Source organism: Dokdonella ginsengisoli (genome assembly GCF_042652785.1).
GTDB lineage: Bacteria > Pseudomonadota > Gammaproteobacteria > Xanthomonadales > Rhodanobacteraceae > Dokdonella_A > Dokdonella_A ginsengisoli.
Genome location: NZ_JBHSHD010000007.1, coordinates 339,839 through 397,509 on the forward strand (window position 1 = coordinate 339,839; position 57,671 = coordinate 397,509).

At 68.5% G+C, this 57,671-nt stretch carries 47 protein-coding genes and 1 tRNA gene (2 of these 48 running past the window's edge); 14 read left to right on the forward strand and 34 right to left on the reverse strand.

Annotated features, from left to right (window positions below; all coding sequences use genetic code 11):
• Both ACFO6Q_RS09115 and ACFO6Q_RS09120 read right to left on the reverse strand, forming a co-directional pair.
• A protein-coding gene (locus ACFO6Q_RS09115; RefSeq protein WP_380020339.1) for a DEAD/DEAH box helicase crosses the window boundary here: on the reverse strand, positions 1-2,627 show its 5' portion. 2,026 nt of this gene lie to the left of the window's left edge; the window shows 2,627 of its 4,653 coding nt (coding positions 1-2,627); it begins with the start codon at positions 2,625-2,627; the stop codon falls past the left edge of the window.
• Positions 2,628-2,803: 176 nt separating this feature from the next.
• Complete coding sequence (locus tag ACFO6Q_RS09120; protein WP_380020340.1) at positions 2,804-3,199, reverse strand: hypothetical protein; 396 nt, start codon at positions 3,197-3,199, stop codon at positions 2,804-2,806.
• On the opposite strand from ACFO6Q_RS09120, the gene ACFO6Q_RS09125 reads away from it, so the two are divergent.
• Both ACFO6Q_RS09125 and ACFO6Q_RS09130 read left to right on the forward strand, forming a co-directional pair.
• Positions 3,198-3,455 carry a hypothetical protein gene (locus ACFO6Q_RS09125; RefSeq protein WP_380020341.1) on the forward strand — a complete coding sequence of 86 codons (258 nt, stop codon included), beginning with the start codon at positions 3,198-3,200 and terminating at the stop codon, positions 3,453-3,455. The genes ACFO6Q_RS09120 and ACFO6Q_RS09125 overlap by 2 nt on opposite strands.
• A 277-nt stretch (positions 3,456-3,732) precedes the next feature.
• Positions 3,733-4,071, forward strand: a complete 339-nt coding sequence (locus ACFO6Q_RS09130; protein WP_380020343.1) for a hypothetical protein — start codon at positions 3,733-3,735, stop codon at positions 4,069-4,071.
• A gap of 116 nt (positions 4,072-4,187) precedes the next feature.
• Here the strand turns inward: ACFO6Q_RS09130 and lpxK are convergent, their stop codons facing one another.
• From lpxK to ACFO6Q_RS09170, 8 genes are all read right to left on the reverse strand, one after another.
• Positions 4,188-5,165, reverse strand: a complete 978-nt coding sequence (lpxK, locus tag ACFO6Q_RS09135) for a tetraacyldisaccharide 4'-kinase (RefSeq protein ID WP_380020344.1) — start codon at positions 5,163-5,165, stop codon at positions 4,188-4,190.
• Positions 5,166-5,229: 64 nt separating this feature from the next.
• Positions 5,230-6,993: a lipid A export permease/ATP-binding protein MsbA gene (gene msbA / locus ACFO6Q_RS09140; protein WP_380020345.1), complete on the reverse strand. Its 1,764-nt coding sequence runs from the start codon at positions 6,991-6,993 to the stop codon at positions 5,230-5,232.
• Positions 6,990-7,421 carry an ExbD/TolR family protein gene (locus tag ACFO6Q_RS09145; RefSeq protein WP_380020346.1) on the reverse strand — a complete coding sequence of 144 codons (432 nt, stop codon included), beginning with the start codon at positions 7,419-7,421 and terminating at the stop codon, positions 6,990-6,992. Before ACFO6Q_RS09145 ends, msbA begins: the two co-directional genes overlap by 4 nt.
• Before the next feature lie 10 nt (positions 7,422-7,431).
• Positions 7,432-8,085 carry a MotA/TolQ/ExbB proton channel family protein gene (locus ACFO6Q_RS09150; protein ID WP_380020347.1) on the reverse strand — a complete coding sequence of 218 codons (654 nt, stop codon included), beginning with the start codon at positions 8,083-8,085 and terminating at the stop codon, positions 7,432-7,434.
• 85 nt (positions 8,086-8,170) lie between these two features.
• Complete coding sequence (locus ACFO6Q_RS09155) at positions 8,171-10,513, reverse strand: DNA internalization-related competence protein ComEC/Rec2 (protein ID WP_380020348.1); 2,343 nt, start codon at positions 10,511-10,513, stop codon at positions 8,171-8,173.
• Positions 10,514-10,581: 68 nt separating this feature from the next.
• Entirely contained in the window at positions 10,582-10,950 is a 369-nt protein-coding gene (locus tag ACFO6Q_RS09160; RefSeq protein ID WP_380020349.1) for a glyoxalase superfamily protein, read from the reverse strand.
• A gap of 22 nt (positions 10,951-10,972) precedes the next feature.
• Positions 10,973-11,716: a lipoprotein-releasing ABC transporter ATP-binding protein LolD gene (lolD, locus tag ACFO6Q_RS09165; RefSeq protein ID WP_380020350.1), complete on the reverse strand. Its 744-nt coding sequence runs from the start codon at positions 11,714-11,716 to the stop codon at positions 10,973-10,975.
• Between the two features lie 72 nt (positions 11,717-11,788).
• Entirely contained in the window at positions 11,789-13,045 is a 1,257-nt protein-coding gene (locus tag ACFO6Q_RS09170) for a lipoprotein-releasing ABC transporter permease subunit (RefSeq protein ID WP_380020351.1), read from the reverse strand.
• Positions 13,046-13,625: 580 nt separating this feature from the next.
• Here ACFO6Q_RS09170 and ACFO6Q_RS09175 point away from each other — a divergent pair.
• From ACFO6Q_RS09175 to ACFO6Q_RS09205, 7 genes are all read left to right on the forward strand, one after another.
• Entirely contained in the window at positions 13,626-17,510 is a 3,885-nt protein-coding gene (locus ACFO6Q_RS09175; protein ID WP_380020352.1) for an IPT/TIG domain-containing protein, read from the forward strand.
• Between the two features lies 1 nt (position 17,511).
• Complete coding sequence (locus ACFO6Q_RS09180) at positions 17,512-18,456, forward strand: carboxypeptidase-like regulatory domain-containing protein (RefSeq protein ID WP_380020353.1); 945 nt, start codon at positions 17,512-17,514, stop codon at positions 18,454-18,456.
• A 209-nt stretch (positions 18,457-18,665) separates the two neighbouring features.
• A complete protein-coding gene (locus ACFO6Q_RS09185) occupies positions 18,666-19,655 on the forward strand; it encodes a hypothetical protein (RefSeq protein WP_380020354.1) in 990 nt (329 codons plus the stop codon).
• Positions 19,652-20,596: a hypothetical protein gene (locus tag ACFO6Q_RS09190; RefSeq protein ID WP_380020355.1), complete on the forward strand. Its 945-nt coding sequence runs from the start codon at positions 19,652-19,654 to the stop codon at positions 20,594-20,596. The genes ACFO6Q_RS09185 and ACFO6Q_RS09190 overlap by 4 nt, the downstream gene beginning before the upstream one ends.
• Positions 20,597-20,805: 209 nt before the next feature.
• Positions 20,806-21,732 carry a hypothetical protein gene (locus ACFO6Q_RS09195; RefSeq protein WP_380020356.1) on the forward strand — a complete coding sequence of 309 codons (927 nt, stop codon included), beginning with the start codon at positions 20,806-20,808 and terminating at the stop codon, positions 21,730-21,732.
• Positions 21,733-22,077: 345 nt separating this feature from the next.
• Positions 22,078-24,633, forward strand: coding sequence for a hypothetical protein (locus ACFO6Q_RS09200; RefSeq protein ID WP_380020357.1), 2,556 nt, complete (start codon positions 22,078-22,080; stop codon positions 24,631-24,633).
• A gap of 103 nt (positions 24,634-24,736) precedes the next feature.
• Complete coding sequence (locus tag ACFO6Q_RS09205; protein ID WP_380020358.1) at positions 24,737-26,563, forward strand: monovalent cation:proton antiporter-2 (CPA2) family protein; 1,827 nt, start codon at positions 24,737-24,739, stop codon at positions 26,561-26,563.
• 179 nt (positions 26,564-26,742) lie between these two features.
• On the opposite strand, the gene ACFO6Q_RS09210 is transcribed toward ACFO6Q_RS09205, so the two are convergent.
• From ACFO6Q_RS09210 to ACFO6Q_RS09240, 7 genes are all read right to left on the reverse strand, one after another.
• Positions 26,743-27,183 carry a protein YgfX gene (locus ACFO6Q_RS09210; protein ID WP_380020359.1) on the reverse strand — a complete coding sequence of 147 codons (441 nt, stop codon included), beginning with the start codon at positions 27,181-27,183 and terminating at the stop codon, positions 26,743-26,745.
• The gene (locus tag ACFO6Q_RS09215; RefSeq protein WP_380020360.1) at positions 27,180-27,413 is read right to left on the reverse strand and encodes an FAD assembly factor SdhE; all 234 of its coding nucleotides are present in this window, start codon (positions 27,411-27,413) and stop codon (positions 27,180-27,182) included. Before ACFO6Q_RS09215 ends, ACFO6Q_RS09210 begins: the two co-directional genes overlap by 4 nt.
• A 4-nt stretch (positions 27,414-27,417) precedes the next feature.
• Complete coding sequence (locus tag ACFO6Q_RS09220; protein WP_380020361.1) at positions 27,418-28,203, reverse strand: succinate dehydrogenase iron-sulfur subunit; 786 nt, start codon at positions 28,201-28,203, stop codon at positions 27,418-27,420.
• Between the two features lie 126 nt (positions 28,204-28,329).
• The gene (gene sdhA, locus ACFO6Q_RS09225; RefSeq protein WP_380020362.1) at positions 28,330-30,120 is read right to left on the reverse strand and encodes a succinate dehydrogenase flavoprotein subunit; all 1,791 of its coding nucleotides are present in this window, start codon (positions 30,118-30,120) and stop codon (positions 28,330-28,332) included.
• Positions 30,121-30,123: 3 nt separating this feature from the next.
• Complete coding sequence (gene sdhD / locus ACFO6Q_RS09230; RefSeq protein ID WP_380020363.1) at positions 30,124-30,507, reverse strand: succinate dehydrogenase, hydrophobic membrane anchor protein; 384 nt, start codon at positions 30,505-30,507, stop codon at positions 30,124-30,126.
• Complete coding sequence (sdhC, locus tag ACFO6Q_RS09235) at positions 30,504-30,899, reverse strand: succinate dehydrogenase, cytochrome b556 subunit (RefSeq protein ID WP_380020364.1); 396 nt, start codon at positions 30,897-30,899, stop codon at positions 30,504-30,506. The genes sdhD and sdhC overlap by 4 nt, the downstream gene beginning before the upstream one ends.
• Positions 30,900-30,959: 60 nt before the next feature.
• Positions 30,960-31,292 carry a DUF1674 domain-containing protein gene (locus tag ACFO6Q_RS09240; protein ID WP_380020365.1) on the reverse strand — a complete coding sequence of 111 codons (333 nt, stop codon included), beginning with the start codon at positions 31,290-31,292 and terminating at the stop codon, positions 30,960-30,962.
• 119 nt (positions 31,293-31,411) lie between these two features.
• Between ACFO6Q_RS09240 and ygfZ the strand changes: the two genes are divergently transcribed.
• Complete coding sequence (ygfZ, locus tag ACFO6Q_RS09245) at positions 31,412-32,245, forward strand: CAF17-like 4Fe-4S cluster assembly/insertion protein YgfZ (RefSeq protein ID WP_380020366.1); 834 nt, start codon at positions 31,412-31,414, stop codon at positions 32,243-32,245.
• A 417-nt stretch (positions 32,246-32,662) separates the two neighbouring features.
• Complete coding sequence (locus ACFO6Q_RS09250) at positions 32,663-33,100, forward strand: cell wall hydrolase (RefSeq protein WP_380020368.1); 438 nt, start codon at positions 32,663-32,665, stop codon at positions 33,098-33,100.
• 83 nt (positions 33,101-33,183) lie between these two features.
• On the opposite strand, the gene ACFO6Q_RS09255 is transcribed toward ACFO6Q_RS09250, so the two are convergent.
• The gene (locus ACFO6Q_RS09255; protein ID WP_380020369.1) at positions 33,184-33,660 is read right to left on the reverse strand and encodes an outer membrane lipoprotein; all 477 of its coding nucleotides are present in this window, start codon (positions 33,658-33,660) and stop codon (positions 33,184-33,186) included.
• 166 nt (positions 33,661-33,826) lie between these two features.
• Between ACFO6Q_RS09255 and ACFO6Q_RS09260 the strand changes: the two genes are divergently transcribed.
• The gene (locus ACFO6Q_RS09260; protein WP_380020370.1) at positions 33,827-36,328 is read left to right on the forward strand and encodes a winged helix-turn-helix domain-containing protein; all 2,502 of its coding nucleotides are present in this window, start codon (positions 33,827-33,829) and stop codon (positions 36,326-36,328) included.
• Positions 36,329-36,467: 139 nt separating this feature from the next.
• The gene (locus ACFO6Q_RS09265) at positions 36,468-38,066 is read left to right on the forward strand and encodes a hypothetical protein (RefSeq protein WP_380020371.1); all 1,599 of its coding nucleotides are present in this window, start codon (positions 36,468-36,470) and stop codon (positions 38,064-38,066) included.
• Between the two features lie 96 nt (positions 38,067-38,162).
• On the opposite strand, the gene ACFO6Q_RS09270 is transcribed toward ACFO6Q_RS09265, so the two are convergent.
• From ACFO6Q_RS09270 to ACFO6Q_RS09280, 3 genes are all read right to left on the reverse strand, one after another.
• The gene (locus tag ACFO6Q_RS09270; RefSeq protein WP_380020372.1) at positions 38,163-38,684 is read right to left on the reverse strand and encodes a hypothetical protein; all 522 of its coding nucleotides are present in this window, start codon (positions 38,682-38,684) and stop codon (positions 38,163-38,165) included.
• A 99-nt stretch (positions 38,685-38,783) separates the two neighbouring features.
• A complete protein-coding gene (locus tag ACFO6Q_RS09275) occupies positions 38,784-41,027 on the reverse strand; it encodes an O-linked N-acetylglucosamine transferase, SPINDLY family protein (protein WP_380020373.1) in 2,244 nt (747 codons plus the stop codon).
• Positions 41,028-41,061: 34 nt separating this feature from the next.
• Entirely contained in the window at positions 41,062-42,843 is a 1,782-nt protein-coding gene (locus tag ACFO6Q_RS09280; RefSeq protein ID WP_380020374.1) for a glucan ABC transporter ATP-binding protein/ permease, read from the reverse strand.
• 160 nt (positions 42,844-43,003) lie between these two features.
• Here ACFO6Q_RS09280 and ACFO6Q_RS09285 point away from each other — a divergent pair, with 160 nt between their 5' ends.
• Positions 43,004-43,711, forward strand: a complete 708-nt coding sequence (locus tag ACFO6Q_RS09285) for a PDZ domain-containing protein (RefSeq protein ID WP_380020375.1) — start codon at positions 43,004-43,006, stop codon at positions 43,709-43,711.
• Positions 43,712-43,857: 146 nt separating this feature from the next.
• On the opposite strand, the gene pnp is transcribed toward ACFO6Q_RS09285, so the two are convergent.
• The 13 genes from pnp to ACFO6Q_RS09350 form a co-directional block, all read right to left on the reverse strand.
• Complete coding sequence (gene pnp, locus ACFO6Q_RS09290) at positions 43,858-45,957, reverse strand: polyribonucleotide nucleotidyltransferase (RefSeq protein ID WP_380020377.1); 2,100 nt, start codon at positions 45,955-45,957, stop codon at positions 43,858-43,860.
• A 21-nt stretch (positions 45,958-45,978) separates the two neighbouring features.
• On the reverse strand, positions 45,979-46,248 hold the full coding sequence (gene rpsO / locus ACFO6Q_RS09295) for a 30S ribosomal protein S15 (protein ID WP_380020379.1): 270 nt from the start codon (positions 46,246-46,248) through the stop codon (positions 45,979-45,981).
• 198 nt (positions 46,249-46,446) lie between these two features.
• A complete protein-coding gene (truB, locus tag ACFO6Q_RS09300) occupies positions 46,447-47,337 on the reverse strand; it encodes a tRNA pseudouridine(55) synthase TruB (protein WP_380020380.1) in 891 nt (296 codons plus the stop codon).
• Positions 47,338-47,432: 95 nt separating this feature from the next.
• A complete protein-coding gene (locus tag ACFO6Q_RS09305; protein WP_380020381.1) occupies positions 47,433-47,696 on the reverse strand; it encodes a hypothetical protein in 264 nt (87 codons plus the stop codon).
• Between the two features lie 73 nt (positions 47,697-47,769).
• Positions 47,770-48,459, reverse strand: a complete 690-nt coding sequence (locus ACFO6Q_RS09310) for an OmpA family protein (RefSeq protein WP_380020382.1) — start codon at positions 48,457-48,459, stop codon at positions 47,770-47,772.
• A 5-nt stretch (positions 48,460-48,464) separates the two neighbouring features.
• Positions 48,465-48,965 carry a hypothetical protein gene (locus ACFO6Q_RS09315; protein WP_380020383.1) on the reverse strand — a complete coding sequence of 167 codons (501 nt, stop codon included), beginning with the start codon at positions 48,963-48,965 and terminating at the stop codon, positions 48,465-48,467.
• Positions 48,966-49,101: 136 nt separating this feature from the next.
• Positions 49,102-49,452, reverse strand: coding sequence for a 30S ribosome-binding factor RbfA (gene rbfA, locus ACFO6Q_RS09320; RefSeq protein ID WP_380020384.1), 351 nt, complete (start codon positions 49,450-49,452; stop codon positions 49,102-49,104).
• A gap of 117 nt (positions 49,453-49,569) precedes the next feature.
• Positions 49,570-52,227 carry a translation initiation factor IF-2 gene (gene infB, locus ACFO6Q_RS09325; protein WP_380020385.1) on the reverse strand — a complete coding sequence of 886 codons (2,658 nt, stop codon included), beginning with the start codon at positions 52,225-52,227 and terminating at the stop codon, positions 49,570-49,572.
• Positions 52,228-52,368: 141 nt separating this feature from the next.
• Complete coding sequence (gene nusA, locus ACFO6Q_RS09330) at positions 52,369-53,859, reverse strand: transcription termination factor NusA (RefSeq protein WP_380020386.1); 1,491 nt, start codon at positions 53,857-53,859, stop codon at positions 52,369-52,371.
• Positions 53,860-53,959: 100 nt separating this feature from the next.
• Positions 53,960-54,487, reverse strand: coding sequence for a ribosome maturation factor RimP (gene rimP / locus ACFO6Q_RS09335; protein WP_380020387.1), 528 nt, complete (start codon positions 54,485-54,487; stop codon positions 53,960-53,962).
• Between the two features lie 229 nt (positions 54,488-54,716).
• Positions 54,717-54,793 (reverse strand) — tRNA-Met (locus ACFO6Q_RS09340).
• A 182-nt stretch (positions 54,794-54,975) separates the two neighbouring features.
• The gene (gene nuoN, locus ACFO6Q_RS09345; RefSeq protein WP_380020388.1) at positions 54,976-56,448 is read right to left on the reverse strand and encodes an NADH-quinone oxidoreductase subunit NuoN; all 1,473 of its coding nucleotides are present in this window, start codon (positions 56,446-56,448) and stop codon (positions 54,976-54,978) included.
• Positions 56,449-56,458: 10 nt separating this feature from the next.
• Positions 56,459-57,671 carry the 3' portion of an NADH-quinone oxidoreductase subunit M gene (locus ACFO6Q_RS09350; protein WP_380020389.1) on the reverse strand. Its footprint extends 293 nt past the window's final position, so only the last 1,213 of its 1,506 coding nucleotides appear in the window; its start codon lies off the right edge, out of view — the gene reads right to left on this strand; it ends in the stop codon at positions 56,459-56,461.

The following is a 57,671-nucleotide window of genomic DNA, read 5'->3' on the forward strand; positions in this document are numbered from 1 at the left end:
AGCGCGACCAGGCCGTCGATGTCCATCGCGCCGTGCAGGCAGTCGTACAGCGTCTGCGCGACCAGCGGATGGTCGGGAATCTGCCGCTCGCCGACGATGTTCTCCAGGCACGCGACCTGGTCGGGGAACACCGTCGCGAGCAGGTCCTCGGCTTTCATGCGCTGCAGCTGCGGCGGCACCTTGCTGCCGCCCTGGAAACGCGGCAGCGCCAGCGCGGCGGTGGCATTCCAGCGCCAGCGCACGCCGAACATCGGCGCGTCGAGCAGGGCCTGCACGAGCACGTCGCGCACCGAGCCGGAGTGCAGGTAGCGCGCGACCTCCTCCAGCGGAAAGCTGTGGCTGGTCGACAGCGACAGGATGATCGCGTCCTCGGTCGCCGCGGCCTGCAGCTCGAAGTTGAACTTGCGGCAGAAGCGCTTGCGCAGGGCCAGACCCCAGGCGCGGTTGACACGGCTGCCGTAGGGCGAATGGATGATCAGCTGCGAGCCGCCGGATTCGTCGAAGAAGCGCTCCATCGCCAGCTCGCCGCGCGTGGGCAGCACGCCGAGCGCGACCTTCGCCGAACCGAGATAGTCCACGATCTGGCGCGCCGCGGGCTCGCCCAGGCCGACCTCGTCGATCAGCCATTGCATCGCGGGCTGAGGGCTCAGGGCTGAGGGCTGGAAAACCGGCGACGCCGGCGGCGCCAGTGCTGTTTCAGCCCTCAGCCCTCGGCCCCGAGCCCTGCTCCCATCCAGCCGGTCGGAGATTTCCGCGCGCAGGCGCGACACGGAATCCGACAGCTCGTCGCTGCGTCCCGGCGCCTCGCCGAGCCAGAACGGAATCGACGGCGGCGCGCCCTGCGCGTCCTCCACGCGCACGCGGCCGCGCTCGACGCGCAGGATGCGGTAGGAATGATTGCCGAGCTGGAAGATGTCGCCGGCCATGCTCTCGACGGCGAAGTCCTCGTTGACGGTGCCGACCATCGCCGCCTGCGGCTCCAGCACGACCTCGTAGTCGGCCGTGTCTGGGATCGCGCCGCCGGAGGTGATCGCGGTCAGGCGCGCGCCGCGGCTGGCGCGCAGCACGCCGTTGACGGCGTCGCGGTGCAGGTACGAGGCGCGCGGGCCGCGCCGCGTGGTGAAGCCGTCGGCGAGCATGCGTACGACCGCGGTGAAATCCTCGCGCGCGAGCTGTGCGTACGGATAGGCGTGACGCAGGCGTTCGAACAGCTCGTCCTCGCGCCATTCGCGGCAGGCGACCTCGGCGACGATCTGCTGCGCCAGCACGTCGAGCGCGGCGCGTTCGACGTGCTGCGCGTCCAGCTCGCCGCGGCGCACCGCGTCGAGCAGGGCCGCGCATTCGACCAGTTCGTCGCGCGACTGCGGAAACAGCCGCCCCTTCGGCACGCCGCCGACCTGGTGGCCGGCGCGGCCGACGCGCTGCAGGAAGGTGGCGATCGAACGCGGCGAGCCGATCTGGCAGACCAGGTCGACGTCGCCGATGTCGATGCCGAGCTCGAGCGAGGCGGTCGCCACCAGCGCGCTCAGCTCGCCGCGCTTCAAGCGCTGCTCGGCGTCGAAGCGGTGCTCCTTGGCCATGCTGCCGTGGTGCGCGGTGACCTTTTCCTTGCCCAGCCGCTCGGACAGGTGCCGCGCCGCGCGCTCGGCCATGCGCCGCGTGTTGACGAAGATCAGCGTGGTGCGGTGTTCGCCGATCAGCTGCTCCAGCCGCGCGTAGACCTGCGCCCACTGGTCGCCGGACAGCACGGCTTCGAGCGGCGCTTCGGGCAATTCGAGCGCGAGGTCGCGCGCGCGCACGTGGCCGGAGTCGACGACGACGCAGTCCGGTTCGCCGGGCGTCGCGGAGATTTCCTCCTTCCGCCTGCCGGCGCCTTCGCCCGCCTCGCGGGGGAAGGATTCCACACAGGAAGACTCTGCTTTCCCCTCCCCCGCCTGCGGGGAAAGGTGCCCGGAGGGCGGAAGGGGGACGCTTTCGCCGACCAGGAACCGCGCCACTTCCGCGATCGGCTTCTGCGTCGCCGACAAACCGATGCGCACCAGGCGGCGCTCGCACAGCGCGTCGAGCCGCTCCAGCGACAGCGCCAGATGCGCTCCGCGCTTGTTCGGTGCGAGGGCGTGGATTTCGTCGACGATGACCGAACGCGTGGTCGACAGCATGCGCCGGCCGGATTCGGAGCCGAGCAGCACGTACAGCGATTCGGGCGTGGTCACGACGATGTGCGGCGGGCGCTTCCTCATGCGGTCGCGCTCGGCCTGCGGCGTGTCGCCGGTGCGCACCATCGTGCGGATCTCCACGTCCGGCAGCCACAGGCGCAGCAGCTCGTCGCGGATGCCGGCCAGCGGCGCCTCGAGATTGACGCGCACGTCGTTGGACAGCGCCTTCAGCGGCGAGACGTAGACGACGGCGGTCTCGTCCGGCAGCTCGCCCTCGACGCCGCGCCGCACCAGATCGTCGATCGCGGCGAGGAACGCGGCCAGGGTCTTGCCCGAGCCGGTCGGCGCGGCGATCAGCGTGTGCCGGCCGGAGGCGATCGCCGGCCAGGCCTCGATCTGTGCCGGGGTCGGCGCCGCGAACGCGCCGCGGAACCAGTTCGCGACGGCGGGATGAAAAGTGTCCAGTGCCATAAATCTATTTTGCGCGCTCGTGTCTCAGATCCTGAAACACCCCAAATGGTGGCGGCCGACGCCTTTTTCATCGGCGTTACCGCACCGTTATCGCGCCGTTACCGCCTCGTGGCAACAACCGCGCGGAAATGATCTAGCTTCTGGTCGGTCACTTATCCGAAATAAATCGTACGAAGTTACTTCAAGAAAAAGCTGGCCGGCGCCCCGGAGCGAGGGCCGGCCGGCCACAACCAGACCGCCGAAAGCAGCGCCTCCGTGACCGTCGCCGGTCCCGGCGCGACTACTCCGGCGATCACCGCCAGCGCGGTCAGCCGGGTCGATCCGGATCTGCCTGCCGCGCTGGCGAACGACGACGAGCGAATCCGCCGATGCGTCCATGGAATCAGCGCATCGGCCATGGCGGGCGGGCGTCCGATTTCCGCGAAGACGGACATCGCAGGCGCCGTACGCCGTGCGGCCCGCCCGTGCCCGACGGGTAGCGCGGACCGGTCCGGTTCCGCGGTTTTCCGCAGCGTCGCCGGGATGGCGCCGCTCCGCTCCATCCCAATGCCCTCCTCCAGGAGATCCGACATGAACGCTGCACTCGTGAAAAGCTTCGCCCTGGTTGCGCTGATCGCCGCAGCCGGTTCCCAGAATGCCCTGGCCGACATCCCCTCGACCGTGCCGACCGCGCCCTGCTCGCAGGAGAACGACAGCGACCTCTACACGGTGACGCAACGCACGCGCGAAGGCACGGTGGCCTGGACCTACCAGTGCGTGGCGTACGAATCGGGCAGCGACTGGCAGCTGATCCTGCGCTGCGACGACTACGGCTGCGTCGCCTACTGAGACACGCGCGAAGGAGCGGAGCTTCCGCCGGCACACGCAGGTATCACCTGTTCGCCGCGAGCGGCGTGACTCGAGCACGGCGACGGGACCAAGCCAGTACGCACAAGCAGCGGCGGGGACATCCTCGGCCGCCGAGAAGGCGACGGCTGCCATCGCAAGCCTTCCTGATGCACTTGAACGCCTCCCGGATTCACCGTCGTCGGATTCCCGACGGCGTTCGCACCGTGCCGGCCGAAGAATGCCGCGCACGCCACACACTCGATCCAAGGAGACAACCATGCGTATTCTCATCACCTCCGCCCTGCTGGCTGCTGCGGCTTTCGGGCTTTCCATCGCCTCGTCCGGGCAGGCCTCCGCCCAGACGCCGACGATGACGCTCAGCTGTCTGGTCAACGAATGCACGGTCACCGATGCGCCGGCCGGAACGGCGGCGGTGTGGTGGAACCTCAACGGTCCGGGCGGCCCGGTCCGCGGTTGCAGCGATACCGAAACGACCTGCGAATTCGGTTGTACCCGCGTCGCGGGAATGCACGTCTCGGTGACGGCGACCGACGCCAACGGCCAGCCGCTGGCGACCGCCTCCAGGACCGCCGGATGCGCGCCCACGGACTGGTAACGGGCGTTCGCTGATCGTGTGCAGACCGGGGGCGAGGCTCGCGTCTCGCCCCCGGGTTTCTTGATCGCTTCACCGCGTCTGCGCGGCGGACGCGACGCCGAAGGCGTTGCCGCGCCTCAGCGACGACGCAGCGCGACGGCCACCGCGTCGAAGAACGACGCCGGCAGCTCGGCGCGCACCGGCAGGCACCAGAACCGCGGCGCCGCGAAGGCGAGGCACTTGACCGCGTCCTTCTCGGTCATCAGCACCGGCAGCTCGTCGCCGAAATCCAGATCGGACGCCGTGAACGCGTGGTGGTCGGCGAACGCATGCGGCAGCACCTCGATGCCGTGCGCGCGCAGCCGATCGAAGAAGCGCTCCGGATTGCCGATCGCCGCCACCGCATGCGCGCGCGTGCCGGCGAAGGACTCCAGCGGCCGCGTGCCGCCGCCGGCCAGTGCGACGGCCATGTCGCCGGACAGCCGCATGGGGATCTCGCCGGCCTGCGCCGCGGCGCCGTTGCAGACGCGGAACGGCAGCGTGGCGAGACGCTCGACCGGCTCGCGCAACGGCCCGGCCGGCAGCAGCCGCCCGTTGCCGAAGCGGCGCTGGCCGTCGATGACGCAGATCTCCACGTCGCGGGCCAGCGCGGGATTCTGCAGGCCGTCGTCGGCGATGACGACGTCGACGCCGCGTTCGACCAGCAGCTGTGCCGCACGCACGCGGTCGCGTCCGACCGCGACGGCGACGCCGGTGCGACGGCGGATCAGGCAGGGTTCGTCGCCGACGCTGGCGGGGCTGGAGACGTCGTCGACCAGGGCCGGACCGCGTTCGCTGCCGCCGTAGCCGCGGCTGACCACGCCCGGCCGGAAGCCGCGCGCGCGCAGCGCGTCGACCAGGGCGATCACCAGCGGCGTCTTGCCGCTGCCGCCGGCGGTGAGGTTGCCCACGACGATCACCGGCACCGGCAGTTGCCGCGGCCGCCGCCAGCCACGGCGATACGGCGCGAGGTGCAGGCCGCGCAGGCCGCGATACAGCGGCACCAGCGCGCGCAGCCACCACGGCGCAGGCGCGCCGCCGTACCAGATGCTTTCGATGCGGGTGCGCAGGGACATGCCCGGCGAGTCTGGTCGGAATCCGCGGCCGCGCGCAAGTCCGATCCGGCACCCGCTGCGGCGGTCAGCCCGCCTCGTCGCGGAACTGCATGCGGTGCAGCGCGGCGTAGTGGCCGCCGCGCGCGAGCAGCGCGGCATGCGTGCCCTGCTCGACGATTGCGCCGTGATCGAGCACCACGATCTGGTCCGCGTGCTCGACCGTGGACAGGCGGTGCGCGATGACGATGACGGTGCGGTTGTGGATCAGGCGCTTGAGCGCGTCCTGGATCAGCCGCTCCGATTCGCTGTCGAGCGCGCTGGTCGCCTCGTCGAGAATCAGGATCGGCGCGTTCTTCAGCAGCGCGCGCGCAATCGCGATGCGCTGGCGCTGGCCGCCGGAGAGCAGGCCGCCGCCCTCGCCGACGCGGCTGTGGATGCCGTCGGGCAGCTGGCGGATGAATTCCATCGCATTGGCCGCTTCGGCGGCGGCGACGACGTCGGCCTCGTCCGCGCCGGCGAGCGCGCCGTAGGCGATGTTGCGCGCGATGCTGTCGTCGAACAGCGTCACGCTCTGCCCGACCCAGGCGATCTGCCGGCGCAGGCTGGACAGCGTGTAGTCGTCGAGCGCGCGGCCGTCGATGCGCACGCTGCCGCTGCTCGGCTCGTAGAAACGCGGGATCAGGCTCGCCAGGCTCGACTTGCCGCTGCCCGAACGCCCGACCAGGGCGGTCACGCTGCCGCGCGGGCACTGCAGGTTCACCCCGCGCAGCGCCGGACGCGCGGCGCCGGCGTAGGTCAGGTCCACGTCGCGGAACTCCAGCTCGCGCTCGAATGCGGTCAGCTCGGTACGGCCCTCGTCGCGCTCGCCCGGCGTGTCGATCAGGGTGAAGATCTCGTCGGCCGCGGCGATTCCGCGCTGCAGGCTGGCCTGCACGGTGGTCAGGCGCTTGAGCGCCGGCAGGATGCCGCCCATGGCCAGGATCACCGCCGTGAACGTGCCCGGCGTGAGCGTGTCGAGCATGCCCGGACGCGTGGCGAGGACGATGATCAGCGCCAGCGAAATCGCCGCGATCAGCTGCACGAAGGAACTGGCCAGGCCGTTGGTGGCGGCGACCTTGAGCGAGAGCCGGCGCGTCTGTTCGGAGATCTTGTTGAAGCGCTCGGACTCGTAGCCCTGGCCGCCGAACACCTTCACCTCGCGGTTCGCGCCGACCGCCTCCTCGATGACGCCGGTGGCAGTGCCCATCGAGCCCTGGATGCGCGCGCTGATGCGCCGGTAGCGGCGGCCGACGTACATCACCAGCACGCCGACCAGCGGCACCATGACGAGCAGGCCGAGCGTCAGCTGCACGCTGTTGTGCAGCATCACGGCGACGTAGAAGACCACGCTGAGCCCGTCGACGACGGCGACCTTGACCGCGTCGGTCGAGGCCTGCGCGACCTGCTCGGCGGTGTAGGTGATGCGCGCGATCTGGTGGCCGGAGGATTCGCGGTCGAAGTACGAGGACGGCAGGCGCAGGTAGTGGTCGAACACCTGCTGGCGCAGCTGCTGCACGACGCCGCGGCCGATGTAGGCGGTGCCGTAGTCGGTGGCGTACATGCCCAGGCTGCGCACCAGGAAGATCGCCACGATCAGGATCGGCATCCAGAAGATCCAGAACGGATCGCGCGACAGGAACAGGTTGTCGAGCATCGGCTTGATCGTGCCGGCGAACAGGCCCAGGCCGGCCGCGTCGATGACCATGCCGAGCACGGCGACGATGGCGATCGGCCAGTAGCGCCGCGCGTAGCCGAGCAGGCGCAGGTAGATGGCCCAGCCGGAGCGGGCCGACTTGAGCTCGCCGCTCACTGCGCGCCTGCGGCCTGCGAGGGCGTGGTGGCGATGGACAGGCGCGTGAAGCCGAGTTCGCCCAGCGCATCCATCGCGGTGACCACCGCCTGGTGCGGGGTCAGCGCGTCGGCGCGCAGCATCACCGGCCGCGCGCGGTTGTCGCCGCCGATGCGCGCGATGACTTCCTTGAGGGAATCCAGGCCCGGCCGCAGCACTTCCTCGTTGTCGACGAAGTAGCGGCCGTCGCGGTCGATCAGCACCACCAGCGCGTCGGGCTGTTCGCTGCGCTCGGCCGATTCGGCCTGCGGCAGGGTCACCTGCATGCGCGCGTTCTGCACGAAGGTGGTGGTCAGCACGAAGAACATCAGCAGGGTCAGCAGCACGTCGATCAGCGAGATCACGTTGATCTCGAAATCGTCCTCGCGCCGCGTCGACGAGATGCGCACGGGCGGCCGCTCAGCCGGCGGCCAGCGCGACGCGCGCGGCCGCGACGGGCGGCGCGGCTTCGGAGTTCGAGGTCAGCTCGTCGGTCAGCAGGAACACCTCGCGCTCCATCTCGACGACCAGGTCCGACACGCGGCTGCGGAAATAGCGGTGGAACACGTAGGCCGGGATCGCCACGCACAGGCCCGCGGCGGTGCACACCAGCGCCTCGCCGATGCCGCCGGCCATCTTCAGCGGATCGCCGACGCCGCTGACCATCACCGCGAGGAACATGCGGATCAGGCCGAACACGGTGCCGAGCAAGCCGAGCAGCGGGGAGATCAGCGCGATCGTGCCGAGCGTGCCGAGGAAACGCTCGAGCCGGTGCACGACGTGGCGGCCGGTGTCCTCGATGCGCTCCTTGATGACCTCGCGCGAGCGGTTGCGCACGCCCAGCGCGGCGGCCAGCAGCTCGCCGAGCGGCGAGTTCTGGCTCAGCGCGGCCAGGTGCTGCGGATCGAGCTTGCGCGAGCGCGCCCATTCACGCACTTCGGCGCCCAGGCCCGGCGGCAGCACCGCCTTGTGCCGCAGCGTCCAGAAGCGTTCGAGGATGATCGCCAGCGCGATCGCCGAGCAGAGCAGGATCGGCAGCATCGCCCAGCCGCCGGCCTTCAGGAGTTCCAGCACGATCCCACCTTTTCCTCGCAGTTGCGACCGGCGGGCATGATAGCAGCGCTATCGGGCGAGACTGTGCGATGGACTGCAATCGCGGCTATTCGCGCCAGTGGCGGGCGCGGCGCTCGCGCTCGCGCGCAATCAGCCGCGGCGCGGCGTCGCGGCCGAACTCGATCTCCAGCGCGCCGCTGCGCGCGGTGCTTTCCAGCGCAACACCGGCGTCGGCGTAGCGCTGCACCACGGCCGGATGCGGATGGCCGAAGCGGTTGCGCCAGCCGGCCGAGACCACGGCGAGCCGTGGTGCCAGCGCGGCGACGAAGGCCTCGCTCGACGAGCTGCGGCTGCCGTGATGCGGCACCAGCAGGACCAGCGGCGGGCCGTCGCCGGCCGCGGCCGCGATCGCCGGTTCGACACGCCGGCTGACGTCGCCGGTCAGCAGCAGGCGGCCGGAAGCCGTCTCGACCAGCAGCACGCAGGAGCGGTCGTTGTCGGCCGATCCGCTATGCGCAGCGAGCGCCTCGGGGCGCGGGCCGAGCATGCGGAAATCGACGCCGTCCCAGCGCCAGGCCTGGCCGCTGCGGCACTGCGCGGCACCCAGGTCCAGGCGCGCCGGCTCGCCAGCGTAGCGGCGCGCCTGCGGATAGGCGCGCGCCACCGCGGGCGCGCCGCCGGCGTGGTCGTTGTCGCCGTGGCTGACGACGAACGCATCGAGCGTGTCGATGCCGAGCGCATGCAGGGTCGGCAGCACGGCCGCCTCGCCGAGGTCGAATTCCGAACGGTAGCGCGCGCCCGCGTCGTACAACAGCGCATGTCCGTGCGTACGCACCAGCACCGACAGCCCCTGCCCGACGTCGATCACCGTCGCGACGAAGGCGCCCTGCGGCGGCGGCGGCCGGTCGGGCAGCAGCAGCGGCAGGAACAGCAAGGCACCGAGCCCGCGTGCCGGCACGCCGCGCGGCAGGAACATCCAGGCCGCGCCGAGCATGGCCAGCGCGAGTGCCCACGGCGCAACCTCCGGCAGATAGCCGTGCGCGCCGGGCCAGCCCGCCATGGACTCCAGCAACCGCCACTGCGCATGCGCAATCGTGGCCGCCAAGGTCAGCGGGAGCACCGCGACCACCGGCAGCGTCAGCAGCGCGAGCAGGCCGAGCAGGCACAGCGGCACGATCACCACACTCACCACCGGCACCGCGAACAGGTTCGACAGCACGCCGACCAGCGAGACCTCGCCGAAGAACCAGACGGTCAGCGGCAGCAGCGCGACCGACATCAGCAGCTGGCCGGCGCCGAGTTCGCGCAGCCATCCGGTCCAGCCGCGTCCGCGCGCCAGGCAGCCGAGCAGGAAGGCGACGCCGACGAAGGACAGCCAGAACCCGGCTGACAGCGTCGCCAGCGGATCGATGACCAGGATCGCGAGCAGCGCCAGGGCCAGCGCATGCGCGCCGCCGGAGCCGCGCCGCGCGCCGTGCGCGAGCGCGACGATCGCGATCATCATCAGCGTGCGCAGGGTCGGCAGGCTGTTGCCGGCGAGCGCGCCGTACGCGAGCGCGGTCACCAGCGCCACCGGCGCCTGCGCCACCGGAACCGCGACGCGCAACCCCAGGCGCGGCCACAGCCGCCACAGCAGCCGCACGAGCAGCGCGCCGAAGCCGGCGGCGATGCCGACGTGGAATCCCGAGATCGCGATCAGGTGCGAAACGCCGGTCGCGCGCGCCACCTCCCAGTCGTCCGGGCCGAGCCCGCGCGTGTCGCCGATCGCGAACGCCCGCACCAGGGCCGCGTCATGTGGATCGCCGACGCGTTCGGCGATGTCGTGCGCGAGCCGTTCGCGCAGCCGGTCCACACACCCGCCGCGCTCGCCGAGGCGGCGGTTGGAGTCCGCTTCGCGCACGTAGCCGACCGCGACGATGCCGTGCTCCAGCGCGTGCCGTTCCGAATCGAAACCGCCGCGATTGACCAGGCCGCGCGGGCGCCTGAGGCGCAGCTGCAGCTGCCAGCGGCTGCAGGCGTCCAGTTCCTGCGGTGCGCCGTCGTACCACGACAGCCGCAGGCGGCCCTGCAATGCAAGCTCGCGCCCGTCGAGCCGAGCGCGTTCGACGCGCAGCTCGAAGCGGGTCGCGTCCGGCTGCCGTTTGGGCAGATCCTCGACCGTGCCGACGACGGTGAAATCGCGACCTTCCAGCTCGCGCGGCAGGCGCGCCTCGAGCGCGACATCGGCACGCAGCGCGCACCAGGCGAAACCGAGCAGCACGCAGCCGGGCAGACGCAGGCGCGGACGCAGAAGCAATGCCGCCGCCAGTACGGCCAAGGCCGCATCGAGCCAGCGCGGCGGCAAGGCCGGCAATGCGTGTACGGCCAGTGCCCCGAGCAGCGCGGCGAGCGCCGTCGCGACCCCGAACGGCGGCGACGCAAGTCCGATTCCTGCCGGCTTCCTGCCCATTCGCCCTCCTGGCGATGCATCGCCGCCCCGCGGCGCTTGCCGTCCTGCGGCCTACCCGGCCGCGGAAATCAGGTGCTGATCGCGTTCGTGAAGGTCAACCGGTTGCCGAACGGATCGATGACGCAGACGTCCTTGCTGCCCCAGGGCGTGTCCTCGATTCCCGGCCGCATGTGCCGGTACGGCTTGGCGGCGAGTTCGGCGTGGAACGCCTCGATCGCGTCCGTCTCGATGCGCATCGACGAACCCGGACAGGCATCGCCGTGGTGTTCGGACAGGTGCAGCACGCAACCACCCCGCGATACCTGCATGTACAGCGGCGTGCCTTCCTCGAAGCAATGCGTCCAGTCGATCGAGAAGCCGAGATAGCCGACGTAGAACTCCTTCGCCTTCGCTTCGTCGAAGATGCGCAGGATCGGTGTGGTCTTGCCGAAGTTCATGGGCTTGCTCCGGATTCTTTTCCTATCGCTGAAAGCCCGCCGCCGCGCCGAGCGCGCCGCCGGAAAGCTCCAGGATGCGATCGGCGCGCGCGGCCAGCCGGGGATCGTGCGTGACCAGCACCAGCGCGGTGCCGACCTCGCGATTGAGTTCGAGCATCAGGTCGTAGACCTGCGCTGCGTTCTTCTCGTCGAGATTGCCGGTCGGCTCGTCGCCGAGCACGCAGGCCGGCCGCGTGACGAGTGCGCGCGCGACCGCGCAGCGCTGGCGCTCGCCGCCGGACAGCTCGCCGGGCTTGTGTTCCAGCCGCGCGCTCAAGCCCACGCGTCCGAGCAGCGCGACAGCGCGCTCGCGCGCCTCGCCGATCGGCGCGCCGCGGATCAGCAGCGGCATGCACACGTTCTCGACCGCGGTGAACTCCGGCAGCAGGTGATGGAACTGGTAGACGAAGCCGAGCGAGCGGTTGCGCAGCTCGCCGCGCGCGCGGTCGGACAGGCGCGACATCGTCCGCCCCTCGACCTCGACCTCGCCCGAAGTCGGCTGGTCCAGCCCGCCGAGGATGTGCAGCAAGGTGCTCTTGCCGGTGCCCGACGCACCGATGATCGCCACCGTCTCGCCGCGCCGCACGGCCAGATCCACTTCGCGCAACACCTCGGCGCGCAGACCGCCTTCCTGGTAGGTCTTGGCGATCTTCGTGGCGCGCAGCACGATGTCGGTGGGGCCGGGATTGGGGATTGGGGATTGGGGATTGGGAAGAGCGGAGTTCATGGGCCTTGAATGCCTGCGAATCTGATGTGCATTGCTTCGAACGAATCTCGAATCACCAATCCCCAATCCCGGCTACTCATACCTCAACGCCGCCGCCGGCTCGGTCTTCGCCGCGCGGCGCGCCGGGTACAGGGTGGCCAGGGTGCAGAACACGAACGCGGTCACGGTGATCCAGATCACGTCCTCCCAGTGCAGTTCGCTCGGCAGTTCGCTGATGTAGTAGACGTCGGGCGACAGGAAGGCGACGTGGAAGGTCTGTTCCACCCAGCGGATGATCGCCGGCAGGTTCGAGGCGAGCAGCACGCCGAACAGCACGCCGAGCGCGATGCCGAGCGAGCCGACCAGCACGCCCTGCACCATGAAGGTGCCCATTACCGAGGCCGGGCTCTGCCCGAGCGTGCGCAGGATCGCGATGTCGGCCTGCTTGTCCTGCACCAGCATCACCAGCGTGGAGACGAGGTTGAACGCGGCCACCGCAACGATCAGCGAGAGGATCAGGAACATCACCTTCTTCTCCATCGCGACCGCCTTGAAGAAGTTGCTGTGCCCCTGCATCCAGTCGGTGACGCGGTAGTAGCCGGCGCCCAGGCGCCCGGCCAGGTCCTGCGCCAGTTCGCGGCCGACCGCGAACGCGCGGAACATGTCGTCGAGCTTGACGCGGATGCCGGTCGGCCCGTCCAGCCGGTACAAGGTCTGCGCGTCCTGCATCTGCATGACGGCCAGGCCGGAGTCGTATTCCTGCATGCCGGCCTCGAACAGGCCGACCACGGTGAAGCGCTTGGTGCGCGGGATCGCGCCGATCGGGGTGGCGCTGAACTCCGGCGCGAACACGGTGACCTTGTCGCCGACGCCGACACCGAGCGTCATCGCCAGCTCCTTGCCGAGCACGATGCCGAACTGGCCGGCGACGAGGTCGGTCAGCTTGCCCTGCACCATGCGCTGGTCGATGTCGGAAACCTTCGGCTCGAGATCCGGCACCACGCCGCGCACGATCGCGCCGCTGACGCGCACGCCCTGCAGCATCGCCTGCCGCTCGACGTAGGGCGCGGCGCCCTGCACGTGCGGGTTGGCGTAGGCGAGCTTCACCGCCTCCGGCCAGTCGCGCACGGTCTCGTCGACGCCCTCGATCGTGGCGTGCGAGACCATGCCGAGGATGCGCTGCTTCAGCTCGCGGTCGAAGCCGTTCATGACCGAGATGACCGTGATCAGCGCCGTCACGCCGACCGCGATGCCGAGGATCGACACCAGCGAGATGAACGAAATGAAATGGTTGCGCCGCTTCGCTCGCGTGTAGCGCAGACCGATGAAGACTTCCAGGGGGCGGAACATGCGGCGGGCGAGGCCTTCCGTGCAGTGTCACGGGAATGCGCCCGTCGAGGCGCGGAACGCCAGAATGCCGCAAGCGGCCTGAGCGGAGCAAGCCGGAGGATCGCGCGGGAGGCACGAACGTTTCGCGCGCAGGAAGTTCATCGCAATCCGCCGCAGGCACCCGGCGTCCGGACTGCGACCTGCCCCTTCCCCGGGCCATCCGCCGCGACGATTCGTTCCTGACCATCCAGGCAACGCCTTCGCACGACGACGCATGCCGCCGCGGCACGGCTCCGAACGTGCATCGACCCGCGCTCCCTGCTGCCGCCGACGCCGTGCCCCGGTTGCGCAACACCCCTGCCCCATCCGTCGAACGCTCCGGCGTATGCGATGCCGACCCTGCGCTAATAAAAATAAGAAAAACAAAACGCGAGAATAATCACAAATAGCCGTGCATTTTTGAAATGCTGGCTAACGATTTTGAATGATTATTGACTCGATCACGACAAACCGCTAATTCAAGCGCGCATTCAAAACCGTACGAATAATCCGAAAAACCGAGCAAGACCCATCATCGAACGGCCGCAGCAAAGGAGATGCGATGAAGGCACGTCCGTTTTCCGGCGTTTGGGCAAGGTTTTCGTTCACTCACTTCCCGGCTGCCGATCGCGGCGCCTCGCCGATCCGTCCGGCGCGCGCACGACTGCTCGGCGTGTTCCTGGCCTGGCTGATCGTCTGCCCGACGGCGGCATCCGCCGTGGCGATCACCTCGTTCGCGCCCACGCGCGGCGAGCCGGAAACTTCCGTCCGCATCAACGGCAGCGGTTTCAGCACCACCGCCGAGGACAACGCCGTCACGTTCAACGGAGTCCCCGCCGAGATCGACTCAGCGACCGCCACTCGGCTGACGGTGCGCGTACCGTACGACGCGATCAGCGGCCCGATCGCCGTGACGGTCGGCGGCCAGACCGCCGTCAGCAGCGGTACCACGTTCCGCGTCCCTCCGGAAATCCATGCGTTCACGCCCGGAGGGCGCGCCGGAGACAGCGTGACGATTCGCGGCATCAACTTCGGCGAAACGCCGGCGGCGAACCAGGTCGATTTCAACGGCACGCCAGCGAGCCTCGTCTCCGCCTCCGCCACGCAGCTCGTCGCGACCGTTCCCGCCGGCGCCACCGCCGGGCCGATCACCGTATCGGCCTACGGCTTCTCGAAAACGGCGCAATCCAGCTTCGCCTCTCTCGTCGCGCCGAGCGTCGCGGGCAGCGAGATCCTCTACGCCAGTTCGGTCTACAGCGGAGGTGTCGTCGCGATCGATGCGACCACCGGCGAGCCGTTCGCCGCGCTGATCACCGGTCGCGGGGCTGGCCCGATGATCGCCGACACCGCGGGCACGCGCCTGTACGTTCTCAATACGCACGAGAACACCCTGTCGGTCGTGGACACCGCCACCCACACGGTCCTGGCCACCCTCGCGACCGATGCGAATCCGGATGAGCTGGCGATCGAGGCGAGCGGAAACCACGTGTACGCCGTCGGCTCGTATCGCGTCACCGTCATCGACGCGCGCACGAACCAGGCCGTGGCTTCCATCGACCCGGGCATCGGGCTCGACCTCGGCTCCATCGTCAGCAGCGGCGCCGACCCGATCGGCAACATGCTGTACGTCTTCTACTCCGCCTATCGCAACAACAAGAACACCATCCACCTGGCGCGGATCGACATGGGCTCCGGCACGCTCGTCGACTCCCGGCAGATTCCCAATCTCTCCAATCCGTACCATCTGCGCGCGGACTTCGCCGGCGGAAGGCTGATCTTCGCCGACAACGGGCATCTGTACACGCTGGACCTCGCGAGCGGCATCGCCCGCGCCGCGTACGAGATCGGAGGCCCCAGGTCGGGACCGGAGATCGGCGCCACCATCGACCCCGTCTACGCCCTGACGCTGGACAAATTCTTCGCGATCGCCCTTTCGAGCGGAGCGGAACACTGGACGCTGCCGACGCCCGGCAATGCCAGGCAGATCGAGATCGGACCCGGCGAATCGGAGGCGTATTTCTCTGCGTTCGCCGGAAATGGCAACGCCCTTTCCGTCGTCGATCTGCACGCGCGCACCTTGGCGGCGACCATCCCGGCGGACGTCGGCGTCGTCTCGGCGCTGCGGACCAACATCGCCGGCGACCGGGCCCATCTGCTGGGTTATCAAGGCGAGCTGAAAACGATCGACACGGTGAACCGGCAGGTTCTCGGCAGCTCGCTGCTGGGCACCGCGGGATCGCTGCTCGTGGTCAACACCGTGACGGCGGATCGCCTCGCCGTAGTGCGGCGGCAGAACCGCCCGAGCTTCGACGACGTGTACGTCGACGTGCCGTTCGAGATCGTCGTGCAGGCCCAGCACGCAGGCGGTCCGACGACGGTCGTCGCCACCACGACCGTGAATCTCTCTCTTGCCCCCGGCGCCACGGGGAGCCTGAGCGGCCCGTCGAGCTGCACGATTCCGCCCGGCGGAAGCTATTGCCTGGTGCGCGACCTCGTCATCGACACCCGGCAGACCGACACCGCGCTGGTCGCGACCGCGACTTCCGGCGACGTGCTCGCCGCGGGCACCAGCCTGCCGTTCGCCGTCATCGGCACCGTCACGCCCACCATCACCAGCCTCGAACCCGGCCGCGGACCCGTCGGCGCCACGGTGCGGATCCTCGGCGCGGACCTGAAACAGGATGCCGCCATCGAGCCGGAGGTGTCCTTCAACGGCGTTGCGGCCGTGGTCGTCAGCAGCACGGACGAGGAGATCGTCGTGACCGTGCCTGCCGGCGCGACGACGGGACCGGTCTCGGTACGCGTTTCCGGCCACGCCGCGAACAGCCCGGCGGATTTCACCGTGCTTCCGGTGCCGTCGATCGCCATTACCGGGGCCGAGCCGAGATATGCACTCGCCACCGAGCCCTACGTGGTCACGGCCGTCGTGAGCAAGCCGTCGCCGGCCGATCCGGAACCGACGGGATCGGTCACCGTCACCGACACGAACAATCAGACGAGCTGCACGTTCGTCCTGCCGCAGACGACGTGCAGCATGACGGCGCCGATGAGCTCGCCGAACCTCGTCCTGCTCCAGGCGACCTACTCCGGCGACGACGTCTACGGGACGGTGAAATCGAACCTGGTCTCGCACCACATCGTCTTCCACATCGTGGCGCTCGAGATCAGCAACCTCATCCCGGAAACCATCCGCGCCGGGCAGAGTTCGCTGGTCTTCGTCAAGGTCAGACCGATCGCCCCGCCCGGGCCCAATTTCTATCCGATCGGCCCGATCCGGATCTCCGACGGAACCAACTGGTGCCTGTACGGCTACCTGACCGCGCCCGTCTCCGATGGCAGCTGCGAGCTGCCGGCCAGCGCCGCCGGACCGCGGACCCTGGTGGCGTATTCCCCCGGCGACTCCACCTTCGCGGCGGCGCAGTCCCCGCCGGTCGTCCAGTCGGTGAGTTCGCCCGGCGGAACGGCACCGCTGCCGCCCGGCACCGAGCTGTGCGGCTTCGAACCCAGCCCCGACGATCCGCCGCAAACCGGCTTCGTGCCGACCCAGCAGATTCCCGGCGCAATGACCTCGCTGGGAATCGAGCGGTCGATCACCGGTCTCGCGCCGCCGAGCGTGGCGATCACCTCGCCGTCGAACACCGGGATCGTCCATGGGCTTGCCGTCGACGTGGCCGGCACGTTCGAAGGTCCGGTCAACACCGGCATCACGGTCAACGGCGTCGTGGCGGCCACGGTCGGCGGACGCTTCCTCGCCGTGGCGGTGCCGGTGGAAGCGGGGCAGAACGATCTGCAGGCCGTCGCGACCACGATGACCGGAGCCACGGCCACCGCGACCGTTTCCGTGCAGGTCGACCCGGCCCCTCCGCCGATCGCCTTCGAGGCCAGCGACCAGGTCGGCCAGGTCGGATACGGCCCGTTCCGCGCCGCTTTCCGGCTGGTCCTCGACCATCTGCCGAGCGGCACGACGGCCGGCCATCTGAGCATCGACTTCGACGGCAACCGCTTCTGGGATTACGAAGGCCCGACGCCGGACGCCCCGAGCGCGTATCTGTACGCACATCCCGGCCTGTACCGCGCCCAGGTGAAACTCAACGGAAACACCTTCGCCGCCGAGCGCTACATCCTCGTTCGCGACCGGATCGTCCAGCGCAGCATGCTGTGTGACGTCTACGGATACCTGCGCGATCGCCTCGCGGCGCAGGACCTGACCGGCGCCGGTCATGCGTTCCACGAGGATCGCCGCGCCGAGTACCTCGACCTGCTGACGGCGCTCGGCGTCCAGATGCCGGTCTTCGCGCAACGGCTCGGAACCATCGCCGACGGCCAGTTCTCCGGCAGCATGGCCGACCTGCTGCTCGTCCGCGACCAGTCCGACCAGACGCGCAGCGGCTATCCGATGCGGCTGATGCAAGGCACCGACGGCGTCTGGCGCATCCTGGAAATGTGACGTGGCGCAGTCGACCCTCGGCCAATGGTCCCAACGCCTGCTGACGCTGGCCGGCCTGTTCTGCCTGTTCTACCTGTTCCTGGTGCTGATCCAGCCGTACCGCTTTCCCATAGTTCTTTCCGAGAAGCACGGTCGCGTGATCGACGCGCAGACGGGCAAGGGGCTGCCGGGCGTGGCTGTAATCGTGACCTACAACCTGTGGTCCTCCACGCCGATGCAGGCCGGCGACGGCGGCTGCATGCACCAGAAGATCGTCTGGACCGATGCCGACGGCTCCTACGTGATCCCCAACGCTTCGAAGGACATCGACGTCGCCGAAGACATGCTGCTGCGGATGGTGCCGGGGTACAGCAGGAACTACGGGTGGCTGCTGGAGTATTACAAGGAAGGTTACGTAGTGAAGGAAGATCTGGAGCGAATGATCGACACCATCGAAGGACGCCCCGTACCCCGCGTCACTCCAGTTGAACCGTATACGAAAAACGGGCCGGTCTACATCGTTCCACCAGTGGCTATGCAGAAGGCCGATATGGCGTCTTCACCCGCTATGGCGGATGCGTATATCGCAAGCATCGGCTCGATGGCAGCCGGCCTCAGATGTTTCATGGACGACAAAAGAAATCCCACGGCCTCCGTGAAGCTGCGAGGCGAAATGAAGACATCCGTCCGAAAGTTCATCTGCGATCTTCCACCCGAAAAAATCCTGGCAGAACTGGCTTTGCGCTTTTCTTTCAACGACTGCGCCGCCTCTCTCGGCATGAAGAAGATTCTGGAAAGGCAGGGCGAGGGAGCCGTACTGACAACTGGCGTCATGTGCGAGGCGTACGACTACGTCCCAGGCGAGTACGAGTGCCAGAGCCTGGAAAACCGAAAAATCCCTCCATTGCAGCTCGCGCCGCTCAAGCAACGACCACCGCCGCCCTACCCCGGAATAGGAAGAACGTGATGCGCAAGCACTTTGCTCGGCCGATGGTAGGACTCGCGGTACTGACCTTCTCCGGAACGATTGGTGCTGTCAGCCCCCACTCCCCAGCCTGCCGGCCATCACAGCCGGAATCGGGTGTCCTTGCCAGGATGTCGACGAGCGCACACCGAACTCCGCACCTTCATATTCCGCCAGTGCTCGCGAAGCGCTGAACTCGCCCCGGAGATGAAATGACGCAAACGACCCTCGGCCAATGGTCTCAACGCCTGCTGACGCTGGCCGGCTTGTTCTGCCTGTTCTACCTGTTCCTCGTGTTGATCCAGCCGTACCGCTTTCCCATAGTTCTTTCCGAGAAGCACGGTCGCGTGATCGACGCGCAGACGGGCAAGGGGCTGCCGGGCGTCGCGGTGATCGTGAACTACCACCTGTGGTCCTCCACGCCGATGCAGGCTGGCGATGGCGGCTGCATGCATCAGAAGATCGTCTGGACCGATGCCGACGGTTCCTACGTGATCCCCAACGCCTCGAAGGACATCGACGTCGCCGAAGACATGCTGCTGCGGATGGTGCCGGGGTACAGCAGGAACTACGGGTGGCTGCTGCTCTATTACAAGGACGGCTACGTGGTGAAGGAGGACGTGGAGCGAATGATCGACACTATCGAAGGACGCCCTGTGCCCCGCGTCACCCCAGTCGAACCGTATACGAAAAACGGGCCAATCTACATCGTTCCGCCGGTGCCGATGCTGCGTGCCGAAATAGCATCCTCGCCCGCGATGGCGGATGCGTATATTGCCAGCGTCCGCTCTTTGGCAATAGCCAGCCAATGCTCCTTGTATGAAGAAGAAAATTCCGAGGCATCCTGGCTGGTGCGAAGCGATATGGATAGATCTGTCAGAAAGCTGATCTGTGAGCTACCGCCCAACAGGATCTTGGCCAAGGAAGCCAGGGCCGGCGGCACTTCCTACGACTGCCCTTTGGTCATGGGCATAAAAAGGATTCGGGAAAGGAAAGGCGAAGGCACTCCGCTGACGACGGGTGACTTGTGCGAAGCCTACAAATACGTTCCTCAGGACGATGAGTGTTCCGAACGCCCCAAACCTGATCGCTTGATCATTCCACCGCCTCGGACGCCGACGAGTAGACCCGTCCTGAACTCTGCACCTTCATATTCCGACAGCGCTTACAAGAGCGCTGAACGCACCCGGGAGATGAAATGACGCAGACGACCCTCGGCCAATGGTCCCAACGCCTGCTGATGCTGGCCGGCCTGTTCTGCCTGTTCTACCTGTTCCTCGTGCTGATCCAGCCGTACCGCTTTGCCAAGGTCCTCGCCGAGAAGCATGGCCGCGTCGTCGACGCGACGACGGGCAAGGGGCTGCCGGGTGTCGCCGTGATCATGAACTACGGCCTGTGGTCTTCAACGCCAATGAAGGCCGGCTACAGCGGCTGCATGCACCAGAAGATCGTCTGGACCGACGCCGACGGTTCCTACGTGATCCCCAACGCCTCGAAGGACATCGACGTCGCTGAGGACATGCTGCTGCGGATGGTGCCGGGGTACAGCAGGAGCTATGGGTGGACGCTGCTCTACTACAAGGAGGGCTACGTAGTGAAGGAGGAACTGAAGCGAATGGTCGACACCATCGAAGGACGCCCCGTGCCCAGCGTCGTCCCGTTCGAGCCGTATACGAGGAACGGGCCGATCTACGTCGTTCCGCCAGTGCCTATGCAGAATGCCGATATGGCGTCCTCACCCGCTATGGCGGATGCGTATATCGCCAGCATCGGCTCGATGGCAGCCGGCCTCAGATGCTTCATGGACGACAAAAGAAATCCCACGGCCTCCGTGAAGCTGCGAGGCGAAATGAAGACATCCATCCGAAAGTTCATCTGCGATCTTCCACCCGAAAAAATCCTGGCAGAACTGGCCTTGCGCTTTTCTTTCAACGACTGCGCCGCCTCTCTGGGGATGAAGAAGATTCTGGAAAGGCAGGGCGAGGGAGCCGTACTGACAACTGGCGTCATGTGCGAGGCGTACGACTACGTCCCAGGCGAGTACGAGTGCCAGAGCCTCGAAAACAGAAAAATCCCTCCATTGCAGCTCGCGCCGCTCAAGCAACGACCGCCGCCGCCCTACCCCGGCATAGGAAGAACGTGATGCGCAAGCACTTTGCTCGGCCGATGGTAGGACTCGCGGTATGGACCTTCTCCGGAACGATTGGTGCTGTCAGCCCCCACTCCCCAGCTTGCCGGCCGTCACAGCCGGAATCGGGTGTCCTTGCCAGGATGTCGACGAGCGCACACCGAACTCCGCACCTTCATATTCCGCCAGTGCTCGCGAAGCGCTGAACTCGCCCCGGAGATGAAATGACGCAAACGACCCTCGGCCAATGGTCTCAACGCCTGCTGACGCTGGCCGGCTTGTTCTGCCTGTTCTACCTGTTCCTCGTGTTGATCCAGCCGTACCGCTTCGCCAAGGTCCTCGCCGAGAAGCACGGTCGCGTCGTCGATGCGCAGACGGGCGAGGGGCTGTCGGGCGTCGCCGTCATCATGAACTACGGCCTGTGGTCTTCCACGCCGATGCAGGCCGGCTACAGCGGCTGCTTGCACCAGAAGATCGTCTGGACCGATGCCGATGGCTCCTATGTGATCCCCAACGCCTCGAAGGACATCGACGTCGCCGAAGACATGCTGCTGCGGATGGTGCCGGGGTACAGCAGGAGCTATGGGTGGACGCAGCTCTACTACAAGGAGGGCTACGTAGTGAAGGACGAACTGAAGCGCATGGTCGACACCATCGAAGGACGCCCCGTACCTAGCATCGTCCCGTTCGAGCCGTATACGAGGAACGGCCCAATCTACATCGTTCCGCAGGTTCTGATGCAACAAGCCGACATGACTTCCTCGTCGGTGATGGCCGATGCCTACATTGCAAGTATTCGCTCGCTGGCCATAGCCAGCCAATGCTCCTTGTATGAAGAAAAAAGTTCCGAAGCGTCTCGGCGACTTCGGAGTGATATGGAGCGATCCGTCAGAAAGCTGATCTGCGATCTGCCATCCGACAAGATCTTGGCCAAGGAGGTCCGGGGCGGCACTTCGTACGATTGCCCTTTAGCTATGGGTATAGAAAAGATTAGAAAAAGGAAAGGCGAAGGCGCTCTGCTGACAACGGGTGACTTGTGCGAAGCCTACAAATACGTTCCTCAGGACGATGAATGTTCTGAACGCCCCAAACCTCACCGCTTGATAATTCCATCGCCTCAAGCTCAGAAATCTTTTAAATCACACGATTGAAGCATGGAGAATGCGATGCTCAGGCACGTCGCGAGACTCATTACTTTGCCGATGATGCTCATGGTCGGCGCTGAATCGGCTTCCGCCTTCGAGACAGATACGCACGGCTTGATTACTTACAATGCCTACAAGCGGTCTGCCCTTTTCGGTCAAGGCGACCCCTCGGTGCGCCATACTTTCGGGCTGGATCGTCTGCCTACAGAATCTCCATTTACTACTCAATGGTCGACTGAGGCTTACGTCGGCTACTTCGACAATTTTCCCGTTTTCTCCCCTTACAGGTACCCACCTCCACCCTCAGAGACCGACTACATACGCTTGCCGCACGAATACGAGCGCTGCCAGATGAGGACCCTTCAGTCAGCTGGATGGTTTGGTGGACTAGATAACCAAAACATAGACAACGTCAGCGGAACTCTTTCCATTCAAAACTGGCTCATCCGCGGAGCAATCCGGGAAGACGATCTCCGGTCAGGCTATAAACAAAGACCAGGATGCGATGTTATCCGCCCGGATAATGATCCACGCGGCAACATCATGCGGGTACTCAATCACTTCTATGATCCGGTTCATGACCTGTCGCTTGCGGGCGGCTATATGCACGAATCAAAGTCGGTCGACTGGGCATTAGGTCTGCGAGACAGCTTTGCTCCCGCGCCTGTCCAACATCCAGTGCGAGAAAATCACTTCAGCTACGCCGACGCGCGCCATCAGATGTGGCTGGCGCTGACCGATCAGCTGGGTACTTCCGTGCTGCCCTACACCGCGGCAGCGCGTGAAACCGACGCGGAGCATCGACTGTTCCGCTGGGCCACGGTATTCCGCTCGCTGGGCGATGTCGTGCATCTGCTACAGGATGGCGCACAGCCCCAGCACGTCCGCGACGATGCACATTCTCCGTTTCAATCGCCTGCGCGTCAGGCCTACGAGGCATATACGAATTGGCGGGTCATGGCTCCCGGAATATTGATTTCGGGATACGACAACACCTACCTCTCCGGCTTCTACAAACAGAACGATCAGATCCGCCCACCCGTACCGGTCCTCGGCAACTACCCGGTCCCGACGTTCTCCACCCCACTGCGCTTCTTCACGACGCGACAGCAAGGCGAAGGACCGGAGGCGCCGACGTCGAACCGCCACGGCCTGATGGACTACACCAACCGCACGTTCTTCACCGCCGGCACGCTGCCGCAGTCGTCGGGCGACGCATTCCTGCAGCCGCCGGCGCCGATCGACGAGACGCAGGGCTACGTGCGATCGAGCGCCCCGTGCCGGATCGGCAACCTGCTGGCCGACCGCCTCTCCAATACCCGCTGCGTGCATTGGACGCGCCCCGCGCTCGACACGGTGGCTCCGGGCTACGCGGACACCCTTCCTCCGACGGCCAGCGGTCCGCCGTTCGCCGCGCCGCCGATGGTGACCGAAAGCGCGCTGGGGCTGGTGCGCGACATTCTCGGCACCTCGATCGAGCCGCGCTACGCGATCGGTCTGGAAGAGCTGGAGACGATGGGCAATCTCGGCGTTCCGCGCGCCATCGCCTACAGCGCGGGTCTGATCGACTACTTCTTCCGCGGCCGGCTGACGCTGTCCGCACCGCCCGACGGGCTGTTCGGCGTGCTCGACCAAGGCACGCCGCACACGGTGCTCGACGGCGTTCCGCTGCTGGACGACGGCAGCAACCGCACGTTCGGCTTCACGACGATCCGCGTGCGCGCGCGCAACAGCACCGGCGACGAGAACGGCCGGCTGATCGAGTCCGCGACCGGCCGCGTGGTGCCGCAGACGATGCGCGGCGGCAGGGACTCCACCGGCGACGCCACCGGCATGCTGGTCGCGATCGCGCGCTATCACCGCAACCCGTGCTACTGGCGCGACCTGTCGGGCGAGTACGTGTTCCGGTTCGCCGCGGACTACACGCCACAGCCGCCGTTCGTACCGTCCGGCTGCCAGTGGGAGGACCTGCGCTCCAATGTGCCGGAGATCTCGGTATCCAGGCCGCTGTATGTCGACGCCGGCGGCAACCTGCCGGGCGTGCCGGCGGGATCGGAAAGCACCTGCGCGAACGTCGGCAACATCAACACCGGCGCCGTCGGCAACTGCGAAGACGACAGCGCGCTGCTCGAATTCGATTTCGCGGACGATCCGATCCCGGCCAACGCGACCGACCTTTTCCTGCAGGTCGCCTATCGCGGGCCGCTGGGAGACGAACAGGACGGCATCGCCGTCGGCGCCATCGACCTGATCGAGCCGCAGTACTTCACGTCCTGGAACCACACCGACTGGTACCTGTACGAGGACCAGTGGCTGCGGCCGGAAAACGCACCCGATCCGCCGGGAGCGCAGGAAGCCGCCGCGGTGTCGCTGGAGCGCTTCTCGGTCTGCTTCGGCCAGCAGCTGATCGGCCAGCTGCCGCTGCCGGCGCAGCTCGCTCCGGCCGAGTTCGTGCGCATCGCCTACCTCACCGACCGGCAGACGGCTCCGCTGGGAACCGTGGCGACGTTCCCCGGCGGCCCGACCGTGGCCCGCGCCGCCTCGGAACAGCTGACCCTGCCGCGCCAGTCGGACCGGGAATACGGCGGAATCTTCGACATCCGGCCGTGGTACTACGGCCGCGGCACGACGCTGGGCATGGACACCACGCTGTACTACAAGGTGTACACCGGAAGCTGGTGGAACTACCGCTTCCCGCAGGCTGCGGCCCTGCTGCCTCCGATCGGCAGCGCCGCGGGGCCCGGCGTTCCGGTGCGGATGACGACCGCGTTCGCAGGCGCCCCGGCCGCCGTGTGCCAGGCCCACTTTCCGCCGATCCCCGCGCAGACGGCCGGCCTGAAGCGGCGCATCGATGCGCCGGACGGCCGACGCACGGGCGGCATCGCACCGGAGGCCGAGCAAATCTGAGGCCGTTGCTGCCAAAGCACAGCGGCTGAGGCATCATCCCCTTCGTCACACGTGCCGCGCCGAGCCGGCGCGGTCGGGCTTGCGCGAAGAACGAAGGATCCGGATGAGTGTTGCAGAAGGCACCGGCGAACTGGTGCGCGTCGTCGCCCTGCTCGGCTCGGCCGTGGTCATGGTGCCGATCTTCCGGCGCCTGGGCCTCGGCTCGATCCTCGGCTACCTCGCCGCGGGCCTGTTGATCGGGCCGTTCGGACTGGGCTGGTTCTCCGATCCCACCGCGATCCTGCACGTCGCCGAGCTTGGCGTGGTGATGTTCCTGTTCGTCATCGGGCTGGAGATGCAGCCCTCGCACCTGTGGAACCTGCGGCGCGAGATCTTCGGCCTGGGCACCGTGCAGATCGGCGTGTGCGCACTGGTGCTGACCGGCGTGCTGCTCGCCTTCGGTTTCGCACTGCCGGTCGCCTTCATCGGCGCGATGGGCTTCGTGCTCACCTCCACCGCCACCGTGGTGCAGCTGCTCGGCGAGCGCGGCGACCTGGCCCTGCCGCACGGGCAGCGGATCATTTCCGTGCTGCTGTTCGAGGACCTGCTGATCGTGCCGCTGCTCGCGCTGGTCGCGTTCATGTCGCCGCACGCGGTCGAAGGCGACGCCGTCTCGCGCTGGCAGACGGTCGGCGTCGCGCTGGCCTCGCTCGGCGGGCTGGTCGCGGCGGGCCTGTGGCTGCTCAATCCGCTGTTCCGCATCCTCGCCGCCTCGCGCGCGCGCGAGGTCATGACTGCCGCCGCCCTGCTCGTCGTGCTCGGCGCGGCGCTGCTGATGCAGCTCGGCGGCCTGTCGATGGCGATGGGCGCGTTCCTGGCCGGCGTGCTGCTCTCCGAATCGAGCTTCCGCCACCAGCTGGAAGCGGACATCGAACCGTTCCGCGGCATCCTGCTGGGCCTGTTCTTCCTCGCCGTCGGCATGTCGCTCGATCTGGGCGTGGTCGCACGCAACCTGCCGCTGATCCTCGGCGGCGTGGTGGCGATGATGATCGCCAAGGCGGTGTGCATCTACGCGGTGGCGCGGCTGCTGCGCGCAAGCCACGCCGAAGCGCTGGACCGCGGCGTGGTCATGGCGCAGGGCGGCGAATTCGCTTTCGTGCTCTACTCCGCCGCCGCCGCGGCCGGCGTCATCGATGCGCCGTTCAACGCGAGCATCACGGCGATCGTGGTGCTGTCGATGGTGCTGACGCCCGTCTGCGTGCTGGTCCTGCAGCGCCTGGCGCGCAGCAGTGCGCCTTCGATGGAGGACGTCGACCTCGCCGAAGGCCTCAGCGGCAACGTGCTGATCATCGGCTTCGGGCGCTTCGGCCAGGTCGTCAGCCAGGCGCTGCTGGCGCGCGGCTACGACGTGGCGATCATCGACACCGATACCGACATGATCCGCTCCGCCGCGGAGTTCGGTTTCAAGATCTACTACGGCGACGGCCGTCGCGCCGACGTGCTGCGCGCCTCCGGCGCGGGCGAGGCGCGCGTGATCGCCGTATGCGTCGACGACCGCACCGCGGCCAAGGCCATCGTCGAACTCGCGCGGCACGAATTCGCGCAGGCGAAGCTGCTGGTGCGCGCCTACGACCGCCGCCACGCCGTGGAACTGGTCGGCCAGGGTGTGGACTACCAGGTGCGCGAGACCTTCGACGCGGCGATCGCCTTCGGCGAAGCCGCCCTGCGCGCGCTCGGCGTCGACGCCGACGCGGCACGCGAAACGGCGGAAGAAGTGCGCCGCCGCGACGCGGAGCGGTTCGTGGTCGACGTGACCGAAGGCCTGCGCGTCGGCCGCCACCTGCTGATCGGCAACCAGCCCAAGCCGACGCCGCTGACGAAGCCGCAGCGCGAGAGCGTGGCGCTGAGCGAGGAAACCGCCGAGGTTGCGGCGCGCGAGACGGCGTCGTAGCCGGATACGACGCAAGACGGCTCTTGCACGCCTTGCAGGCACTCTGACGGAACTTCGAGAAACCCCCAATCGTCATCCCCGCGAAAGCGGGGATCCATTTTGATTTCCTCCAGCGGGATTGAAAGCAAATGGATTCCCGCTTTCGCGGGAATGACGAACGTGTCCGAAGTTCCTTCGACTCAACGGATCGCAGCGGAATCCAGGCTCGTGTCGCCGTCGCGCGCCAGGCGCAGGATCAGGCGCCGGCGCGTGTCGGCGTCGAGGTTGTCCGGCGCCAGCAGCAAACGGAACCGCGCCCGCGGTGCATGACGGAAAGCGAGCGAGAGCAACGCGCCCAGACGGACGTGCGATTCGAGCACGGCGGCGTGCTCGCGGCCGTCGCGGTCGAGCAGGATCCAGCCGGACTCGCGCCAGGCGGCGCGGCGAAAGTGCGGCCGCATGTGCCTGCGCAGCGCCAGCGCGCCGAACGCGATCGCGCCCGACGACAGCAGCGCGCCCGACGTCCACGGCAGGCTCGTCGCCCACGGCGCCAGTGCGGCGAGCAAGACGCCGACCGCGACCGCCGCACCGATGCGGCGCGAGGGCCGGACGTCGAACGCGATCGCGGGCGCCGGCTTCATCGGCGACGGATTTCCTCGACGAGGACGGCGAAGCCCGGATCGGCGGGCTCGGAGTGACCCATCAGCCAGTCCCACAGGTCGGGGTCCTGCACGTCGAGCAGGCGGTCGAAATCGGCGCGGCGCCACTCGTCGGCGTGGGCATAGCATTCGGCCAGCCAGCGCCCCAGCAGGGCGTCCAGCTCGCGCGTGCCGCGGCGGCAGCGCCAGCGCAGGCGCGCCTCCTCGCTCATCGCCTCAGCCCGCGCGCTCGGCGATCAGCTTCTTCGTCTCGGCGATCGCCTTGGCCGGGTTCAGGCCCTTCGGACAGGTGCGCGCGCAGTTCATGATCGTGTGGCAGCGGTAAAGCTTGAACGGATCTTCGAGCTCGTCCAGGCGCGCGCCGGTGTCCTCGTCGCGCGAGTCGACGATCCAGCGATACGCCTGCAACAACACCGCCGGTCCGAGGTAGCGGTCGCTGTTCCACCAGTAACTCGGGCACGAGGTGGTGCAGCACGCGCACAGGATGCATTCGTAGAGACCGTCGAGCTTGGCGCGGTCCTCCTTCGACTGCAGGCGCTCCTTGTCCGGCGGCGGCGGCGTCTCGGTGCGCAGCCACGGCTTGACCGAGGCCAGCTGCGCGTAGAAATGCGTCAGGTCGGGAACCAGGTCCTTGACCACCGGCATGTGCGGCAGCGGGTAGATCTTCACGTCGCCGCTGCCGCAGTCCTCGATCGCCTTGGTGCAGGCCAGCGTGTTGGTACCGTCGATGTTCATCGCGCAGGAACCGCAGATGCCCTCGCGGCAGGAACGGCGGAACGTCAGCGTCGAGTCGATCTCGTTCTTGATCTTGATCAGCGCGTCGAGAACCATCGGCCCGCACGCGGCCATGTCCACCTCGTAGGTGTCCACGCGTGGGTTCTCGCCGTCCTCGGGCGTCCAGCGGTAGACGCGGAACGTGCGCAGCTTCTTCGCGCCGGGCTTGGCCGGGAAGTGCTTGCCGCCTTTGATCTTGGAATTCTTCGGAAGGGTGAATTCGGCCACGTTCGCCTCGACGTCATTCCCGCGAAAGCGGGAATCCAGTGTGATCTCGTTGCAACAACCGGGAAACGGATTCCCGCTTTCGCGGGAACGACGCGCCGATGCGGGTCATTCCCGGTTCCGCATTCCTCAGTACACGCGCTTTTTCGGCGGCACCGGCTCGACGTCCGTGGTCAGCGTGTTCATGTGCACCGGACGGAAATCGAACGAGCACGCGCCCTTCGCGTCGACGTTCACCAGCGTGTGCTTCATCCAGTTGACGTCGTCGCGCTCGGGATAGTCCTCGCGCGCGTGCGCGCCGCGGCTCTCGTGGCGCTGCTCGGCGGAGTTGATCGTTGCGACCGCGTTGTAGAGCAGGTTCTGCAGCTCGTAAGTCTCGATCAGGTCGGAGTTCCAGACCAGCGAGCGGTCCGCCACCTTCACATCCTCGAACGAGGCGAACACCTGCGTCATCTTCGCGCAGCCTTCCTGCAGCGACTTCTCGGTGCGGAACACCGCGGCGTCGGCCTGCATCGTCTTCTGCATGTTGGCGCGGATTTCCGCGGTCGGCATCGATCCGTTCGCGTGGCGCAGGCGGTCCAGGTTCGCCAGCGCCTGGTCGCAGGCCGAAGCCGGCAGCGCCTTGTGCGGCTGGCCGGGCTTGATCGTCGCCGCACAGCGCTGCGCGACCGCGCGGCCGAACACGACCAGATCCAGCAGCGAATTCGAGCCGAGGCGGTTGGCGCCATGCACCGACACGCAGGCCGCCTCGCCGATCGCGTACAGGCCCGGCACGACCGAATCGTTGTCGTCGCCGCGCTTGCGTACGACTTCGCCGTGATAGTTGGTCGGCACGCCGCCCATGTTGTAGTGCACGGTCGGGATGACCGGGATCGGCTCCTTGGTCACGTCCACGCCGGCGAAGATGCGCGCCGATTCGGAGATGCCCGGCAGCTTCTCGTGCAGCACCTCGGCGCCGAGGTGCTGCAGGTTCAGGTGGATGTGATCCTTGTGCTCGCCGACGCCGCGGCCTTCGCGGATCTCGATCGTCATCGAGCGGCTGACCACGTCGCGCGAGGCGAGATCCTTCGCGTTCGGCGCGTAGCGCTCCATGAAGCGCTCGCCGTTCGAGTTGGTCAGATAGCCGCCCTCGCCGCGCGAACCCTCGGTGATCAGGCAGCCGGAGCCGTAGATGCCGGTCGGATGGAACTGCACGAACTCCATGTCCTGCAGCGGCAGGCCGGCGCGCAGCACGAGGCCGCCGCCGTCGCCGGTGCAGGTGTGCGCGGAGGTCGCGCTGAAGTAGGCGCGGCCGTAGCCGCCGGTCGCCAGCACCACGCCGTGTGCGCGGAACAGGTGCAGGGTGCCCTCGGCCATGTCCAATGCGAGCACACCGCGGCAGGCGCCCTCCTCGTCGAAGATCAGGTCGAGCGCGAAGTATTCGACGAAGAAGCGCGCGTCGTGCTTGAGCGACTGCTGGTACAGCGTGTGCAGGATCGCGTGGCCGGTGCGGTCGGCCGCGGCGCAGGTACGCTGCGCGACGCCCTTGCCGTAGTCGGTGGTCATGCCGCCGAACGGGCGCTGGTAGATCTTGCCCTCGTCGGTGCGCGAGAACGGCACGCCGTAGTGCTCCAGCTCGATGATCGCGGCCGGCGCTTCCTTGCACATGTACTCGATCGCGTCCTGGTCGCCGAGCCAGTCGGAGCCCTTGATCGTGTCGTAGAAATGGAAGCGCCAGTCGTCCGGCCCCATGTTGCCGAGCGCGGCGGAAATGCCGCCCTGCGCGGCGACCGTGTGCGAGCGCGTCGGAAACACCTTGGTGATGCACGCGGTCGAAAGCCCGGTGGCGGCGAGGCCGAAAGTCGCGCGCAGCCCGGCGCCGCCGGCGCCGACCACCACGATGTCGACCTTGTGTTCCTGGATCTTGTAGCTCGAGGCCATCGGTCAGCGTCCCAGCGCGATGCGGATGACGGCGAGCGCGCTGGCCGCGCCGCCGAGGAAGCAGAGGAACTTGATCGCGATCTGCAGCGCGACTTCGAGCCAGCGCGTGTGCACGTAGTCCTCGACCACGACCTGCAGGCCGAGCTGTGCGTGCCAGAACACCGCGACGATGAAGGCCAGCATCAGCACGGCGTTGAACGGTTGCGCGACCAGCGCGCGTGCCGCGGCGTAGTCGCCGTGCAGCGCGCTCAGCACCGTCCACACGAACCACAGCGACAGGAACAGCAGCGCGACCGCGGTCAGGCGCTGCACGATGAAATGATGGACGCCCTGCTTGGCCGAGCCGAGGCCGAGCGCGTTCTTCAGCGGCGTGCGCAGCTGGCTCATGCGCCACCCCGCTGCGCGAACACGCATACCCACACCAGCACCGTCAGCAGCACGCTGCCGGCGACGACCATCCAGCCGTTGCGCACGAACTGCGCCGGCAGATAGCCCAGGCCCGCGTCCTGGAGAAGGTGACGGATGCCGTTGAGCAGATGGTAGGCCAGCGACCAGGTCCAGCCGGCCAGCAGAAACAGGCCGATCCACGAAGCGCAGAAGGCCTGCACCTTCGCGTAGGCTTCCGGCCCGGACGCCAGCGCAAGCAGCGCGACGACGAGCAGGATCGTACCGGCGGCGAGCGCGACGCCCGTCGCGCGGTGCAGGATCGAGGTGACCATCTGGATCTGCCAACGGTAGATCGAGAGGTGCGGCGATAGCGGTCGCGCGGTAGCTGGCATGGCTGGCTCGTGCTGACGTTGTTGGGGGCCGCCGCGCTCCTGACGACGCGCGAGTTCGCATCAGAAATCGATGCAGCGGCCGTTCTTTTCCCAATCCCCGTAACGGGTCGGATCAGGCCCCGACTCACGTCCGCCCACTTCCGCTTCCGATCGGCTCGCGGCAGGCGCAAGCGCTCCGTCTTCGACACGTTCGCTCGAAGGCGCCTTCGCTGATTCGGTTGGGGATTGGGTGTCGGACATGGTGCAGTGCGGCGCGAAGGTTAAACCCAGCGAGGCCCGCTGACAATGTTTTTGCGATCGGCCGTGGCTTTTGCGATCGTCCTTGATCGCCGCAGCCGTCACGGCATTGATCGCAGAACGGCCGCAGCTTCGGCGATTCCCGCGGTCATCCATGGCCGCACTTCTCACGTGGAGCAAAGAGCGCTTCACGGTGCAGGCCTGGATGGTGGCGAAGCGTCGGTCCGTACGACGCGATGCTAGGCTTGAACCTCGACCTGCCGGATACGACATCGATGCTCATGCCGCTCTGCCCCGCCGAACTGCTTGCTCTCTCCGGAGCCGACGCGCCGTCCTTCGCGCAGGCGCAGTTCACCAGCGACGTGAACGCGCTGGCGCCGGGACGCTGGCAGTGGAGCGCGTGGCTCGATGCACAGGGCCGCGTGCGCCACTTCTTCGTGCTGATGCGCGTGGAGCCGGACCGCCTGCTCGCCTGGCTGCCGCTCGGCGGTGCGGAGGCGATGCGCGAGGCGCTCGCTCGCTACGTGTTCCGCGCCAAGGTCACGCTGACCGTGACCACGGGCTGGAATCTCCATGCCACGCCCGAAGGCGAGCTCGACGCGGCGATCGACGCGCAGGAAATCGTGCCGCACCTGGGCGGCTACGCGTTTCGCCAGCCGGCGCGGCGCATCGCCGTCGTCGCGCCGTCGTCCGCGCAGGAGGCGGACGACGCGGCGCTGGATCGATGGCGCGCGGACGACGTCGCCGCCGCGCTGCCGCTGCTGGCCCCGGCACTGGCCGGCGAATTCGTGCCGCAGGCGCTCGGACTCGAGCGCCTCGATGCGATCCGCTTCGACAAGGGCTGCTATCCTGGACAGGAAATCGCCGCCCGCCTGCACTTTCGCGGCGGCAACAAGCGCACCGTGCACCGGCTGCGCGTGCAAGGAAGTCCGCCGGCTATCGGCGAGGAGCTTCTCGACGCGGACGGAGCGATCGCGGGACGCGTCCTCTATTCGACCTCCTCGTCCGCCGATGTCGCCACGGCGCTGGCCGTTCTGTCGATCGGAACGGCGCACGACGCAGCATTGCGCACCGCATCGGGACGAACCGTTTCCGTATTGGACATCTAGACATATAGACGTCTATACGCCTTTGCGTGCGAATCATCACGGAGAAATTCGTCCCGCTTCGCGCCTGCACGAAACTGAATGCTCGTTCAGCCCCGAGGGAGACAAGCGTTTTCTCTTCGCGTAATCTCCCGCTCCGCGCCCCGGAGGGCGCGAACGAATTTCTAACGATCGCACGTTCGCGGTCGACACCGTCGGAGCAAGAGACCACGGTTTGATGCACCCGATGTTGGAGCGACTGCCGGGGTGGCAGACGCAACCAACAGGCGCAGTCGCAGCGACTTTCTCGCGCGCGCGCCGCAGCTTCGCAATCCAAACGGCTGAAACGCGCGATGTTCCGTCAGGACGTCGCGAACTCGCTCCGTTCGCTTCGTGCGTCCGGTGTTCGCGAGGCGCGGAGGCCGAGAGTTGAGGTGAAAAATGAAGCTCTCCTTCCTGCTGTGGCTCGCTTCGGCGTTGCCGCAACCGGCGTCCGATCAGATCTGTCTGGCGGCGACGGTCTACCTCGAAGCGCGCAGCGAGTCGCAGACCGGCCAGATGGCGGTCGCCGAAGTCGCGATGCGGCGACGCGAAAGCGGACGCTGGGGCAAGACGGTCTGCGACGTCGTGCGTGCACCCGGCCAGTTCGCCACGGCGACGCTGAGCCCGGGCGTGGTGCTGGACAATCCCGAGGCGTGGAAGAAGGCGTGGAAGATCGCCGGCCGTTCGATCGCGATGTGGTCGCTGCCGATCGACCAGCGCACCTTCGTCGTGCCGAACGCCTTCTATTTCGTCGTCGCCGATTCGGTCTGGCCGGCTTGGGCCAAGGGTCCGCCGCTGGCGACGATCGGCGCGCACAATTTCTACCGCATCAACTGATCGCGAACCGCCCTGCGACTCGCAACGAAAAACGGCGCAGGCTCGCGCCTGCGCCGTTTCTTTTTCCGATGTAGCGGCAAGCCTCAGCGCAGCAGCATCAGGCGATTGTCGCGAATCATCACGCGATCGCCCGGACGCAGGTCGCCGTTGTCCCACTGCGTGACCGTGGCCCAGCGGCCGTCGTCCAGACGCACGCGGAACTGCCAGGCTTCGCGGCCGCCGCCGTCGTTGCCGTGGCGTTCGACCGCGTTGCCGGCGAAGCCGCCGGCGACCGCGCCGGCGACCGTGGCCGCGGTACGCCCGTCGCCCTTGCCGACGGTGCTGCCGAGCACGCCGCCGATGATCGCGCCGAGCACGGCGCCGCCGCCGCTGGTCGCGTTGTCGCGCACGTAGACGCGATCGACTTCGCGGATCACGCCGCAGCGATGCGAACAGTCGAAACGCGCGCGACGCTGGTAGTAGTCGTCGTCGTAGCGAACACCCGGCGCCGTCGCGGCACAACCCGCCAGGGAAACCATCACGGCGCCGGTCAGGGCCGCCGAAAGCCATTTGCTCGTCATTGCTGAACTCCGGTTTGGTGGACGGGTTCCTACATGCTCGCGCGTCGATGATAAAGAAGCCATGAATGCCACGCACCGGCGTTTGCCGCCGACACCGGCCGGCGCCGACACCCGCCGACGCACATGCGCGGAAAAAACCTCCGGCCCGCACGCTAAACTGGCGCGGATGACCCGCCCGATCTATCGCTTCGGCGACTACCGCATCGACCCCTCCGCACGCGAACTGCAGCATGCGGGCGAGCTGGTCGTGCTGTCGCCGAAGGTCTTCGACAGCCTCGCCTATCTGATCGAGCACCGCGACCGCGCCGTCGGCCGCGACGAGCTGATCGCCGCCGTGTGGGGCAAGGCCGACGTCAGCGACACCCTGCTCGGCCAGACCGTGCTGAAGGCGCGCCGGGCGGTCGGAGACACCGGCAACGAGCAGAACGCGATCCGCACCGTGCCGCGCTTCGGCTATCGCTGGGTTGCACCGATCCAGGTCGAGGCCGCGGCCGAGGAAACGCCGGCGGCGACGGCCGAGACCGAGCGCATGGCCGCGGAAACCGCGGCGCCGGCCGCCACACCGTCGCCGTCCGCTCCCGCCGTGGCCCCGCCCGTTCGCCAGGCCGGTGCGAATTTCCGCCCTCGCATCGCCGCCTTCGCGGCGTTCGCGGCAGCGCTCGTCGTCCTCTCCGCGGCCGGCTTCTGGTGGCACGCGCGCAGGGACGCGACCGTGCCGGCGACGCCGGCGACCACCGCGCAGACGCAGCCGACCCCCGACGCGGCCGCGGTGCTGCCGGTCGACGTCGACGCCGGCGGCGAATGGACCTGGCTGCGCCTGGGCCTGATGGATCTCGTCGCGACGCGCCTGCGCAATGCCGGCCAGACGGTCGTGCCGGCCGACAACGTGGTGGCCCTCGCGCGCGAGAACGGCGGCAACGGTGCCGCTCACCGCGTCAGGGAAGCGACCGGCGCGCGGCTGATCGTCCTGCCGAGCGCCTCGCGCAGCGGCTCGGAATGGATCGTGCACCTGCTGCTGCGCGCCGACGGCGGCGATCGCGAAGTCGAGGCGCGCAGCACCGACGTGATCGAGGCCGGGCGCGCCGCCGCCGACCGGCTGCTCGCCGTGCTCGGCAAGTCGCCGGCCAAGCTCGCCCCGGATGCGCCGGACGCCTCGCTCGCCGAGCGGCTGTCGCGCGCCGAGGCCGCCCTGCTCACCGACGACCTCGACGGCGCGCGGCGCCTGCTCGAAACGGCGCCGCCCGGCGCGCAGAAGGCGCCCGAACTGCGCCTGCGCCTGGCCCAGATCGATTTCCGCGCCGGCCAGTTCGACCACGCGCGCGGCCTGCTCGACGCGCTGCTGGAGGAGGTTTCCGAGGAAACCGATCCGGTGCTGCGCGCACGCATCCTCAACGGCTCCGGCGCGGTCGCCGTGCGCCAGGACAAGAACGCCGACGCCGAACGCGATTTCGGCGAGGCGATCGCCCTGCTGGAGAACCGCAACCAGCCGGCCGCGCTCGGCCAGGCCTACACCGGACGCGGCATCGCCTACGCGCAGCAGGCGCGCCTGGACCTCGCCGCGGCCGACTTCTCGCGGGCGCGCATCGCGCTGGAGCTCGCCGGCGACACCCTGGCCCTGGCCCGCGTCGAAGCCAACGAGGGCATCGTCGACGGCAAGCGCGGCCGCTACGCCGACGCGCTGTCCTCGCACGAACTCGCCGCGCAGCGCTTCGAGCGCTTCGGCGCGCTGAACGAACTGATCCTCACGCTCGCCAATGCCGCCGAAGCGCAGCTCGCCCTGCTGCGTCCGGCCGACGCGCTGGCGACCAGCGATCGCGGCTGGGCCCTGCTCGGCCGGCTGGAAAACCCGAACACGCGGCACAGCTTCCAGATCACGCGCGTCGAGACGCTGGCGGAGAACGGCCGCCTGCTCGAGGCCCGCGCCCTGCTGCGCGAATTGCTCGGGGCGATTCCGCACGACGGCGATCCGGCCATGCTCGGGCGCGTGCAGGCCGTGCAGGCCCGCACCGACCTCCTCGACGGCCAGCCCGCCGCCGCGGCCGCGCTCGCCAGCGCGGCGCTGGAACGCCTGAGCGCACCGGACTACCTGCGCGACCGCGCCGGCGCCTGGCTGACGCTGGTGCGGGCCCTGCGCGCGCAGGGTCGCGACGAGGAGGCGGCCGTCGAGGTCGGACGTCTGGCCGCCTGGACGGCCACCCTCTCGCGCGCCTCGCAGCCGCTCGCCGCGGCGCTGGTGGCGGCCCTGGCCGAGGCCGAGCAGCGCTGGGCCGAACGCCGCCTGGACGAGGCCCGCGACGCCTACGAGAAGACCCTGCGCCTGGCCGAGCAGCAGGCCGTGCCGGGGGACATCGCCGAGGTGGTGATCTCCTACGGCAGCAGCCTGATCACCGACGGCGAGGTACAGCGCGCCGCCGCGGTGGTCGGCCAGGTCGCCCGCTGGGCCGACCGCGACTTCGGCTGCGCCCTGCTGCAGGTGCGGCTGTACCGCGCCCTCGGCCACGAGGACGCCTGGCGCGCCGCCCTGAAGCAGGCGCGGGCGCTGGCCGGCGAGCGCAGCATTCCGGCCAATCTGACCGCGCCACCGGAGCATCCGGTCGCGACCCGCGAAACCCGGCGGATTTCCCAGGAAAATCAAGTCGCTGACGCAGCGCGAACGCTGCGCGAATGAAGCGCGAATGCGGCTCGCGGCAACCGCCCGGACACTCGGTCGGGCCCGCCGTTGCGCGGGCGTTTTTCTCTGTCACCTCGACACCGCGACCGGCCGGCCCGTGCCGGGACGTCGCGGCGTCCCATATGGATATCCCTACATGCGCTCGATGCTGTCCGCTGCCGTCCTCGCCCTGCTCGCCGGTTCCGCCCAGGCCGGAACCTTCAACGACCTCGCCACGCCCGGGGCACAACTGACCGGGCTGTCCCGCAACGGCCGCGTCGCCGGGCTGTACGGCGTCGACACCGGCTGGCGCTGGGCCAAGGACATCGGCGTGAGCACGATCGCCGACTTCGCCGAAGCCCGCGGCATGAATCCCTGGGGCCAAGCCCTGGCCGGCGGCACCCTCGACGACGACGGCAACCAGGTCGCTGCCCTCGCCTACAGCAACAGCGACCTCGTCGGCGGCCCGTCGGTGATCGGGCCGTGGCCCGGCGGCCTGGCGCAGGACGGCTTCCTCAGCGCGGCCTTCGACGCGTCCGAGAACGGCGTCGCGGTCGGCCTGGCGGTGGACGAGACCGGCACCTACTTCGCCTTCCGCTGGAGCGCCGCCGAAGGCATGACGAAACTGCCGGTGAACCGCCCGCAGAGTTCCTCGCGCGCCAACAAGGTCAGCGCCGACGGCAACACGATCGTCGGCTGGAATGACCAGGACAACGGCTTCCGCAGCGGCGTGATCTGGAGGAACGGCACCGCGCTGGATCTGGCCGACGCCAATGGCGTGCCGGTCGGCGAGGCGACCGCCGTCTCCGCCGACGGCCGCATCGTGGTCGGCGAACGCTACTTCAACACCACCACCCTCAAGTTCGAGGCGTGGCGCTGGACCGAGGAAACCGGCGTGCAGGCGCTCGGCTGCCTGACCACCGACTTCGGCTGTGACGCCACCTCCGCGCGTGCGCTCAGCGACGACGGCAACGTGATCGTCGGCGACTCGGTGAGCGGCGGCGTCTACGTGGCGACGGCGTGGACGCCGGAAGGCGGCATGCAGCTGCTGGCCGACTATCTCGCCGCCCACGACGTCGAGGTGCCGGCCGGGTGGACCCTGCAGAGCGGCAACGGCATCTCGGCCGACGGCAAGACCATCGGCGGCTGGGGCGCCAGTTCGGGTTCGAAGAACTCGTTCGTCGCCGACATGCACGAGGCGCCGCCGACCGAGGCGATCGTCGAGGTGCACGGCACGGTCGAGTGGAACGATCTGCCGGAAGGACCGTTCGCCGGCATCGAGGTCGGCACGCCGGTCAGCATGACGTTCCGCGCCACCACGGTCGACGCGGCCGAAATCGAACCGGGCCGGCACACCGGCTATCCGATCGTGCTCGACAGCTTCCAGCTGGATGCGGGCGGCGCCACCGACTCGCTGGTGCCGACCGCGGCCGGCCCGCTGCTGCGCATCTCCAACGACTACCCGATGTCCGACGGCATCCACGTGTTCGAAACCGCGATGGCCACCCAGGGCCAGACGATGGAGTTCGAGCTGTTCGGCGCCGGCAGCGGCCCCTACGCGGGCGGCCTGTTCGACTCCGATGACCTCGACCGCATCAACCGCACGTTCGGCGCGGAGTTCTTCGACAAGATCTCGTGGGTGATCTCGCAGCAGGGCGGCAGCTTCGGCATGTTCATGGCGCTGGATTCGGTCAGCATCCACGACGACGTGCCGAACGACGACGCGATCTTCGCGGACGGCTTCGAGCAGCCGTAAGCGCACGCTTTCCCAAGCGGCCCCGCCGTCCGGTCTCTCTCACCGGCGGCGGGTTTTTTTACGGGCGGCCGGCGCGATGCCGGGGCCGCGGAGAGTTCACTTGCCGGTACGGCTCCAGGCGGCGACGCGACCATCGCGGTCGAATTCGACGCTGCCGCCCTTGTCGTCCGGGAAGTACATGACGTCGCCGAACACGCCGGCCTTGACCTTGCCGGGCACGCCGAGCAGCTGCTTGACCTGGCTCCAGGTCATGCCCATGCGCAGCGCAGTCCAGTTCTTCGCGTCCTGCCAGCGCGGCGGCGCGGCCGGTGCCGCGGGAGCCGCCGAAGCGGCCGGCGCGGTGGTCTTGTCTTCCAGCTTGGAAACGCGCTGCTCCAGCGTGTTCGGCGCGGCCGCCGTCGCCGGCGCGGCGGCGCCGACCTTGCGCTCCAGCGCGGCCACGCGGCGCTCCAGCTCCGCCGACGGCGACTCGCCCGCCTTCGCCTCGAGTTCCGACACGCGCTGCTCCAGCGCGCGCAGGCGCGCGGCGACGGTGCTTTCGTTCGGCGGGGCCGCCGACGCGAGGCCGCCCGCGAACGCGGCCGCCAAACCGATGCCCAGCCAAGTCCTACGCGACATATCGCCAGCCCTCGCTGCAGAGTTCGACACCGCCCGCCGGTGCACGGACGGCTTCGACGGCATTCTGCCTCAGGCGACCACGACGACGCCAACACGCGGTCACGCCGCGGCCGAAGCCGCCGCGGACAGGAAATCGGCGAAGGCCTGTTCGACGCCGCGCGCCTCGAACAGCCGCGCGCTGCGCCCGGCGATCCGCTCGCGCACGTCCTGCCGCAGCGAAGCGTCGCGCAGCAGGGCGGCCGCCTTGGCGGCGTAGTCCTGCGCATCCGTTGCGACCAGTTCGCCGATCTCCATCACGTCGAGCATCGCCGCGGTCTGCCGGCCGCGTGCCATCGCGCCGCGCAAGGTCAGCACCGGCGTGCCGACGGCGAACGCGTCCAGGCTCGTCGCGCCGCCGGAGAAGCCGGTCGAATCCAGCAGCAGCGGCGCCGCGCGGACCGCGGCAAGGTAGTCCTCGTACGCCTGTACCGGCAGGAACGCGAGCGAGCGCCGCGCGTCGAGGCCGGCGTCGGCGAAGCGGCGCTCGATGCGCGCACGGAAGCGCTGCGCGATCAGGCCGTCGCGCGCGAAGAAGCCGATGCGCGCCTGCGTGCGGGCGGCCACGTCCGCCAGCACCGCGTCGAACGACGGCATCAGCTTGAGCGGATTCTGCGGACACAGCAGCAGCGGCGCGCCGTCGGCCGGCGCCGGCGCGCGCGCATCGCCCGCCGCCAGCGCAACCGGTTCGGGGCAGGCGCCGAGCCCGGGCAGCCGCACCAGCTGCTCGCGGTAGTGCGAGGCCGCGTCGTCGGGTTCCAGCGCCGCGCCACTGAGGAAGAAGTCGGCGTTCAGCAGGCCGCTGGTGGCCGGATGGCCGTACAGCACGCACTGCACCGGCGCCAGACGCAGGGATGCGAGCACGTGGTGCACGGGGTCCATGCCGGTCTCCGGATAGATCAGCACGTCCAGCCGCGCCTCGCGGATGCGCTCGGCGACGGCCATCGCCTCGTCGCCGACCGGTTCGAACGCGGTCACGCGCGCGGCGAGGCGGTCGGCGACGGCGTCGCGGCGGCCGCCGTGCCACACGCGCACCTCGAAACGCTGTGGGTCGAGGCCGGCGAGCATGCGCGCGAAGTAGCGCGACACCGAGTGCCGCATCAGGTGGCTGCTGACGACGCCGACGCGCAGGCGCCCGCCATGGGCCAGCGCGCGCCAGGCGCAGGGCTGCATGGACTGCGGCGCGAACGCCGTCATCACGCGCGCGAGCAGGTCGCCGAAGCGGTTCTGCAGGGCGGTGTTGTCGCGCGCCTGGTAGTGCAGCAGGAAGGTGCCGGCACCGCGCGCGGCGTCGTAGGCGGCGAAACGCCGCTGCGGCGTGTCGAGCCGCAGCCCGGCGTCGATCTCGTCCAGTCCGCGCGCGAAGCGTTCGCGCTCGGCGTCGACCTCGGCCTCGTCGGCGTACACCGACGGCAGCGACAGCGCAGCCAGCCAGCGGATGCGCTCCATGTCCGGAGCGCGCCGCAACACCTGCGCGAACGCCGAGCGCGCCGCCTCGATCTGTCCGCCTTCGGCCGCGGCCACGGCCAGCTCGGCGCGCGTGGCCGCGTCATCCGGCGCCAGCGCCAGTGCATGGCTCAGCGCGGCGATGGCGGGCTCGAGGTTCTTGCGCAGGCGTTCGGCGACGCCGAGCGCGCGCCACCATTGCGGCTGCGCCGGCTCCTGCACGGTCGCCGCCTGCGCGTGGCGGACCGCCTCGTCGTGACGGCCCAGATCGGCGAGCAGCAGGGCCAGGTTGCCGTTCGCCTGCGCCAGCCCCGGCTGCAGGCGCTGCGCCCGCTCCAGCAGCGGCAGCGCCTCGTCCAGGCGTCCCGCGCCGCGCAGCAGGTTGCCGAGATTGGCGGCGGAATTGAAGTCGTCCGGCCGCCACTGCAGCGCCTGCCGGTACGCCTGCTCGGCCGCGACGGCATCGCCGACGGCTTCGCAGGCGAGGCCGAGGTTGTAGGCCGCCTCGACGTAGCGCTCCTTCGCATCGAGCGCGCCGCGGAACGCCGCGACCGATTCGGCGTGCCGTCCGCAGCGGCGCAGCGCGACGCCGAGATGGTTGCGCGCCTCGGCGAAATCCGGCCTGCGTTCGATGCAGGCGCGCAGATGCTTGACCGCCAGCGCGGCATTGCCGCCCTGCAGCGCGCATATGCCGAGCAGGTGCCAGACCTCGGGATGGGCCGGCGCGAGCTTGGCCGCGCGCTGGTAGTGGCTGGCGGCGAGGCCGAGCCGGCCGGCGCGGTGATGCGCGACGCCGATCTGCAGCTGCTCGGCCGCCAGGCGCGATTGCCGTGTTTGCGCGGGCGATGGAGTCGAGGCCATCCCCTGCATGATCGCACAGGCGCGCGGGCGCGCGTCACGCCTGCGTGCGCGCGCCCTCGTCCGCCGTTTCCTGCGCGGCCTCGGCATCGGCGACGAAGCGCCCCTGGCCGTCCAGCTCGGCGAACAGGCCGCCGAGCGCGACGAGTTCGTCGTAGCGTCCCTGCTCGACGAGTTCGCCGTCCTTCAGCACCAGGATCACGTCGGCGTTGCGCACCGTCGACAGGCGATGGGCGATGACGAAGGTCGTGCGGTTCTCGGTCAGCTTGTTCAGCGCGCGCTGGATGCGCGCTTCGGTGGCGTTGTCGAGCGCGCTGGTCGCCTCGTCGAGGATCAGGATCGGCGCATTCTTCAGCATCGCGCGCGCGATCGACAGGCGCTGGCGCTCGCCGCCCGACAGCGAGCGGCCGCGCTCGGCGACCAGGGTCGAATACCCTTCCGGCTTGACCACGATGAAGCCGTGCGCCTCGGCCGCCTGCGCGGCGGCCTCCAGTTCGGCGTCGGACGCGTCCGGCTTGCCGATGCGCAGGTTGTCGGCGATCGAGCGGTAGAACAGGCCCGGGTCCTGGAACACGACGGCGATCTGCTCGCGCAAGCTGTGGATGCTGACGTTGCGGATGTCGACGCCGTCGATCGTGATGCGTCCTGCGCTCGGATCGTAGGCGCGGTAGAGCAGGCTCAGCGCGGTGGTCTTGCCGGCGCCGGTCGGGCCGACGATCGCCGCGGTGCCGCCGGCGGGCACGCGGAACGACAGGTGCCTGAGTGCCGGGTGCGAGGCGTCGTAGCCGAAGGAGACGTCGTCGAACACGACCTCGCCCTTCGCCGGCGGCAGGTCGGGGGCAGCCGGGTCGTCGCTGAGCACCGCCGGCGTGTCGAGCACGGCGAAGAAGTCCTTCAGCGAATGCGTCTGGAAGAACAGCCCGGAGATGAAGCCGGCGAACTGCTCCATGCGGCCGATCAGCTGCATCGAGAAACCGACGAAGGTGACGATCGCGCCGACCGTCACCTCGCCCTTCACGTTCAGCGAGGTGCCGAGCGCGAAGATCGCCACGATGGTCAGCGTGCTCGCGGCGCGGTTGGCGACCGACAGCCAGGCCCAGCCGCGCAGCACGGGGTACTGCGCGGTCAGCACCTTGCGCACCATGCCCTTGATCTGCGCGACCTCGGCCGAGATGCGCGAGAAGCTCTGCACGACCATGACATTGCCGAACACGTCGCCGACGCGCTCGGAGATCGCGTGATGGAGCTGCTCGACTTCGCCCTGCGCGGCGTGCGTGCGGCGCATCGCGATCGCGTTGAACACGCCGAAGCTGATCAGCAGCAGGATCATCAGCACGGCGAGCTTCCAGTTCATCGACAGCGCCAGCGGCACCATCACGAAGATCGCGAGCAGGGTCGCCAGGTGTTCGCGGAAGAAGCCGAGCCAGAGGCCGAACAGGTTGCTGCTGCCGCCGTGCATGATGCGCAGCAGGCGGCCGGTATGGTGCCGGCCGTGGAACGCGAGCGGCAGGCCGACCGCGTGCTCGAAGAACTGCGCGATGACGGCCAGCCGGCGGCGATGCGCCAGGCGGTCGGCGTACAGCGAGACCAGCACGCTCGCCGCCACGCCGGCGAAGCCGACGCCGGCCCACCATCCGATGAAGGTCCACACGTGCCCGGGCTTGGTGCCGGCCAGCGCGTCGACCACGCGGCCGAACAGCCACGGCTCGAGGAAGAACACGCCGGCCAGCGCCAGATTGGCCAGGGCGAGCAGGGTCGCCAGCCACTTCTCCGGCGCCAGCAGGGCGATGACGCGATAGTAGATGCGCAGGATTTCCACGACGTTCCCCTCCGGGCGCGGCACGCCCTCGCCGCGGCGCCGTTGCAGGCCCCGCCGGGCGGCGCGAATGCTAGCAAACGCCGGTGCGCGAACACGCCGTTCATGCTCGCGCCACTATGCTCCGACGCACACGTTTGCAGTCCGCAGGGAAACCGCTCCGATGCCGCGCCTCGCACGTCCCGCTGCCCTCATCTTCCTCGTCCTGCTCGCCGGCTGCGTGAGCGCGCCGCGCGGGCCGGTATGGCAGACGCAACCGCCGCCGCCTTCCTCGCCCTACGTCGCCGATCCCGGCCGCGACGACGCCACCATCGCCGAGATGCGTGCCGCACCGCCGCCGGCCGCACCGGAGCTGGCGTCCGGCCGCAACCCGGCGGGCGATCAGAACCGCCTGGCCGCGCAGGGCTTCGTGCGCGTCGGCACGGCCCGCTACAGCGGCACCGACGCCGACGTGCGCGCGGAGGCGGACCGCCAGGGCCGCGCGGTCGGCGCCGATCGCGTGCTGCTGTACGCACCGCAGGCGACCGGCGCGACCACGGTCGCCGACTGGAACGCCGCGTTCTTCGTGCGCTTCAAGCTTCCGTTCGGCGCGACGTTCCGCGATCTCACGGCGGCCGAACGTGCGAACCTCGGCGGCGACGGCGTGCAGATCGGCTCGGTGGTCGGCGGCACGCCGGCCTCGCGGGCGAACCTGCTGGCCGGCGACTTCGTGGTGCAGGTCAACGGCCGGCCGGTCACCGGCAGGAGCGCATTCCAGGAACAGCTCAAGGCCCTCGGCGGCCGTGCGGTCACGCTGACCGTGGTGCGCAACGGCGAAACCCTGCAGCGCGTGGTGCGGCTGGGCGTCGTCGCCTCGCCGTCGGCGCAGTGAGCGGCAGAAAGCGCGCGCCCAGGCGCGGACGAGCGGTCGCGCAACGGCCCGGTCGATAGCGCCGGAAACGAAAACGGCGGGCACGAGGCCCGCCGTCTTTCGAATCGCGGGCGGCGCGCAAGGCGCCGCCCCGGACACCGCCCTGGTCAGGCGGCGCCTTCTTCCTCGAGCGCCTTCATCGACAGGCGGATGCGGCCCTGCTTGTCGACCTCGAGCACCTTGACCTTGACGATGTCGCCTTCCTTGAGCTTGTCGGACACCTTCTCGACGCGCTCGTTGGAGATCTGCGAGACGTGCACGAGGCCGTCCTTGCCCGGCAGGATCGTGACGAATGCGCCGAAGTCCATCAGCTTGGCGACCTTGCCCTCGTAGACGCGGCCCGGCTCGACGTCGGAAACGATCTGCTCGATGCGCTTCTTGGCGGCGTCGCCGGCCTCACGGTTGACCGAGGCGATGACCACGGTGCCGTCGTCGCTGATGTCGATCGTGGCGCCGGTCTCCTCGGTGATCGAGCGGATCGTGGTGCCGCCCTTGCCGATCACTTCGCGGATCTTGTCCGGGTGGATCTTCATCGTGATCAGGCGCGGCGCGTACTCGCTCATCTCGCTGCGCGAGCTGCTGATGACCTTGCCCATCTCGCCGAGGATGTGCAGGCGGCCCTGCTTGGCCTGCGCCAGCGCGACCTTCATGATCTCCTCGGTGATGCCGTCGATCTTGATGTCCATCTGCAGGGCGCTGATGCCTTCCGCGCTGCCGGCGACCTTGAAGTCCATGTCGCCCAGATGATCCTCGTCGCCGAGGATGTCGGACAGGACGACGAACTGCTCGCCTTCCTTGACCAGGCCCATCGCGATGCCGGCGACCGGCGCCTTCAGCGGCACGCCGGCGTCCATCATCGCCAGCGAGGAGCCGCACACCGAAGCCATCGACGAGGAACCGTTCGACTCGGTGATCTCCGAGACCACGCGCAGCACGTACGGGAACGCCTCGATCGTCGGCTTGACCGCCTGCACGCCGCGCTTGGCGAGGCGGCCGTGGCCGATCTCGCGGCGCTTGGGCGCGCCGAAGCGGCCGGCTTCACCGACCGAGAACGGCGGGAAGTTGTAGTGGAACAGGAAAGCGTCCTTCGACTCGCCTTCCGGCGCGTCGATGATCTGCGCGTCGCGCGTGGTGCCGAGCGTGACGACGACCAGCGCCTGCGTCTCGCCGCGCGTGAACAGCGCCGAGCCGTGCGTGCGCGGCAGCACGCCGACGCGCGAGGTGATCGGGCGGATGTCGTCGAGCTTGCGGCCGTCGATGCGCACCTTGGTGGCGAGCACCGAATCGCGCAGCGTGCGGTATTCCAGCTCGCCGAATTCCTTGGCGAGGTCGCCGGCGACCCAGTTCTCGCCGGCCGCGCGGCCCTCGAGCGACTTCAGCACGTCCTGCTTGATCGCGGCGATCGCGTCGCGGCGCTGCAGCTTGTCGCGGATCTGGAACGCCTGCTCGAGCTGCGTGCCGACGGCTTCCTTCAGCGCGGCGATCAGCGCCTCGTTCTTCGACGGGGCGACCCACGAAGACGGCTTGGCGCCGGCTTCGACGGTCAGCTCGTTGATCGCGTTGATCACGTGCTGCAGGGCCTTGTGGCCGAACACGACGGCGCCGAGCATGACGTCTTCGCTGAGCAGCTTGGCTTCGGACTCGACCATCAGCACGGCATTGGAGGTGCCGGCGACAACCAGATCCAGATCGGAGGTCTTCAACTCCGTCGCGGTCGGGTTCAGCAGGTACTGGCCGTTGGCGTAGCCGACGCGGGCGGCGCCGATCGGACCCTTGAACGGAATGCCGGCCAGCGACAGCGCGGCCGAGGCGCCGATCATCGCCGGGATGTCGCCGTCCACTTCCGGATTGAGCGAGATCACCTGCGCGATGACCTGCACTTCGTTGCGGTATTCCTCCGGGAACAGCGGGCGGACCGGACGGTCGATCAGACGCGAGGTCAGCGTCTCCTTCTCGGTCGGACGGCCTTCGCGCTTGAAGAAGCCGCCCGGGATGCGGCCGGCGGAATAGAACTTCTCGACGTAGTCGACGGTGAGCGGGAAGAAGTCCTGACCTTCCCTCGCCTTCGGCGCGGCCACCGCGGTGACCAGCACCACGGTGCCATCGATGCTGACCACGACGGCACCGGACGCCTGGCGGGCGATTTCGCCCGTCTCCAGCGTGACCGTGTGATTACCGTACTGGAATGACTTGGTTACTTTCGCCACGAAATCTCTCCTGGTGGGCGCTTAACGGCGCAGGCCGAGACGTTCGATCAGCGACTTGTAGCGATCGCCGTCCTTGTTCTTCAGGTAGCCGAGCAGGCGACGACGCTGGTTGACCATCTTCAGCAGGCCGCGACGGGAATGGTGATCCTTGTCGTGGTCGGCGAAATGCTTGCTGAGGTGATCGATGCGGGCCGACAGCAGGGCGACCTGGACTTCCGGCGAACCGGTGTCGTTCGTGCCGCGGCCGTAGTCGGCGATGATCTTCGAGGTTTGTTCGTTGGACAGAGACATCTGTGTGAATCCTTGAAAACGGAGGCGAGACTTGCGAATGCCCACGCGGCGCCCTCACGTCGCAGGCCGGACGCCGGGCGGAACGCAATGATCGACGTGGTCGTTCGCAAGCCCCGCAGGGGTTGGTCGGACGGATGTTCGGGAAGGGAACGGGGTATTTTAGCTGCCGGAGCGGTGCCGGAACAAGCAGTTAACGTTTCATGACAGCGCCGGCGGCGGGTTGAAGCCGCGCAGCGCCCGCAGCCGGCCGGCCGAGACCTCGGCCAGCGCGACGGCCCGGCCGCCGGTATCCAGCGCCACGCAGCGGCCCGGCGGGCCGGCCCATTCGATGCTCTGCCCCTGGCGCAGCCGCAGCGCCTGGGCGGCGTCCAGGCGCGCCTGGGGGTATCCGGCCAGCCCTTCCTCCAGCGGCAGCAGCAGGCCGTCCAGCGCCGCCGGATCGGCTCCGGCCAGACGGATGAGCTCGTCCAGGGTGTGCATGCGCGGCGCCGTGAACGGCTCGATCCAGATGCGGCGCAGGGCGACCACGTGGGCGCCGCAGCCGAGCCGCTCGCCCAGGTCGCGCACGAGGCTGCGCACGTAGGTGCCCGAACCGCACTCGACGTGCAGGCGCAGCCGGTCGCCGGCGCGCTCGAGCAGGTCGAAGCGGTGGACCTCGACCTCGCGCGGCGGCGCGGCGACGTCCTCGCCACGGCGCGCGCGCCGGTACAGCGGCTCCCCGCCCTGCTTGAGGGCCGAATAGACCGGCGGAACCTGCACGATGCGGCCGGTCAGCGCGGCCAGCGCGGCGCGCACCGTGTCGTCGTCCAGCGCCGGGACCTCGCGCCGCTCGACCGCCTCGCCGTCGGCGTCGTCGGTCGTGGTGGTCAGGCCGAGCCGCGCTTCCGTCTCGTAGGCCTTGCGCGAACCGAGCAGCAGCCCGGCGATCTTGGTCGCCTCGCCCAGGCACAGCGGAAGCAGGCCGGTGGCGAGCGGATCGAGGCTGCCGGTGTGGCCGCCCTTCTCGGCGCGCAGCAGCCGGCGCACCTTCTGCAGCGCCGCGTTCGAACTCAGGCCGGTCGGCTTGTCGAGCAGGAGGATGCCACTCACGTCGCGCCAGGAAATCTTCCGGTTCGGACGGTCTTCGGTTTCCGGCACGGGTCGGGATCGTCTGGCAGGCGGAATCGCGCGCGTATTCTAGGGGTTCAGTTCCGTCCGAAGGCGAGGAACAGGAACAGGCCGACGAAGGCGATCACGGCGACCACGCCGCGAACGATCCAGTGCACCTGCCCGGCGAGCAGCCAGGTCGTGGCGACCTTGCCGCCGGTCCTGGCGATGTCGGCCGCGTTGCCGCCGTGGATCGCGCGGCCGTTCTGCGCGGCCGCAGCGATCGGATGGCCGCAGCCGGGACAGGCGGCGGCCTTGTCGGAAACCTCGCGCGCGCATTCGGGGCATTTCATCAGGGCCATGGTTTCGCTCTCCTCGCCTGGGAATGGTCGGCTCGAAACACTCGCAACGCCCGCCCGGCGGATTCCGCCGGACTCATTGCGCGGCGCGCAGCACGACCTCGACGCGCCGGTTCTTCTGCCGGCCCTGCGGGTCGTCGCTGCCGTCGGCATGCGCGTTCGGCGCGACCGGCTGCCTCTCGCCGAAACCGCGCACCTCGTAGCGCCGCTGCGCGGCGGCGTCGTGATCGGCCAGATAGCGATGCACCGATTCGGCGCGCCGCTGCGACAGCGCGTCGTTGTAGTCGTCGCTGCCCTTCGCGTCGGTGTGCCCGTTGACGGCGACCGCGCGCCCGGGAAAGTTGCCGAGCAGGACCGCCAGCTTGTCCAGCGTGGCGAGCGCGTCCGGGCGCAGGTCGTGCTTGTCGAAGTCGAACAGCACGTCACCGGGCAGGTCGATCACGATCGCGCCGTCCGCGCCGCTGCGCGCGTTCGTCTCGCCGAGCAGGGCGCGCGTGGCGGCGAGCTTCTCGGGCGGCACGTCGGCGAGATTGAATTCGGACGCGGGGGTCGCCGCCGGCGCCAGGGCGGAAGCGGGACCGCCGGTCGAGGTGCTCGAGGCGAGCGGCCTGGCCGCCCAGGACGATTGCGGCTGCGGCGATTCGCTCCAGCTCGAGGCCTGCTCGCCGAGCCGTTCCGGCACGCGCCGCACGATCAGATCCGCGTGCGCGGACGCGGACGCGGCCGCACCGGCGAAGACGAGCGCCGCCATCCAGTGCCGACGCATCGCGCTCAGCCCTTCGGCGTCAGCGGAACGTCGACGCTCAGGCCCGGCCCGCTGGTGTCGCCGCCGTCACGCCCTTCGTTGAACACGAGGCGGATCTTCTTCGACTCCGGCGCGACGCGGCCGAGGAACACCAGGCGGCCCTGCATCGTGTCGCCGCGCGAGATGCGCAGGTTCGGGTTGTCCTCCGGGCTGCGCAGCGGAAACTTCTGCCCGTTCTCGTCCTGCAGGTAGGTGCCGCTGTCGGAGTAGGCCAGCTCGAGGAAGCTGGTTTCGCCGCTGTACGAAGCGCTGACCGTCACCAGCGTGACGTCCTCCGCAGCGACCACCTCCTTCACGCGCAGCACGACGCCGACCGCCGCGGTGGCCTGCACGTTGCCCGGGATGCCGAGCTTGATGCCGGCTGCGTCGTCGTCCGCGGCAATGGCCGGGGCAACCGCCGTGGAAACCGCCGTCGCAATCGCGAAGGCGAATGCCAGCCTCGTCGAAAACCTGCGCTTCGTCGTCATGAGCTCTCCTTGTCCATATGTCGAGGGCGACGCCGATGCGCCGCACGCCGCCCGTTGGCCGGGTCAGCCTAAAGGAAGGCGGCGGCGAGAAGATTAAAACCGCGTTGGGAACGCGTGAGAAACCGTCGCGCGACGGTCAGTCGTTCGAATCGCCGCGCAGCAGGGATTCGATCCGTTCGCCCTTGTCGACCGAATCGTCGTAGCGGAAACGCAGCTCCGGCACGCGGCGCAGCTTCATCGAGCGCGACAGCTCGCGGCGGAATTCCTTCGCCAGCTCGTTCAATGCGGCGGTGGCTTCGGTGCCGCGGTCGCCGATCAGCGCGGTGACGTAGACCGTGGCGACGTCGAGGTCCTTGGTGACCTCGACATCGGACACGCTGACCGACGGCAGCGCGTGCTCGCGCACGGCGGCGTGCACGAGCACCGCGAGTTCCCGCCGCAGCTCGGCGGAGACGCGATCGGAACGGTTGAACGATTTGGCGGGCATGGAAAAACCAGGGCTGAGAGCTGAGGGCCTAGGGCTGAGAACTGAGGCTGAGGCTGAAGACCGAGTATGCGCTTCGACCAACGGCTTTTTTAGCCCTCAGCCCTCGGCCCTGCCCCATCACAGCGTCCTTTGCACTTCGATGCGCTCGAAGCACTCGATCTGGTCGCCCGGCTTGACGTCGTTGTACTGCTTGACGCCGATGCCGCACTCGGTGCCGTTGCGCACCTCGTCGACGTTCTCCTTGAAGCGGCGCAGCGACTCGAGCTCGCCCTGGAAGATCACCGTGTTGTCGCGCAGCACGCGGATCGGCTTGTGCCGCTTGACCGTACCCTCGATGACCATGCAGCCGGCGATCGCGCCGAACTTCGACGAGCGGAACACGTCGCGCACCTGCGCCACGCCGATGATCTCCTCGCGCACCTCGGTGCCGAGCAGACCGGTCGCGACCTGCTTCACCTGGTCGATGACGTCGTAGATGATCGAGAAGTAGCGCAGGTCGAGGCCGTTCGCCTCGATGATGCGCCGCGCGGACGCGTCCGCGCGCACGTTGAAGCCGATGATGACGGCCTTGGACGCCGCCGCCAGCGTGGCGTCGGATTCGGTGATGCCGCCGACGCCGGAGGCGATCACGTTGACCTTGATCTTCTCGGTCGTGATCGCGCTCAGCGCCTCGCGCAACGCCTCGGCCGAGCCCTGCACGTCGGCCTTGACGACGAGGTTCAGGGTCAGCTGGCCGGTGCCCTCGCCCATCTGCGCCATCAGGTCTTCCATGCGGTTGCCGGCCTGCTTGACCAGGCGCGACTCGCGGCGCTTGTGCTGACGCTGCAGCGCGACTTCCTTGGCCAGGCGCTCGTCGGCGACGACGACGAAGTCGTCGCCGGCCTGCGGTACGCCCGAAAGGCCGAGCATCTGCACCGGGATCGACGGACCGGCGGATTCGACCTGGCGGCCCGCTTCGTCGAACAGCGCGCGCACGCGGCCGTATTCGATACCGCAGACGACGAAGTCGCCCTTCTTGAGGAGGCCCTGCTGCACGAGCACCGTGGTGACCGGACCGCGGCCCTTGTCGAGGCTGGATTCGATCACCGCGCCGCTGGCGCGGCCGTCCGGCACGGCCGTGAGGTCCATCACCTCGGCCTGCACCGAGATCGCGTCGAGCAGGTTGTCGACGCCGTCGCCGGTCTTCGCCGACACCGGCACGAACTGCACGTCGCCGCCCCATTCCTCAGGGACGACTTCGTACTGCACCAGGCCCTGCTTGACGCTGTCGGGGTTGGCTTCGGGCTTGTCCATCTTGTTCATCGCGACGATCAGCGGCACCTTCGCCGCGCGCGCGTGCTGGATCGCCTCGATCGTCTGCGGCATCACGCCGTCGTCGGCGGCCACCACCAGCACGACGATGTCGGTCGACTGCGCGCCGCGGGCGCGCATCGACGAGAACGCCGCGTGACCGGGCGTGTCGAGGAAGGTGATGACGCCCTTGGGCGTTTCCACGTGGTAGGCGCCGATGTGCTGGGTGATGCCTCCGGCCTCGCCGGAGGCGACCTTGGTGCGACGGATGTAGTCGAGCAGCGAAGTCTTGCCGTGATCGACGTGGCCCATGATGGTGACCACCGGCGGACGCGTGCTCTTGTGGCCCTCGTCGCCGGCCTGCTGCGCGAGCAGGGTCGTTTCGGCGCTGGTGTCCTCGGCCGCGGTGACCTTGTGGCCGAGTTCCTCGGCCACCAGCACGGCGGTGTCGTGGTCGATCGATTGGTTGATGGTCACCATCACGCCCATTTTGAAAAGTGCCTTGACCACGTCGGCGCCCTTGACCGCGAGCTTGGACGCGAGATCGGCGACAGTGATCGATTCGCCGACCGCGATTTCGCGTACCACCGGTGCGGTCGGCCTGGAGAACGCGTGCGAACCGCCCGAGCGCGCCTGCTCGGCGACGCGCAGCTTCGGCCGCTTGCGGCCGCCGCGACGCGCGGCGCCCTCCTGCGACAGGTGCAGCTCGTTGCCGAAGTAGCGATTGCCGCCGGCGGCTTCCTCGCCGTCGTCGCGCATGCGATGCGAGCCGTGCTTGGGCTTGTGCCGATGACCGGCGCCGTCCTGCGGCGGCGGCGGCGCGGCGACGGCTTCGCGCGGCTCGCGGGCGCGGTCCGGACGCGGCGCGGCGGTCGCCGGGCGCTCGGCCGGCGCGGGCGCTGCGGCAACGGCAGCCTTGTCTTCGGCCGGCGCGGCAGCCTGCTTGGTTTCGTCCTCGACGCGGCGCTTCTCCTGCTCGGCCGCGGTGCGGCGTGCCTCCTCGGCGGCACGCTGCTTGGCGTCCTCCTCCTGGCGGCGGCGATCGGCTTCGGCGCGCTGCTGTTCTTCCGCCTCGCGCTTCTGCTGCGATTCGCCGAGCTTGCGGATCGCGTCCTCGCGCTCCGGATCGATCTGCGCCTGCGTCTCTTCCTCGACCACGCTGCGCTTGACGTAGGTGCGCTTCTGGCGCACCTCGACGTTGACCGTCTTGGCACTCGCGCCGCGCTGGCCCGGCACCACGGTGATCTCGCTGACCGTACGCCGCTTGAGGGTGATCTGGCGCGGCGAGGAGCTCGCCTCGACCGGCGTTTCCTCCTTCTTGCCGTGCGTGCGGCGCAGGAAGCCGAGCAGCTTCACCTTCTCGGTGCTGCTGATGACCTGATCCGGGTCGGAAAACTTCATGCCCGCCTCGCCGAGCTGCGTCAGCAGCTTGTCGACAGGCGTGCCGAGAACCTTGGCCAGTTGCTTGATCGTGACGTCCGACATCGATTGGTTACTCCGTGGCCCGTGCGATTTGCTGCAACCACCAACGACGCTTCGCACAAGCGGCCGTTCCTGCTCCGACTACCGGCGGCGCCGCACCTGCGACGTCGCGCACCTGCGCCTGGCGAAGGCGAAATACCGTGTTTATGAAACCGTCTCGCGTGCGGCCATAATCAGCGCCGCCGCCTGTTCCTCGTCGATGCCGTCCAGACCGAGCTCCATGAACTCGTCGGTGGCGAGGTCGGCGAGGTTCTCGCGCGTGACGACGCCGTGCGAGGCGAGTTCGAAGGCGAGGCTCTCCTGCATGCCCTCGACCGAGAGCAGATCGTCCGCCGGCTTGTGTTCCTCGATGCCCTCCTCGACCGCGAGCGCATCCGTCAGCAGGGCGTCGCGCGCACGCGCGCGCAGTTCCTCGACGATGTCCTCGTCGAAACCCTCGATGCCGAGCAGTTCCGCGGTGGGCACGTAGGCGATTTCCTCGACCGTCGAGAAGCCTTCCTGCACCAGGATCTGCGCGATCTCCTCGTCGACCTCGAGCTTGTCGATGAACAGCTGGCGCGCGGCCTCCTGCTCGGCCTCGCTCTTCTGGCGAACCTGGTCGGCGGTCATCACGTTGAGCTGCCAGCCGCTGAGCTTGCTCGCCAGGCGCACGTTCTGGCCGCCGCGGCCGATCGCCTGGGACAGCTTGTCCTCGGCGACCGCGATGTCCATCGAGTGCTTTTCCTCGTCGACGATGATCGACTGCACCTCGGCCGGAGCCATCGCGTTGATCACGAACTGCGCCGGCGCCTCGTTCCACAGCACGATGTCGATGCGCTCGCCGTTGAGCTCGTTCGACACCGCCTGCACGCGCGAACCGCGCATGCCGATGCAGGCGCCGATCGGATCGGTACGGTGGTCGTGGGCGATCACCGCGATCTTGGCGCGGTCGCCCGGATCGCGTGCGCAGGCCTTGATCTCGACCAGACCCTGGCCGACTTCGGGCACTTCGAGCTTGAACAGCTCCATCATCAGCTCGGGGGCCGTGCGCGAAACGAACAGCTGCGGGCCGCGCGGCTCGGACTTCACCTCGTACAGGTATCCGCGCAGGCGGTCGCCGGCGCGCACGGCCTCGCGCGGAATCGCGCGGTCGCGCGGCACGTAGGCTTCGGCGTTGCCGCCGAGGTCGAGGAACACCGCGCCGCGCTCGACGCGCTTGACGATGCCGGTGATCAGCTCGCCGACGCGGTCCTTGTAGGCGTCCACGACCTGCGCACGCTCTGCCTCGCGCACGCGCTGCACGATGACCTGCTTGGCGGCCTGCGCCGAAATGCGGCCGAAGTCCGGGTTCTCGATCTGCTGCTCGACGAAGCCGCCGACGTCGACGCCGGGCGCCTCATCGGCCGCGTCCATCAGGCGGATCATGCGGTCCGGCGACTCCATCACGATGTCGTCGGGCACCACTTCCCAGCGCCGGAACGTCTCGTACTCGCCGCTGTCGCGGTCGATCGTGACGCGCACGGAAACATCTTCCTCCGCGTAGCGCTTCTTCGCAGCGGACGCGAGCGCGGCCTCCATTGCCTCGAAGATCACGCCTTTCGGCACGCCCTTCTCGTTGGCGACGGCATCCACGACCAGCAACAGTTCTTTGCTCATACCCGACTCCCTCACGTCCGCACCCGGCGGACGGAATGGTTCTGAACTTTTACCCGCTCGCCGCGCCGACTGCGCGAGATGCGGGAATCACCGATGGCTTTCAACTCTTCTTCTTGCCCGCAGCCGGCTTGCCGGCCTTCTTGCCCGCTTCACGCCGCGGCGGCGCGAGGCCGAGCGCGACGTAATCCGGTACCAGCTGCGCCTTGGCGACGTTCGCATGCGCGATCGCAACCGGCTTGCCGTCCTGTTCGATGACGATGCGGTCACCCTCGACCGCGAGAATCCGGCCCTGGAAGCGGCGCCGGCCGTCCAGCGGCAGGTTCACGCTGACCTTCGCCGGCTCGCCGACGAAGCGCGCGAAATGCTCGAGCGTGAACAGCGGCCGCTCCAGTCCCGGCGAGGACACTTCCAGCGTGTAGCGCCCGGAGACGGGATCGTTGACGTCGAGCAGCGCGGAAATCTCGCGACTGACGCGCTCGCAATCCTCGATCGTGACGCCGCGCTCGGGCTCGTCGATGTAGACGCGCAGCAGGCTGCTTCCCGAGTTCGGGCTGAACTCGATGCCGACCAGTTCGAGGCCGAGATCGGCGATCGTCGGGGCCAGCAGTTCGTTGAGCTCTGTATTCAAGAAGTTCGCCTGCGCGACCGTTCCGGCCGTGGAAATCTGAGGGAGCACCCGTCCGTGGCCGCATGTCCCGGAAAGCAAGAAACACAAACAAAAAATGGGCACGAGGCCCATTCCGTAGTTCGCCGTTGTGTCGCATCCAACATCGGCGACCTGCCCGAAGGCAGTCGGCGCGTCCTGCGCCTGGTCAGAAAAAAAGCCGCTCAAGGCGGCCTTTTCCCTTAGACCTCGGTGGTAGCGGGGGTAGGATTTGAACCTACGACCTTCGGGTTATGAGCCCGACGAGCTGCCAGACTGCTCCACCCCGCACCGAGCCGTGAAGTATAGCGATGGCTTTGGCAGATGTCACTAGTGACCTGCATCTTCGACAAAGGCCATCTTCGACACCGGCGTGGCGAGCCCGGCGCGTGACGTCAGATGGGGACGCCGGCGGCGGATTTCCAGCCCGCCTCGGGGCGCGTCCGCCGGCGCGCCCCGCTCCGCCCGTGGGACTAGCGTGCGGCGACCGTGGCGAACGCGCCGCTGCACCATTCCAGCAGCGGGCTCCAGGCGATACCGAGCGCGATCAGGGCCAGGCCGTTCAGCGACAGGCTCCAGCGGAACGTGCGGTCCGCCGGCAGCGTCAGCGCGGCGTCGTCGGCCGGCTCGTCGAAATACATGACCTTGACCACGCGCAGGTAGTAGTAGAGGCCGATGATGGCGAACACGATCGCGACGATCGCCAGCCACAGGTGGCCCGCGTCGATCGCCGCCTTGAGCACCATCAGCTTGGGGTAGAAACCGAACAGCGGCGGCACGCCGGCGAGCGAGAACATCGTGATCGCCATGATGCCGGCGTACCACGGGTTGCGCTGGTTCAGACCCTTGAAGTCGTCGATCTCCTCGGCCTCGAAGCCGGCACGCGCGAGCAGCAGGATCATGCCGAAGGCGACGGTGGCCATCAGCGCGTAGCCGATCGCGTAGAACATCGCCGCGGCGTAGCCGCTGGCGGTGCCGTTGACGAAGCCGAGCAGCAGGAAGCCGATGTGCGACACCGTCGAGTAGGCGAGCATGCGCTTGAGGTTGCTCTGCGCGATCGCGAACAGGTTGCCGACCGCCAGCGACAGCACCGCCAGCACCGCCAGCATCAGGGTCCACTGCCCCTGCAGGCCGCCCATGGCGCCCTCGAGCAGCCGATACGCCATGCCGAACGCGGCCAGCTTCGAGCCCGAACCGATGAAGGCGGTGACCGCGGTCGGCGCGCCCTGGTAGACGTCCGGCAGCCACATGTGGAACGGCGCCGCGCTGAGCTTGAACGCGATGCCGACGACGAGGAAGACCAGGCCGAACGCGAGCAGCGTGCGGTGCGGGCTGTTGGCGGAGAAGTCGGCGACGGCGTGGATCTTGGCCAGGTCCAGCGTGCCGGTCGCGCCGTAGATCATCGACATGCCGTACAGCAGCAGGCCCGAGGCCAGCGCGCCGAGCACGAAGTACTTGATCGCCGCCTCCGAGGACGCCGACGAATCGCGGTTGAGCGCGACCAGCGCGTAGGAGCTCAGCGTGAGCAGTTCGAGGCCGAGGTAGACCGTGACCAGGCTGCCGGCCGAGACCAGCAGCATCATGCCGAGCGTGGCGAACAGCAGCAGCAGGTAGAACTCGCCGACGAACAGCTTGCGGTCGCGCAGGTAGCTGCGGCCGTAGAGGAAGACCAGGCCCGTCATCAGCAGGATGAACACCTTGAGGACGGAGGCGACGCCGTCGCCGACGAACATGCCGTTGAACGCGTACACGCTCTGCCCCGGCGCAGGCGCGCCGCAGCAGACCAGCGCGCCGGTCGCCGCCAGGGCGAGCAGCGACAGCCAGTGCGTGACGTCGCGCTGTGCGGGCTTCAGGAACAGGTCGATGAGCAGGATCGCGCAGGTCGCGCCGAGCAGGAACAGCTCCGGCCGCAGCGTCACAAGATCGGCGGGGTTGAATTGGATCATCTCGGACGACCTATGCCTTGGCCATGGTGAGTGCCTTCACGATCTCGAGCACGGCCGGCTCCATCAGATCGGTCAGCGGTTTCGGGTACACGCCGAGCGCGAGCACGGCGACCGCGAACGCGCCGAGCACGATCCACTCGCGTGCGTCGAGATCCTTCATCTTGGCGACCTTGTCGTTGCCGACCTCGCCGAAGACCACGCGCTTGACCAGCCACAGCGTGTAGGCGGCGCCGATGATCAGGGTGAATGCGGCCAGCAGCGCGATCAGCGGGCTGTCCTGGAACGCCGCCAGGATCACCATGAACTCGCCGACGAAGCCGCTGGTGCCCGGCAGGCCGCAGTTGGCCATGGCGAACAGCACCATGAACGCGGCGAACCACGGCATCACGTTGGCGACGCCGCCGTAGTCCTTGATCATTCGGGTATGCAGGCGGTCGTACAACACGCCGATGCACGAGAACATCGCGCCGGACACGAAGCCGTGCGAGATCATCTGCACCATCGCGCCCTGGATCGCCAGGCGCGCGCCGGCCGGGTTGTGATGCTCGCGCACCAGCGCCAGCGCGATGAACAGGCCGAGCGTGACGAAGCCCATGTGCGCGATCGACGAGTACGCGATCAGCTTCTTCATGTCCTCCTGCACCAGCGCGACGTAGCCGATGTAGAGGATCGCGATCAGCGACATCGCGATGACCACCCAGGCGTATTCCTGCGAGGCGTCGGGCGTGATCGGCAGCGAGAAGCGCAGGAAGCCGTAGCCACCGACCTTCAGCATGATCGCGGCCAGGATGACCGAGCCGCCGGTCGGCGCCTCGACGTGCGCGTCGGGCAGCCAGGTGTGCACCGGCCACATCGGCACCTTGATCGCGAACGCGATCAGGAAGGCGAAGAACAGCCAGGCCTGCTCCTTCGTGCCGAGCCCGGCGTTGGCGAACGCCTCGAGCGAGAACTGGCCGGTCTTCATATGCAGGTAGACCAGGCCGACCAGCATGAAGATCGAGCCGAGGAAGGTGTAGATGAAGAACTTCAGCGTGGCGTAGACGCGTCGCGGGCCGCCCCAGATGCCGATGATGATGAACATCGGGATCAGCATGCCCTCGAAGAACACGTAGAACAGCAGCGCGTCGGTCGCCGCGAACACGCCGATCAGCAGGCCTTCCAGCGCCAGCATCGCCGCCATGTACTGCGACACGCGCTTGTCGATCGGCCCCCACGAGCCGAGG

Bases quoted from the DNA above. Each gene is read 5' to 3' on its own strand.
- ACFO6Q_RS09125 (WP_380020341.1), top strand. From the start codon at position 3,198: ATGAACGCTGCACTCGTGAAAAGCTTCGCCCTGGTTGCGCTGATCGCC.
- ACFO6Q_RS09120 (WP_380020340.1), bottom strand. From the start codon at position 3,199: ATGTCGGATCTCCTGGAGGAGGGCATTGGGATGGAGCGGAGCGGCGCC.
- ACFO6Q_RS09130 (WP_380020343.1), top strand. From the start codon at position 3,733: ATGCGTATTCTCATCACCTCCGCCCTGCTGGCTGCTGCGGCTTTCGGG.
- lpxK (WP_380020344.1), bottom strand. From the start codon at position 5,165: ATGTCCCTGCGCACCCGCATCGAAAGCATCTGGTACGGCGGCGCGCCT.
- ACFO6Q_RS09155 (WP_380020348.1), bottom strand. From the start codon at position 10,513: ATGGGCAGGAAGCCGGCAGGAATCGGACTTGCGTCGCCGCCGTTCGGG.
- ACFO6Q_RS09160 (WP_380020349.1), bottom strand. From the start codon at position 10,950: ATGAACTTCGGCAAGACCACACCGATCCTGCGCATCTTCGACGAAGCG.
- lolD (WP_380020350.1), bottom strand. From the start codon at position 11,716: ATGAACTCCGCTCTTCCCAATCCCCAATCCCCAATCCCCAATCCCGGC.
- ACFO6Q_RS09170 (WP_380020351.1), bottom strand. From the start codon at position 13,045: ATGTTCCGCCCCCTGGAAGTCTTCATCGGTCTGCGCTACACGCGAGCG.
- ACFO6Q_RS09175 (WP_380020352.1), top strand. From the start codon at position 13,626: ATGAAGGCACGTCCGTTTTCCGGCGTTTGGGCAAGGTTTTCGTTCACT.
- ACFO6Q_RS09185 (WP_380020354.1), top strand. From the start codon at position 18,666: ATGACGCAAACGACCCTCGGCCAATGGTCTCAACGCCTGCTGACGCTG.
- ACFO6Q_RS09190 (WP_380020355.1), top strand. From the start codon at position 19,652: ATGACGCAGACGACCCTCGGCCAATGGTCCCAACGCCTGCTGATGCTG.
- ACFO6Q_RS09195 (WP_380020356.1), top strand. From the start codon at position 20,806: ATGACGCAAACGACCCTCGGCCAATGGTCTCAACGCCTGCTGACGCTG.
- ACFO6Q_RS09200 (WP_380020357.1), top strand. From the start codon at position 22,078: ATGAGGACCCTTCAGTCAGCTGGATGGTTTGGTGGACTAGATAACCAA.
- ACFO6Q_RS09205 (WP_380020358.1), top strand. From the start codon at position 24,737: ATGAGTGTTGCAGAAGGCACCGGCGAACTGGTGCGCGTCGTCGCCCTG.
- ACFO6Q_RS09210 (WP_380020359.1), bottom strand. From the start codon at position 27,183: ATGAAGCCGGCGCCCGCGATCGCGTTCGACGTCCGGCCCTCGCGCCGC.
- ACFO6Q_RS09215 (WP_380020360.1), bottom strand. From the start codon at position 27,413: ATGAGCGAGGAGGCGCGCCTGCGCTGGCGCTGCCGCCGCGGCACGCGC.
- sdhA (WP_380020362.1), bottom strand. From the start codon at position 30,120: ATGGCCTCGAGCTACAAGATCCAGGAACACAAGGTCGACATCGTGGTG.
- sdhD (WP_380020363.1), bottom strand. From the start codon at position 30,507: ATGAGCCAGCTGCGCACGCCGCTGAAGAACGCGCTCGGCCTCGGCTCG.
- sdhC (WP_380020364.1), bottom strand. From the start codon at position 30,899: ATGCCAGCTACCGCGCGACCGCTATCGCCGCACCTCTCGATCTACCGT.
- ACFO6Q_RS09240 (WP_380020365.1), bottom strand. From the start codon at position 31,292: ATGGATGACCGCGGGAATCGCCGAAGCTGCGGCCGTTCTGCGATCAAT.
- ygfZ (WP_380020366.1), top strand. From the start codon at position 31,412: ATGCTCATGCCGCTCTGCCCCGCCGAACTGCTTGCTCTCTCCGGAGCC.
- ACFO6Q_RS09250 (WP_380020368.1), top strand. From the start codon at position 32,663: ATGAAGCTCTCCTTCCTGCTGTGGCTCGCTTCGGCGTTGCCGCAACCG.
- ACFO6Q_RS09255 (WP_380020369.1), bottom strand. From the start codon at position 33,660: ATGACGAGCAAATGGCTTTCGGCGGCCCTGACCGGCGCCGTGATGGTT.
- ACFO6Q_RS09260 (WP_380020370.1), top strand. From the start codon at position 33,827: ATGACCCGCCCGATCTATCGCTTCGGCGACTACCGCATCGACCCCTCC.
- ACFO6Q_RS09265 (WP_380020371.1), top strand. From the start codon at position 36,468: ATGCGCTCGATGCTGTCCGCTGCCGTCCTCGCCCTGCTCGCCGGTTCC.
- ACFO6Q_RS09270 (WP_380020372.1), bottom strand. From the start codon at position 38,684: ATGTCGCGTAGGACTTGGCTGGGCATCGGTTTGGCGGCCGCGTTCGCG.
- ACFO6Q_RS09275 (WP_380020373.1), bottom strand. From the start codon at position 41,027: ATGGCCTCGACTCCATCGCCCGCGCAAACACGGCAATCGCGCCTGGCG.
- ACFO6Q_RS09285 (WP_380020375.1), top strand. From the start codon at position 43,004: ATGCCGCGCCTCGCACGTCCCGCTGCCCTCATCTTCCTCGTCCTGCTC.
- rpsO (WP_380020379.1), bottom strand. From the start codon at position 46,248: ATGTCTCTGTCCAACGAACAAACCTCGAAGATCATCGCCGACTACGGC.
- ACFO6Q_RS09305 (WP_380020381.1), bottom strand. From the start codon at position 47,696: ATGGCCCTGATGAAATGCCCCGAATGCGCGCGCGAGGTTTCCGACAAG.
- ACFO6Q_RS09310 (WP_380020382.1), bottom strand. From the start codon at position 48,459: ATGCGTCGGCACTGGATGGCGGCGCTCGTCTTCGCCGGTGCGGCCGCG.
- ACFO6Q_RS09315 (WP_380020383.1), bottom strand. From the start codon at position 48,965: ATGACGACGAAGCGCAGGTTTTCGACGAGGCTGGCATTCGCCTTCGCG.
- rbfA (WP_380020384.1), bottom strand. From the start codon at position 49,452: ATGCCCGCCAAATCGTTCAACCGTTCCGATCGCGTCTCCGCCGAGCTG.
- infB (WP_380020385.1), bottom strand. From the start codon at position 52,227: ATGTCGGACGTCACGATCAAGCAACTGGCCAAGGTTCTCGGCACGCCT.
- nusA (WP_380020386.1), bottom strand. From the start codon at position 53,859: ATGAGCAAAGAACTGTTGCTGGTCGTGGATGCCGTCGCCAACGAGAAG.
- nuoN (WP_380020388.1), bottom strand. From the start codon at position 56,448: ATGATCCAATTCAACCCCGCCGATCTTGTGACGCTGCGGCCGGAGCTG.